A 53579-nucleotide genomic window follows, 5' to 3' on the forward strand; every position below is an offset into this window, starting at 1 on the left:
CCGAAGGTGAGCTGGAGAGGCATCTCCAGGATGTGGTGAGCGAATTTGATCGCAACCAGTTGAACAGCGGGTCGCCGCTGAGTCTGAGTCTCGATGATGCAGACATTACCCTCGGGCCCGATGGCCGGGACGTGGCAGTGATCGATGTGAGGGGGCAGGTTGCCCTGAATGCGTTGATGGCGAAGTTGCCCGTAGATATTGCCTTGAAGGTTGAAGGTGCGCCGGTTTATGACAGCGCTGAAAAAGCCATTTTCATACGACGGTTGCAGCTTCTGGAGAGCAGTATCGACTCTCCCTTCTTCAAAGGGGATCTGAAGCCTGTAACCGATACGGTGATGCGGCTCGTGGCCCAGATGCTGGAGACCATGCCGGTGTACCGGCTGGACGAAACCGACTTCGCCCAGCGTATGTTCGGAATGATGCCCGTGGATGTGCGGGTGGCGCCTGGCCGACTTGAATTCGTCATGGCCGACCAGTAGCCCTTATTTACTGAGACAGCCTCTCGCAGATCGCAGAGCCGATTTCGTGGGTGCCTCGCCGGCTACCGGAATTTTCGGCAAGATCTGCAGCCACTGCATCGAACAGTTCTTTGCCCGCGGCGGCAATGGCTGGATCTTTGCGCCCCAGCCATTCGAGCATGCGGGCGGCGGTGAATAGCATGGCTGTGGGGTCCGCCAGGCCCTGTCCGGCGATGTCCGGAGCGCTGCCGTGGGTGGGTTCGAACATGGAAGGCATATCCGGATCGGTTGGGTTCAGGTTGCAGGAAGGCGCAACCCCCATGCCGCCTGACAGCACCGCAGCCAGGTCTGTCAGGATGTCGCCCTGCAGGTTACTGGCCACCACCACGTCGAATGCCCAGGGGCTTTGCACGAACTTCATGCAGGCTGCGTCCACCAGCTCATGATGCGTGGCCACATCCGGGTACTCTTTGCTGATTTCGTCAAAGGCCTCGGTGTACATATCGCCCCAGTAGCGCAGGGCATTGCGCTTGGTTACCAGGCACACCTGGCTTTCGCAGGTTCGGCCATCCAGTGTCCGGAATGTCCGCGTCCGACCTTCCTTTACCCGATCTGCAGCACGGTTTCGAGCCTGCTCAAACCCGTAACGGATGATCCGGTCGGTTGCCTTACGCGTGAACACCTCCATCTGCGTGGCTACCTCGTCTGGCATGCCCTTGCGTAACCGACCACCCTGGCTGACGTACTCACCCTCCGAGTTTTCCCGAATCACCAGCATGTCGATGTCCTTGGCGCGCTCATCCGCCAGGTACTGGCGGGCACCGGGAAGAAGCCGGGCCGGGCGCTCGCAGACCCACTGGTCGAACCCTTTGCGCATGTCCAGCAGGGGCGCCAGGGAGATACTGTCCGGTAGCAGGTAGCGGTCCGGATCGTCCATCGGGCCCGGATCGCCGAGGGCGCCCAACAGAATGGCATCGTACTTCTGTAACTGCGCCAGGGCATCCGCCGGCATGGACTCTCCATGTTCTTCGTGCCAGGCGTGGGAGGGCCAGGGGAATCGCGTCCACTCGATGTCCAGGCCGTGTTTGGCGCGCAGGGTTTCCAGGCAGCGCACAGCCTCGGCCACCACTTCGGGGCCTATGCCGTCGCCCGGGGTTACAGCGATACGGGTAGATTGGGCCATTCGGGAAACTCCTTTTGTGGACAGACACGTATAAACGACAAACCCCAGTTTAGTCATGTAAACGGGGGATGCCACCGTTTGACATGCTTTAACCATAAAGTGGTTTTACCGGGGAGGGGTTCGAAGCTATATTGGATTGAAAATACGTCTTATTGACAGTGTAAAACCGCCAGAAGTGAAGTCAGGAGTTGAAGTGAACCAACCCGCCGTATTATTTGATGAGTCTCATTGTGAGCAATGCGCCTGTGGGGAAGGGTTGGATTTTTCCTTTACCTTTGCGTTCCAGCCCATCGTTGACGCTCTTAACAAATCCGTCTACGCCTATGAAGCCCTGGTAAGGGGGACCGAAGGTGAGGGCGCCATGAGCGTTCTTTCGAAGGTGAATGAGCGCAATCGCTATGCATTTGATCAGGTCTGTCGGGTCAAGGCCGTCAAGCTTGCGGCCCGGCTGAAAATGGAGCCAATGCTCAGCATTAACTTCATGCCCAATGCAGTGTACCGAGCCGAGTACTGTATTCGGACAACCCTTGCAGCGGCCAAGACCTACAATTTCGATACTCGTAAAATTATCTTCGAGCTGACCGAGGATGAGGCGCTGACTTCAACCTCTGTTGATCACCTTGTGTCCATCATCGAGGCCTATCAGGAAATGGGGTTCAGTACGGCTATTGATGACTTCGGCGCTGGCTTCTCCCGTTACAACATCATGATGGCAAGTCCGCCCAATCTTCTTAAACTGGATATGGCACTGGTTCGTAATATTCATACCGAGCCGAACAAGCAGGCGGTGGTGGCCGGGATTATCACGATGATGAAACAACTGGGCGGTGAGATTATTGCCGAGGGCGTCGAAACCGAGGAGGAATATTTCTGGTTGCGGTCGCAGGGAATTAATCTCTACCAGGGCTACCTGTTTGCCAAACCGGGTTTTGAATGCCTACCGGAGCCCGAGTTTCCGGCATAAACTGCCCCTGAACCGATAGGAACGACATCTTGCTATACCGAATGATCACCATTGTTGGCGGACTGGTTTTTGTCATCATCCTGTTCGCCCTGATCTGGTTCTTCTGCAAGAAATTTCTGGAGCACCACGGCGTTACTGACCAGGTAAAAGACCGCGCCATAGTTCTTGCTACCTGGACCTTTGCCGGTATCAGCGTTGGGTTGGTTTTTGCAGTAGTCGGTGCTTTCGTCCTGGGCCCATGGGCGTTCTACCGAACCCTCAGGGGCCATGATGTTGAAATATCCGATGGCGCTGCTGTCTTGTGGGGGCTTGGCATCGTCGTGGCCTCCCTGGGCATCACGGCTATCGGATTTTTCGGTTTCCTGATGCTGGTTGGCGCCTATTAAAGTTCACGCGTAAGTTTTTGGGCTTTGAATTGGTCCCGCAGATACTCTAGCGGGTGTCTGACCTTTACGCGAGCGAACCGCTTTACCTGTGATCGGCAGGAATAACCTGTGGCAAGTAAATCATTGGAGTACTCGAGGTCCTTCCTCACCTTCGGGCCCCAGGAAAGCTCGTAAATGGCTCTGGACGTTTCGAGGTTCCGGGTTTCATGCCCATAAGTGCCAGCCATTCCACAGCAGCCTGTAGCTTCAATATCGATTCCGATACCCAATGCCTCAAACACGTCCCGCCACTGGTCCATACTGCCGGCGGCGTTTGTCTTCTCCGAGCAGTGGCCCATCAAGGTCACCTGCGCCCCTGCCGGCGCTTTAAAACCTAGAGAAATTTGTTTGATCTTGGCGGCCAGGAACTCCTGGAGCAACATCACGCTGGGAACGTCCGGGCCAACGTATTTCCGGTATTCCGACCGGAAAGCAAGTGTCATCGAAGGGTCGATGCCAACCAGAGGGATGTCGTACTTTGTATGGAACTTCAACAGGTTGGAATGCCTGCCTGCAATGGTCTCAAACTGTCTGAGAAAGCCATGAACGTGAAGCGGTTTCCCATTCGGGTGGAAGGGCAGCAACCAGATCCGCAAGCCAAGATATTGAAGCGATTCAAGGATGGCGGCGAAGGTATCGGTCTCAAAGTAGCTGGTGAATGCATCCTGCACGATGATCAGCGACCGGGCCCGTTCCTCCTCGCTCAGGCCTGCCAGCTCTTTGTCATTCACTACACCGATGCCCAGCCCTGCGGCGGCCGCGACGGGTGTCCGTGCTGCAAGTAGGGGGCTGTCCACCATGCCAATGTTGCGGACCAGCGCCTTGACCGGTGCCCAGCGCATGAGGCTATTGTAAAAGGGGCGGGCGATGGGATTGGCGATGAAGGGAATCAGTTGCTCCAGCCTGCCGATCAGATGATCCTTGAACGGGCGCAGATAGCGGCCGTGGTACAGATGCATGAACCGGGCGCGGGCTTCGGGAATGTTGACTTGGACAGGGCATTGGCCGGAGCAGGATTTGCAGGATAGGCATCCGTCCATCGCTTCCCGGACTTCATTTGAAAAGTCGTACTGCCCCCGGTTACGCGCCCGGGTATTCCGAAACCTGGCGGGCAGGCTCCGAAGCGCCGGGGTGGAGTCTGTCTGTGCCGCGAGCGATTCGGTGTCCAAACCTTGCTCCCCGAGCAGTCTGAGCCATTCCCGAACGAGGGAGGCGCGACCCTTTGGAGAGTGCCGGCGGTCGCGAGTCGCTTTCCATGACGGGCACATGGCATCGTCCGGGTCGAAGTTGTAGCACGCGCCGTTGCCGTTACAGTTCATGGCGTCCGGCTGGCTGCCTCGGCTGGCAACCGGAATGGTGCGATCCAGTGCTCCGCGCTGCCTGGGCTGATCCAGTTTTACCAGCGGGATTCGGGCATCGGGTGTCGCAATTTTGCCGGGATTGAGTTGATTGTGGGGGTCAAAGGCCCGTTTTACGGCCTGCAACTCTGGGTAGAGGTCCCCGAAAAAGCCGGGCGCGAATTCGGAACGAAAGCCCTTGCCATGCTCGCCCCACAGCAGGCCATGGTACTTTTGCACCAGTGCGACCACTTTCTCGGTGACTGAACGAACGATGTTGATTGTTTCCGGATCCTTAAGGTCTAGGGCCGGGCGGACATGCAGCACGCCTGCGTCCACGTGCCCGAACATGCCGTAGCTCAGCCCCTCGCGGTCGAGGACCTCGCGAAACTCACCGATAAAGTCCGCGAGATGTTCCGGCGGCACGGCTGTGTCCTCAACGAACGCCACAGGGCGGGCCTCACCGGAAGTTTTGGCCAGCAGTCCCACGGCCCGTTTGCGCATTTTCCAGACCTGGTTGACCGCCTGTTCCCCGAAGGCGACGGCGTAGTGGTAAGCTGGCGTCCGTTTTGGATCGTCCAGCAGCTCAGTCAATGTTCTCACAGCACGGCGAACCTCTTGCTCGTCGCCTCCGGTAAATTCCACCAGGTTCACGCCCCGGGTCGGGGAGTCCGGTGGGGTCGGAAAAAATGGCGCCACGTCTTGCCAGATGATGTCACTCCTAGCAAGTTCCAGTACCTTGCTGTCGATGGTTTCAATTGAGGCCGGGCCGGCTTCCATCAGGGCACGGGCATCCCGCAAGGATGCGTCGAAACTGTCGTACTGGACCACCACCAGAGCCTGGTAATCGGGGATCGGCACCAGATTGATTTTTGCCTCGACAATGAAGCCCAACGTACCTTCGGAACCACACAGTACGTTGTTGGCGTTGAGCCGACCCTGTCCATCGCGGAGGTGGGCCAGGTCATAACCGGTCAGACACCGGTTCAGCCTGGGAAAACGCTGCTCGATATCTTCTCGGCGGCGGTCCCAGATACCCGCAAGGGTTCGGTAAATATCACCCGCCAGCGAGGCTTGTCCGGTCGCGGCTTTCTCCTGTTCGGCATCGAGGGCACGGGTATGCAGCAGGCTGCCATCCAACAGGACGGTTTTCAGCTCCAGGACATGATCCCTGGTCTTGCCGTACATGACCGACCCCTGGCCACTGGCATCGGTATTGATCATGCCACCGATGGTAGCCCGGTTGCTGGTGGACAGCTCCGGCGCAAAAAACAGACCGTGGGTTTTCGCGGCTGCATTCAACTGATCCTTCACGACTCCCGCTTCGACCCGCGCCCAACCCTCGGCGGCGTTGATTTCCAGGATCCGGTTCATATGACGGGAGAGGTCCACCACAATTCCGTCTGTTAATGACTGACCGTTGGTGCCGGTACCTCCGCCACGGGGACTGAATACGATATCCGCCCAATCAGCTGTTGTCGCGAGGCGAGCCAGTGCCTGGACATCTGCCTTGTCCATCGGGAAAACCACCGCCTGCGGCAGCACTTGATAGATAGAGTTATCGGTCGCCAGTACCGTTCTAGTTGCGTAGTCCTGCGTCATTTCTCCCCGGAAACCCGAACCCTTGAGCGTCTCCAGGAACTCAAGGTAGCGGGACTGGGTCGGTGTTATTTGCTCAAGTCGCGGTAGCATGGTTGAGACTGTTTTCCTGTTGGTTCTGGTGGGGGTGGGACTGGGTCAGTTGTGCCAGGAGTTCTGTCACAGGTTGGTCAGACAGTTCGTGAACGGCCCACTCCAGGCAATTGGCTTTCGGCCCGAGGGCAGGCTCGGCTAGTTCGTAAAATTTGGTGACCAGTTCGCTTTGGGCAATCGGGTTGCCCGGCGTGCCTCTCGCCTCGAACCGGTCGCTGACCAGTTCCCGGCCATCGTTCAGTCGGATTGCAACAGTGGCATATCTATTAGCCGGGAAGCAGGCCGTGAACTCGGCAGATTCGGACAGCTGGACTTTTCCGATCAGCCGCAAGACCTCGGGGTGGTCCAGATCATTGGTTACCGACTGCTGGTTCACCGTGCCGCGGTGCAAAGCACAAGCCACCGCCCAGGGCAGGCTGTATTGGGCCTCTTCGGTACTTTGAGGCCGGGACGTATGCAGTCGAATCGCCTGATGAAAGCTGGTGACTCGAATTTCCTCGACCTGCTCCATGTCGGGTATTGAGGCCCGGAGCGATAGCGCGGCTTCCACAGAAGGTTGGGCCCAATAGCACACTGGGTACCGTTTGAAATAGGTATTTAGGAAATGCCAATGGGTACCGAGGTCCCGCCAGAGATCGGCTTCCTCGAGAAGTAATGCGGGGGCACCGGTAAAGCCAGACCTGGCCAGCAGTGCGGCGGAAATACCGGTCATGGCGCCCCAGCCAGAGCCGTCCTTCAGCATGGTTGGATGATCTATGCAGCGCATCATCTGGCTGCGTGGACCGTAGAACTCGGCGGCGCCGAGGGCCTCCGCCAGTTGCCGTGGCGTCACTCCCATTACCCGGGCCGCCACAGCGGCCACGCCCAGGCAGTTCCACGCACCGGAGGTATGGTAATCGCAGGCTGAGCCATGAAGGCTGATACCGGCGCGAATGGCAATCTCATAGCCGATGGCCAGCTCCCCCAAAAAACGTCGTCCCGACAGGTCCTGTGTTTCGGGCAAAGAAAGGAGCGCGGGCAGGATGGCAACACCGGCATGACCCTTGGTCAGCACATGGCCATCATGGGCATCCAGGGCGTCAATCAGCCAGCCGCCATAAAGGGCTGCGCCGGCACTTGAGGCCTGACCTTCCGCGAACAGTAGCGGCTGTCTGCCAGGGTACTGATTGCTTACAAACTCAAGGGCTATCCGGGCGAGGGGCGTGCTGGTTGCAGCTGCTGCCACGCCCAACAGGTCCAGCAGGCAGGTCCGGGCCAGGTCATAGACCTCGGTCGGCAGAGCGGTGGCATCAAGCTCCAGAATCTTCTTTGGTACTGACAGGTTGGGCATGGAAGGCACTCGATATTATTGTGCCTCCATCATTGAGGTTCACGGTCTGGCCGACTGCAAATAATGCGACATGGGCTTTAATAAAGCCGACAAATTCTATTCAGCCCTACTCCCGTTTCTGCCTCTGCTCCCGGGGTGTCAGTCCGAAGCCTTTGGTATAGCAACGGGTAAAATAGGAAGTCGAGTTAAAGCCACAGGCGGTGGAGATTTGGGTAATGCTCATGGTGGACTGAAGCAACAGGTGTTTCCCCCGCTCCAGGCGCAATTGCATGTAAAAGGCGTTGGGTGTGGTCCGCAGGTGAGTTCGGAACAACCGTTCCATCTGGCGTGTCGACAGGCCGACCTTCTCGCCGATCTCCGTGAGATTCAGAACCTCCTCGGTGTGGTTTTGCATCAGCTGGATGACCTTGAGCAGGCGCGGATGATTCGTGTTATGCCGGAACTGGAGTTCCATCCGCTGTTTGTCATTGGCCGGTCGGATCTGGGGATGGATGAACTGCTCAGCGCACCCCATGGCGAGATCTGCCCCATGCTCCAGGGCGATCTTGTGGCACATCATATCGAGGCTGGCCAGCCCGCCTGAGCAGGTCATGATGTTGCCATCGATCTCATACAGTTCCCCGGTCATGTTGAGTTCGGGAAACTCCTCCTCAAAGCTTTCCTTGTTTTCCCAATGTATGGTGCATCGGTGATTGGAAAGGAGCCAGGCGCGGGCTAGCAGGAGAGAACCGGTGGAGGTGGCACCTAGCGCCACACCACGGCGTGAGAGCTGACGCAGCCATTCAAACAGCTTTTTGTCCCTGATAACGGTGGCGCCGATACCGGCGACCACGATCATTAGATCAATATCACTGGTTTCATCAAACCGCCGGTCCGGACTGATTGGCAAGCCGTTGCTGGCGGCCACGGGCTGGTTGTCCTGGGAAAAGATGTGCCATTCGTACAGCGGCTGCTCGCTCAGGCGATTGGCCGCACGCAGGGGTTCCATGGCCGCGACGAACGAAAGCATGGAGAACTGTGGAATGGCGAGAAAGCCGATTTTCCGGGTTTCCGGTTCTGTCATTGGGTTGCCTGCACGGAATGTCGCTTTTTTAGCGCATGATGGCGTTTTATTAAATTTTTGTCGATCCGGATTTTCTGATGATGGGACCCGTAGTCGTTAACAACAACGCCCATTGGCAGGAACCCGACATGATCGAACAAAAAGTGAAATTTCAGAGCGACAAGCTCACCCTCGACGGCGCCTTCTTCAAAAATGAGGAGCATGACGATCCGCGTCTGCCCATCGTCATCGTTTGCTCCGGCTTCACCGGCCAGAAAAACATCCACCCCGAGCGTTATGCTCGGTTCCTGACACAAAAGGGCTTCACGGTATTCGGCTTTGACTACCGCGGCTTTGGCGAGTCGGAGGGTGAGCGTGAGCATGTCCTCATTGAAGAGCAAGTTCGTGATATCGCCAATGCGGTGGCAGTAGTTGCCGAGCGCGCAAAAGAAGAAAAGCGCAAAGTTGTCCTGGCTGGCTGGGGCATGGGCGGCGGCCTTGTGCTGGACGCCTTCCGCGTCTGTGAGGACCAGGTTCACGGTCTGATCGCGATGAACGGTTTCTACGACGCTGTGCGTGTTCAGAAGGCCCTGCGCGGTGAGCATGGCTGGAAGCAGTTCCGCGCCTTTATGGCTAAAGAGCGTCTGCGCCTGGCTAAGGGCGGAGAGGCCCAGGGTATTGACCCGTTCGAGATTTATCCGCTGGATCCGGTCAGCCGCGAATACGTATACACCGAGCTGGTCAAGGCGCCCGGTTATGGTGTGACTTCCACGTTCGATTTTGCAGATTCGCTGATCAGTTTCCGCCCGGAAGCGCATCTTGATGAACGCTTCGCTCAGATCCCGCTGCTGATAGCCCACGGCGCCGAGAACGACCTGCACCCGGTGACCGAAGCTCGCTCTCTTTATGCCCGCTACCCGGGTCCGAAGGAGCTCTTCCTGCTTGAGGGTGGTGGCCATACAGAGTGGATGCTGGACGAGAATCCGAAGTTCCAGACCTTTGCCGGCAAGATCGCCGACTGGATCACTTCCACATTCTGATAGCTCCCCTGCGGCGGCCACTGGCCGTCGTTTTCCCTTCGAGTGACCGACTATGAGTTCTGAAATTCCCTTCTGTGAGGCAGCCCGCACGTTGGTGCGCCGGCCGGAAGTGGCGGTTCCGGCGAAGAGCTGTGACACCCACGCTCATGTCTTTGGCCGACACGAGCACTTCCCCTTTACCCCTAACCGCACCTATACGCCGCCAGAGGCGTCTCTGGAACAGTATCTCGAGCTGCATCAGATGCTTGGTATCGAGCGGGGTGTCTTGGTACAGCCAAGTGTCTACGGCACCGATAACAGCCTTCACTTGCAGGCACTCCGGCAGCTCAGGGAGTGGGGATATGACTATCGCGGCGTGTGTGTGGTCGCCCCGGAAGTCTCCAGCACTGAGCTTAAGGAACTCCATGAGGCCGGATTCCGGGGTGTTCGGATGAACCTGTTGTTCCGGGGTGGCCTGCAATGGAATGACGTTCTGGGGCTGGCAGATCGAATTGCAGATCTGGGCTGGCACCTTCAGTTCCTGATCAACGTCTCTGACTGTGACGACATTATGGATCGTGTTGCGGAGCTGCCGGTTCCTGTGGTTTTTGACCATATGGGGCATATGCCCGCGACCCTGGGCACCGACCAATCGGGCTTCCGTAAGCTGCTCCGGTTGTTGGCGGGCAACAGGGCCTGGGTGAAACTCTCTGGCAGCTATCGGGTTACTTTGCAGGACGAGTATCCCTATCCGGATGTCGAAGAAATCGCCCGCGCATTGGTGGCTGCCAATGCCAACCGATGTGTCTGGGGGTCGGACTGGCCCCACCCTCATTTCTCGGGGCTGATGCCGGATGATACCGACCTGCTGGAAGACCTGGCCGTCTGGGTACCGGACGAGGAGGCCCGGAAACGAATCCTGGTATCCAATCCCGTCCGCCTGTATGGATTTGATGATTGAAGCGTTGATGAAGATGTTCTTCGGGCGGACATGGCCGCCCTTTTTTATGCCTTGAACTCAGTACTGATCGTCGAGCAGGCGTCGGATCAGGCGGGTGTTGGAATCCCGCACCGTCGGCATCTCGAAACGGGCGCGGTCGATGGACTCCTGATTCAGCTCTGCCTGAATAAGACACTCCCGGTCTTCTGCAGATGCGAGGATTTCTCCCTTTGGACCGAGGATACAGCTCCCGCCCCAGAACCAGAGATCTTTCTCGTGACCATAGCGGTTGGCCATCACCATCGGCGTGCCGTAGATCATGGCGTAAAAGCTGACATTGGTCTTCCAGTTGTCCTCGTTAGAGAAGTTCTCACTGACAACACCGGAAGCAGAATTGATCGGTGCCAGCATCAGTTCGGGCTGCTTCAGGAAAGCGCAGTGGGTGAGGGCAGGGTTCCACAGGTCCGCACAGATCAGGCAGCTGGACTCCCAGTGCTCGCGGATTTTCACGTTGCCGATCTGGCTGCCGGAATGGAACCATTTGCCTTCTTCCAGGCCGCCATAGGTGGGCAAATTGAGTTTGCGATGAACATGAAGCACCTCACCATCCCGCAGGTATGCCATGGCGTTGTACAGTTCGCCTGCCCGTGCCCGCTCTACAAAGCCGACCACAAGTGTGATGCCTTTTGCCTGCCTGGCGAGGCTGAGCAGGGCCGGATCGTCTTTTCGCATGGCAACGGTGGGTGCATCACGCCCGACCTGGTAGCCGGTCAGCGACAGCTCAGGGAAGAGCAGTAGTTCCGCCCCACTTTGACGAGCCTGCTCAGCGTATTCGCGGTGCCGTTCAAGGTTGGTTTCAACATCCAGCAACTGGCTGTTGATCTGTGCTACGGCCACATTGAGGTTGGTAATCATGTCGGCTTCTCGGTGATTGAATGACGGGTATACAACGGCAAAAGCCCTGTGAACCGTCGAGGCGCACAGGGCGTTGTCTGACTCAGGGGTCAGATCAGGTCGTTCTGCTCAAGGAAGTTACGGGCAACCTTCTCGATTTCTTCTTTCTCGACGTCCACCTGGGCGTTCAGACGGGACATTACCTCGTTATCCAGCAAGCCGGAAAGCTTGTTGAGCTGGTCGTCCAGTTCCGGATTCTGTTCCAGAACTTCCTGTCGCACCACCGGCGTGATTGCGTAGTCCGGGAAGAAGTTCTGGTCGTCCTCCAGAAGTACGAAATCAAATGCCGGGATACGTCCGTCAGTGGCGAAGACCAACGCCAGGTCCACTTCACCTTCTTTCAACGCAGTATAGGTCAGCCCTGAGTCCATACGCTTGATCTGGTCACGGGGCAGTTTGAAGTCGTAAGCTTTGGCAAACGGACGGAAGCCGTCTTCACGGGCGTACCACTCGGCGTTGCTGGCCAGGACCAATTCCTTGCCATCGTTGATGGCGGCGGCCATGTCACTCAGGGTCTTGATGCCCATGGCGTTAGCTTCTTCTGACTGCATTGCCAGGGCATAGGTGTTGTTGGCGTCAGACGGATTTAGCCAGACGAGGCCTTTTTCCATGTCCAGCTCGCGCACTTTTTCATAACCTTCCTGACGGCCGAGTTTTTCCTTGACGTCGTTGTAAACGATCAGGCCAGTGCCGGTGTACTCCCAGTACACGTCCACCTGACCATTTTCCTGGGCGGATCGCAGAACGGCACTGCCCATGCCCGCCCGGGTATCCACGTCGTAGCCCTTGGCGCGCAGGTACTGCGCAGTCATGGAGGTGAGCAGTTGTTGTTCGGTGAAGTTCTTGCCACCGACCACGATCGTTTCGGCAGTTGCGATGCCACCGAAGGTCATGGAGATGGCGAGTGTCGCTACAGATGCCAGTTTTTTGAGGGTTTTCATGTTTCAGTGCTCCATGTGACTTCTTGTTTTGTGGCTACCCCGCGCGGAGTGGCCAGTTTTCAAATCCCGGGCCGCTTTATGCGGCCTCAGGCACGGGATGGATTGACGCCCCGGGGAACCATCAGGAACGCGCAGGCGGCGACCAGTATGTCCACCGTGATGGCGAGAAGGGCGGTCATGAGGGCTCCGGCCAGCATCATTTCGGTATCGAACAGGTCGATGCCGGTGAAGATCAGCTCGCCCAGACCGCCACCGCCGATCAGGAACGCCAGGGGCACGGTACCTACGTTAATCGCCAGCGCCGTCCGGATGCCTGCGAAAATGACGTAGGTAGCGTTTGGAATTTCCACACGCAGCAACATCTGTCCCGGTGACATTCCGATGCCCGAGGCAGACTCCTTGAGGTGCGCGGGAACCCCTAGTAACCCGGTGTAGGTGTTGCGCACGATCGGCAGCAGTGAGGCGATGAACAAACCGAATACCGAAGGAATGAAGCCGATGCCAAGAAGACTCATGGACAACGCCAGGATTGCCAGGGTTGGGATCGTGGTGCCCACGTTCAGCCCCTGCATGGCCCACTCAGAAACCTTGATGAAGCGTGGCCGGCTTAGGATAACCCCGAGCGGGATACCTACGGCAATCGCCAGCGTTCCTGAAATGGCAGTCAGCTGAATATGCTGTTTGGTCAGGTAAACAATGTCTTCCCAGTGGAACAGCATGCCGTCAATCAGACCCGAGCGCTGGAGGTAAACCCCCAGCAGGAGGACGACAACCAGTGCCGGCAACTGGAAGAAACGGGACTGTTTGAGCTTTTTCATGTGGCCACCCTGAAACGCCGCACGTTCTGGTCATCACTGCGGGATGACTTGTAGGTCGCACCCAGATAGTGGGTAATGCCGCGCTGGGTCACCACGCCCATCAGCTTGCCCTGTTCGGATACGCAGGGCAGCCAGGTGGCGTCGTGGGTAAACATCTTGGAGGCCACGGTACGGAGGTCGTCCTCGGGGCGGACGACGGTACGCAGGTTGTAGCTGTGCTGGCCGCATTTGCCCTTGGCTGTGGTGGCCACGCTGCGCGAAACATAACCCACGGGCCGGTCACTGCCGTCGACGATGATGATGGCGCGTTCGTAACCAGCATCGTCCATGCGTTGCAGGGCAGTGGCGAGCGAGTCTTCGGCGGTGACAACACTGGATTCACCTTCCAGCACCTCGGAGACGGTTACCAGTTGCAGGCGTTTCAGTGCCCGATCCCGCCCCACAAAGCCCTTGACGAATTCGTTGATCGGGTGCGAAAGCAGGTCATCGGGAGTGTCGTACTGGATCAGCTTGCCGTCCTTGAAGATGGCAATGCGGTCCGCCATCTTCACGGCCTCATCAATGTCGTGACTGACGAACATGATGGTCTTCTTCAGTTCCCGGTGCAGCTTCAGGAACTCGTCCTGAATTACTTCCCGGTTGATAGGATCGATCGCACCGAAGGGCTCATCCATCAGCATGACGGGGGGATCTGCAGCCAGGGCGCGGATGACTCCGACCCGTTGCTGCTGGCCGCCGGAAAGCTCGTTCGGGTACCGCTTGAGGAAAATGGCGGGGTCCAGGGCGACCATTTCCAGCAGTTCCGAAGCGCGCTTAAGGTAGCGGCTTTTCTCCCAGCCGATCAGCTTCGGCACGATCGAAATGTTTTCCTCGATGGTCATGTTCGGGAACAGGCCGATCTGCTGGATGACATAGCCTATGTTCCGGCGGAGGGAGACGGTGTCCTGGTCGGTGGTGTCCTGGCCGTTGATCAGGACACGGCCGGAGGTCGGGTTGATAATCCGGTTCACCATTTTCAGGGTGGTTGTCTTGCCGCAACCGGAGGGTCCCAGCAGAACGCAGATTTCACCCTGCGGTACCTCCATGTTGATATGGTCGGCGGCAGTCACTACACCACGGTCGGTATCAAAAATCTTGGTCAGGTTGTCGAGTGTAATCATGTTCCGTATCCCGGTTGTTGTTATCTCGAGGAATCAGAGGCCCCTGGGGGTCAATTTGCGTTGCAGCGACAGCAGAGAACGATCGGCCACAATGGCCAGAAGGCTGACGGCAATCGCGCCCACCACCAGTTGCCGTGGATCGCTTTGCGAGATCCCGCGGCTGATCAGCACGCCCAGGCCACCGGCACCGATATAGGCCGCAATCGCCATGACGCCGATGTTCATAACCACAGCCGTGCGAACCCCCGCCATGATGACCGGCACGGACAGTGGAATTTCCACTTTCCTTAGCCGCTGGGCACTGGTCATGCCAATACCCCTGGCTGCCTCGCGAAGACCGGGGCTGACGTTATTAATGGCAGTGTATGTATTCCGGATGATGGGTAGCTGGGAGTACAGCAGCACAGCAATAACGGCAGGCAGATAGCCAATCCCGTGGCCAATGGTTGAGAGAATCGGGATCATGATTCCGAATAACGCAATGGATGGGATGGTGATGAGAACCGACGCCACGTAAAGCACAACTGTGGCAATGCGCTCGTTCTGGGTGATCGCAATGCCAATCGGAACGCCCGTCAGCGTTGCCAGGCCCACAGCGACGACCACCAGACTGATGTGCTCGAGCGTGAGTTTGCCCAGCAGGTTCAGGTTGGTCATGATGAAATCAAGGATTTCCACAGCGGAGCCCTCTTTTTGTGAGTTGTAATCGGCAGAAGTCCACGTTCTGATCACGTTAAACCAGGGGCAGAACGTGAACTTTAACGAAAGCGTCGTTAAAGCGAAAAATAACGACAGTAGGCTGGTAGTCTTTTCAGGCGATAGAGCGGAGCTGTTCCCGGAACCAAAGCAGTGCTGGCTCTCTCTCGTAAGCCCTGTGCCAATAGAGGTGAACGTCGATGGACGGCAGGTCTGCCGGCGGATCCATGATCCGGATGTTGGCTCGCTCGGCAATGATGCGGGCATAAGCCTCTGGCATGGTCAGCAGCAGGTCGGTCTCCTCCACAACCCGGCAGGCTGCGTAGTAATGTTGGCACCTTAGCCGGATGCTGCGCTGAACCCCCAGCCTCGATAGCTCGAAGTCCTCAATCCCGGGCCCCTCGGTCCGTGACGACACCAGTACGTGTTTTGCCGACAGGTACCCTTCCATATCCAGAGTGCCGTCTGCCAGTGGATGTCCTTCCCGGGCCAGAACCACCAGCCGGTCGCGCCGCAGCAGTTCGTGGGACGTCTGGTTGCTCACGGGCAATAGCACATCCACAGCAAAATCCAGCTTGCCCGCCGCCAGTTGCGTCTCCATATCACGGCGCGCAATACGCTGACTGACGATCTCCAGTTCCGGGTAGGCGTCCAGACGCGCCATCAGGCGGGGCAGGAAAGTGGATTCCAGGATGTCCCGCAACCCGAGTGAATAGGTTTTGCGCTGGGTGGCCGGATCAAACGCATGAAACTGGTTTACCGCGCCCTGGATCTGGGTGAGGCCCGGTCGCATGGACTCGAGGAATCGCCGGGCCAGGGGCGTTGGTACCATCTGATTGCCCTGGCGGGTAAACAGAGGATCATCAAAATGGTCCCGGAGCCGGGACAGCGAGTGACTGACCGCAGGCTGTGTCAGATGCAGTGCCCTGGCCGCGCGGGTCAGACTTCCTTCCCTGTAGATGGTGTCGAATACATGCAGCAGGTTCAGGTCCAGGCGGTTGAGGGCCATGAGCGCGTCCGTTCTTTCGAAATTTGGAATAAGTTTGGTTAATAATAAACGATAAGAATAATTCAGTCGCGTAATAGTTAAGTCATCCCTAGACTGGTCTCAACGTGATTATTCCGTGCACGCCACCGTGCAACCGTTAGCGAGGAGACGGCGATGGATTTCAATATTTCCGAGAAAGGGCAGGATTATCTCAACCGCGTGAAACAGTTCATGAAGGATGAGATTTTTCCAATCGAAGAGCAGTACCACAAGGAGCTTGCCTCCCTGGATAACCGTTGGGTTGTGCTGCCGATCATTCGGGAGCTGAAGGAAAAAGCCAGGGCCCAGGGCCTCTGGAACATGTTCTTCCCGGACGAAAAATACGGCTGCGGCCTGCTGAACTCCGACTACGCCCTGATTGCCGAGGAAACCGGGCGCAGCTTTATTGCGCCGGAGATCTTCAACTGCAACGCGCCGGATACCGGCAATATGGAAGTGCTGATCCACTACGGCTCCGAAGAGCAGAAAGCCGAGTGGCTACCCCGGCTGCTCAGCGGTGAGATCCGCTCCGCCTTCTGCATGACCGAGCCGGCGGTTGCCTCTTCCGATGCCACCAACATGGAAGCCACCGCTGTAGTCGAAGGCGACGAAGTGGTTCTGAACGGCCGCAAGTGGTGGAGCACCGGTATCGGGCACCCCGACTGCAAGGTGGCGATCTTCATGGGCCTGACGGATCCGGACGCCCACAAGCATCGCCGCCATTCCATGGTGCTGGTGCCGCTGGACACTCCGGGCGTCAAGATCGAGCGTATGCTGCCGGTATTCGGTGAATACGACGAGCCCTACGGCCATGGTGAGGTGCTGTTTGATAACGTCCGATTGCCCAAGAGCGCATTCATCGCCGGCCCGGGCCGCGGTTTCGAGATTGCCCAGGGCCGTCTGGGGCCAGGTCGTGTGCACCATTGCATGCGCGCGATCGGTGCGGCGGAGCGCACACTGGAGATTCTGATCAAGCGTGCCACCACCCGGGAGGCCTTCGGGCGGCCGATCGCCAAGCTGGGCGGCAACCCGGATATCATTGCCAATGCCCGCATGGCCATTGAGCAGGCTCGTCTGCTGACGTTGAAATGCGCCTGGGCACTGGATACCAAGGGCATCATGGGGGCATTGCAGGAGGTCTCGATGATCAAGGCGGTGATTCCGTCCATGTTGCAAACCATTGTGGATCAGGCCATTCAGATTCACGGTGGTGCCGGGGTCAGTGATGACGACTTCCCGCTGACGCAGCTGTTTGCCTATGCTCGAGTGTTACGCCTGGCCGACGGGCCTGATGAGGTGCATCGGGCTATGGTGGCCCGGTTGGAGCTTCGTAAGTACAAGCTCTGAGCCTGACTCAAGAGTCAGCGGAGCCTCATCGTTTGGTGCCGGGAGCAGGTGGGAGACGGTTTCTGAAACACGCTCCTTTCGGCACATCCATGTGACGCTTGGGCTCCGCCATCCATGGCTCCGCACAGTTTCAGAAACCGTCTCCCACCCGCTCCTTCAATCTTAGGAGTGGGCTGCTGGTTTTGGAGATGAAGATCAGCTAACTCGAAAGTTCGGGAGCTGGTGCCGGGCAGGCCTTTCCAAAACCTTGCGGAGCCATGGATGGCGGAGCAGAGCGTACATGGACGTATTCACAGCGTGTTTTGGAAAGGCCTGCCCGGTAGCAGCTCTTGCACCAAAAAAAAGAACACGAACTCCAAACCTAACGGAGAAGAACAGCGATGACACAGAGAGTATTCATAACCGGCGGAGCCAGCGGTCTCGGTCGGGCGATTGCATTGCGGTACGCCAAAGAAGGCGCCAGAGTCTGCATCGGCGACATTAACCCGGAGCAGGGGGGTGGCGTTGAGAAAGAGATTACCGCAGCCGGAGGCGAGGGCTACTACGTCGAGTGCGATGTTCGACGCCTGACCGATTTCGAAAAGGTCCGCGATGATCTCGTGAAGAAATGGGGTGGCGTTGATGTGGTGGTGAACAACGCCGGTGTGGCGTCTGCCGGTTCCATCGAAGATACCGCCATGGCGGACTGGGAGTGGATTCTCAATATTAACGTGCTGGGTGTCGTTCGTGGCTGCAAGGCGTTCACGCCCCAGTTCAAGAAGCAGGGTTCCGGCACATTTGTGAACATCGCCTCCATGGCGGGCCTGATGCTGGCACCGCTGATGGATAGCTACAACGTTTCCAAGGCCGGGGTTATTGCGCTGTCTGAGACCCTGAGTCAGGAGCTGCGGGACGACGGCATCCATGTAAGCTGTGTCTGCCCGGCGTTTTTCCAGACCAATCTGGCCAGCAGCATGCGCTCGGACCTTCCCGGAATTCAGCAAAATGTGAACAAACTGATGAAGCGTTCCAGTATTACCGCTGGGGATGTGGCTGAGGACGTTGTAAGGTCAGTGCAAGACAAGAGTTTCTGGGTGCTGCCCCACGCCAAAGAGCGCCGCATGTGGATGCTCAAGCGGCACGCGCCCAAGGCCTTTGACTGGCTGATGCATCAGGAAAGCAAGCGCTGGATGAGCAAGATGGGCGGTAAGGCCAAGGCCTGAACCCAACACATGAACAAGAGGAGAGCCCTGAATGACCCAGATTGATGAGGCGATGGATATCCGTGAAGGCGAAGAGCTGGATATAGCCGCTGTAGACCGGTTCATGAAACAGGCCATTCCTGACCTCGCAGGCGAGCCGGACATTCGCCAGTACCCAGGCGGTGCCTCTAACCTGACCTACCAGGTGGATTACGGCGACCATTCCTACGTTCTCCGTCGGCCCCCGTTCGGCAAGATCGCCAAATCGGCCCACGATATGCTGCGTGAGGCAAGGGTGATGCAGGCTCTGAAGCCGGTCTATCCTTACGTGCCCAACATCATTGCCATTTGCGATGATCACGACGTGCTGGGCTGCGATTTCTACGTGATGGAGCGCCTGAAAGGCATCATTCTGCGCCAGGATTTCCCGAAGGACTTTGAGCTCAGTGAGGCGGACACCCGCAAGCTCTGCCTGAACGTGATTGGCAAGCTGGTGGATCTGCACTGTGTGGACACCAGGGCGGCGGGCCTGGATAAGCTGGGTAAGGGCGAGGGCTATGTGCAGCGCCAGATTGGCGGCTGGAGTGATCGCTTCCGCAAGGCCCGCACGGAGGATGTCGGTGACTTTGAGGCGGTGATGGGCTGGCTTGACGACAAGATGCCGGCGGACACTGCCCAGGTGGTGATCCACAACGATTTTCGCTTTGACAACGTGGTGCTGAACCCGGACAACCCGTTTGAAGTGATTGGCGTTCTGGACTGGGAAATGGCCACCATCGGCGACCCGTTGATGGACCTGGGTAACAGCCTGGCCTACTGGATCGAGGCGGATGACGAGGGGCCGTTCCAGATGCTGCGCCGGCAGCCCACCCATCGCCCGGGTATGCTGACCCGCAAGGAAGTGGTGGATTACTACATGGAGCAGTCCGGTTTCAAAGCCGACAACTTCGACTTCTATGAGATCTACGGTCTGTTCCGCCTGGCGGTGATCATCCAGCAGATTTACTACCGTTTCTATCATGGCCAGACCAGAGACAAGCGCTTTGCGGCCTTTGGTCATGCCGCCAATTATCTGGAGAAACGCTGCCAGCGACTGATTTCGGAGAGCGCCCTGTAATGGCAACCATCTATCTGGTGCGCCATGGCCAGGCCAGTTTCGGGAAAGAGAACTACGACCAGCTCTCGCCCTGCGGGTGGGAGCAGGGCCGGGTTCTTGGTCGCTGGTTTGCCGGAAAGGTTGAGCCTGCGGCGGTTTTTGGTGGCGATCTGGAACGACATCGTGAAACGGTCGAGGCCATCACCACCGGATACGGGACCGAGTTGCCGGATATGCAGGTGGTACCGGGTTTCAACGAATTCGACCACATCACGGTAGTGGCCCGTTATCGCCCGGAGTGGAATGACCGTGCGGTGATGGCCAGAGATCTCAAGGCCTTCCCGAAGCCGGCCAGAGCCTTCCAGGAGGCCTTCGTGCAGGCAGTGCGCCGCTGGGTATCCGGCGAATTCGACCATGAGTATGACGAGAGCTGGCCTGAGTTCAAGGCACGGGTACTGATCGCATTCGAGGAGATGATTGAGTACGCCGATGGTGGCGATGTGCTGGTGGCAACCTCTGCTGGTCCGGTTTCGGTGATTGCCCAGCACCTGCTCGGGCTGGACGATGCCAAAGCGCTGGGGCTGAACGAGGTGATCGCCAACACCAGCGTCACCCGGGTCCTGTATTCAGGCCCCCGGCGCAGCCTGGCCGTGTTTAACAACTACAGCCACCTGGAAGCGGACAACCCCGCCCTGGTGACATTCCGATAATGCATTGAGGTGAACGAATGAGCAGCAAGAACCTGTTTGATCTGACGGGCAAGGTTGCCCTGATTACCGGCGCCAGTCGTGGCATCGGCGAGAATATCGCCCGCACTCTGGCTGATTACGGTGCCCACGTGATCGTCAGCAGCCGCAAGATTGACGGCTGCGAAGCGGTCGCCAGCAGCATCCGTGAAGCCGGCGGCAGCGCCGAAGCCCACGCCTGCCATATCGGGGAAATGGATCAGATCGAAAGCATCTGGGCGCACATCGAGCAAACCCACGGCAAGCTGGACATTCTGGTTAACAACGCGGCGGCGAATCCCTATTTCGGGCCGGTGGAGGACACCGACCTGGGCGCGTTCAACAAGACCGTGGATGTGAATATCCGGGGCTACTTTTTCATGTGTGCCCGCGGTGCCCGGATGATGAAAAAAGCCGGTGGCGGCTCCATCGTGAACGTGGCCTCGGTGAACGGTGTGAACCCGGGGCACTTCCAGGGCATTTACTCGGTGACCAAGGCTGCGGTCATTTCCATGACCAAGTCCTTCGCGATGGAGCTTGGCCAGCAGAAGATCCGGGTGAACGCTCTGCTCCCCGGCCTGACAGACACAAAGTTTGCCAGTGCCCTGACAACGAACGACGCAATCAAGAAACAGGCCATGGCCCACATCCCCATGAAGCGGGTAGCCGACCCGAGTGAAATGGCGGGTACGGTACTGTATCTGGTATCTGAGGCGTCCAGCTACACCACCGGTGCCTGCATCAACGCAGACGGCGGTTATCTGACTATCTGAATGGCCCGGGGTCAGATGAAAGCGTTCATCTGACCCCTCTTTCACGGGAGGTCGTGTTCAGCTTTCAGGCTGGCGAACAGGTGCCTACTGAATGCTGGTTTCAGAAGCGCCGGAAGAAGCGTGTGAAATCGCTGTGCCCGTCGGCGGCCTGAAATGCAGTGAATACAGAATGCGGTCCAGCACCGCCTGGCCATTCCACGCCGGGTCATTATTGACCATGCCCACCACAGCCCAGGTCGTGTTATTAGCATCGCGAGTGAAGCCGGCGATCGATCTTACATTCTCCAGATAGCCAGTTTTGATGCGGCCTTCGCCATCCATGCCGGTATTGCGAAGGCGGCGCGCCATGGTTCCGTCCATGGCAATGATTGGCATCGAGGCCATCAGGTCTGCCGAGTAGGCGCTGTTCCAGGCGTGTTGCAATATCTGGGCGCCCTGGCGGGCGGTGATGCGGCCGTGCCGGCTGAGCCCGGCGCCGTTATCGATCACCATGCCGGCAGTGTTGATGCCTTTGCCTTCCAGCCATTCGTAGATCACCCGAATGCCGGCTACCCGGTCATCGTTTTCGTCTTCCAGCCGGTTTTGGGCACCAATGGTAAGCAACAGCTGGCGGGCCATAACGTTGCTGCTCCATTTATTGATGTCTCGCACCATGGACACCAGATCCGGCGAAGTGGTTTTCAGCACCAGCCTTGCGCCTTCCGGGGCAACGCCATTGAGGTTGCCACCGGAAATGACCACGCCCATGTCCGTCAGAAGTGAACGGATCAACGATGCGGTGTACTGCTCATGGGGTAACAGGGACATGTATGTCGTGGTACGGCAGCCCTGAGGCAATTCGCCGGTTACTCGCACGGTAACCCGCTGGTCATCATGGAAAACAGGCTCCCACTCAAAACTGTGACGGGAGGGGCACGGCCCTTCGGCCGTCGCAACGACGCGGTTGTCGATCACTAACTCACTCAGTGAAGGGGTGCTCCAGGCCTGGGTGCCCCGTTCATCCGCCCGCACCTGAAGGTGCATCAGGTTCAGGTTGGTCAGATAAGCGGAAGGCTCAACGAGGAAGGGCGCATGGGGATTGTCACCATTGTCTTCGAAGCCTGGGAAACCGCCATCCACTTCAAAATAGCTGCCATCCAGCACCAGGTCCCCTTCGATTCTGGTAATGCCCATGCTCCGCAAATCCCTCAGGGTCGTCCAGAGTCGCTCAATGGTGAGCTTGGGGTCGCCGCCAAAGCGGACATAGAGATTGCCTTTCAGGGTGTCGCCGACCATGGTCCCGTCGGTCAGGAAATCGGTGTCCCAGCGATGGTTGGGGCCGAGAACTTCCAGCGCGGCAAAGGTTGTAACCAGCTTCATGATGGAACCGGGACTCATGAGCGTATCGGCATTGATGTACTGGTTAATGCCGGGGCCATTCAGGGGGATGGCTGCCATGCTCATGGCATTCTCATTGTGGAGCGATTCCTGGGCGTAATCCTTGAGTTGGTTGGTCCAGAGACGGTTGCCGGAGAAACCAGTATCATCGGTTTCGGCAGTTGCAGTCAGAGGAGATGCAATCAGGGCACAAACCACCACCGATACCAGCGCTGAACGTCGGAATCCAAGACACGTTTTTCCTGCACTGTCAGAGCGCTGCATTCCCCGAATTTCCATGGTTGCCGTCCAATGAGTTCTTATGGCTAAACAATAGCCTATCTTTGCTGGTTGTACTATGCAGAAAAGCTCTACATGACGTTAAAAAATGCCAGTAGTGTCGTTGTTTGTATTGAACTTTTGTGACTCAATGTAAGTGCCCTTGTGAATCATGGAGTTAGGTGGACAAAAATTAACTAATGTCATGCATGGCACCCGGGAGCCAATGGAAAATCGTCAGATTGCGTGATAATGACGTGATCTCCAACAGAAGGTTTGTTTATGTCCAATATGCTGTTTCGCAACATTCACGTGCTGGGTTCGGTCACCACTTCGTCGCTGACGGCGTGGCGCGGTTGCCTGGTGGTGAAAAAGGTACCTCAGCCGGAAAAGCCGATCGTGCTCTATGATATGGAAGGCTGCCCCTATTGCCGCAGGGTCCGGGAGGCCCTGACCGCCCTGAATCTGGATGTGGAAATCCGGCCCTGTCCGAAGGGTGGTTCGGTGTTCCGGGCGCAGGCGGAGGCTCTGGGTGGCAGGCAGCAGTTCCCGTTGCTGGCGGACCAGAACACGGGGGCGGTGATGTATGAGTCCGAGGAGATTATTGAGTATCTGTTCCGCCAGTATACCGGGCGGCCGGTGCCCAAATATTACCGTGACCGGGTCTGGCAGCCGGTTCTGGGCTCGGTGGCATCGGTGGCCAGTGCCATGAGGGGGCTTCGGGTTAGCCCCGGGAAGCGGCCGGAGCAGCCTTTGCATCTCTGGAGCTTTGAAGGTAGCCCGTTCTCGCGGCTGGTGCGGGAGCGGCTGTGCGAGCTGGAGATTCCGTACACTTTGCACAATCTGGCCAAGGAGCACTGGACGGAAATCGGGCCGGCGAAGCAGCGGATCAAGCCTGGGCCTTATACGCCGATTCCCGGTGGCAAACGGGATGCGTTCTTTCAGGTGCACAAGCGGGTTCAAGTGCCTTATCTGGAGGACCCCAACACCGGAGAGGGGCTGTTCGAATCTGCTCGTATTCTGGGTTATCTCGATAGTCACTACGGGAACTGACCTGCGTGTAAGACTGTCAGTCATCGAGTAGCCGCGCGGGTGGGTCATCCCTTGTCCAGACACACCGTAAATACATCCATGTAGGCTCGGTCGGGCCATCCATGGCCCTCCACGGTCTGGACAAGGGATGACCCACCCGCGCTTTTGGGCCTTGTGCTATTCGCACTGAAATTTATGACAGTGGGGCAGCAGATATGGCGAATCGGTTTACCCGAAGACAGTTTCTGGTCAGTTCCGGGCTGGTAGGGCTTGCTCTGACGTCCCCTCACTTGTTCGCGAACCTAACCAGCAAACCCGCCTCATCTCCCATCACCCGAAAAATTCCCGGAACAGACGAGGTAATTCCATCCATCGGCATGGGTACCTGGATTACCTTCAATGTTGGTGGCGACACACAGCTGGTTGAACAGCGCACCAGGGTTCTGAAAACCTTCTTCGATCAGGGTGGGACGGTTGTAGACGGCTCGCCGATGTACGGCAGCGCCTCGGATGTGGTGGGCGAGGCGCTGGATGCCCTGGATGCCCATGACCGGGTTTTTGCGGCCACCAAGATCTGGACCGGTGACGAGTCAGAGACCCGACAGGAGGCGGCGCGCTCCCGCAGACGCTGGGGTGTTGAGCGGTTTGATCTGTTGCAGGTGCATAATCTGCTGGGCTGGCAAGGGCATCTTGAGACGTTGAGACAGATGAAGGCGGACAGCGAAGTGAGGTATATCGGCATCACGACTTCCCACGGTCGCCGACACCGCGAATTTGAGCAGATCATGAAGCGGGAGCCTCTGGATTTTGTGCAACTGACCTATAACGTCCTTGATCGTGAGGTTGAGGATCGGTTGCTGCCCCTGGCCGAGGAACGGGGAATCGGGGTGATTGTAAACCGGCCGTTCCAGGGTGGTTCGCTGTTCCGTCGATTCCAGTCAGAGCCGTTGCCGGGCTGGGCCGGTGAGGCTGGCGTCAGCAACTGGGCGGAGTTCTTTCTCAAGTACATCATTTCCCATCCGGCGGTGACTTGTGCGATTCCGGCGACCAGCAAAGTCGAGCACATGAAGGAGAACATGGGGGCGCTTTACGGGGCGCTGCCGAACCCAGAGCAGCGGCGGCGGATGGCGGATTATGTGAGGTCCCTGTGACGGGCGCTGACTGGCTGAGCTACTCGTTGCAGGATTTCGTGATGTTCGGGCCGCAGGTGTTTCTGCGGCTGTTTGTCCGGATCAATCAGGATCTCTGGCCCTGGCAATTGCTGGCTGTGGTGGTTGCCATCGGTATACCCGTGCTGTTTCTGAAACCGGATCTCCGGGCCCGGCGGTTGGCCGTCGGGCTGATGGCAGTAGCCTGGGCAGGGAGTGGTTACGGATTTCTCGTGGGCTACTTTAGCCCCATCAACTGGCCGGCGGCGTGGTTTGGCTGGGCCTTTGTGGCGCAGGGCGCCCTGCTCGCAGCCGCCGCGTTTTTCGGGGCTGTCCATGGGCAAACGCCGCAGCCGAAGCAGCTTGCTGTCTTCTGGCTGGCGGCAGTGTGTGGTTTGCCCTGGTTGGCGGTGGCTGATTCCGGCGATTGGCAGTCGCTGGCGTTGTTTGGGGTGGCGCCGGGTACCACGGCAGCCACTGGCGCATTGGTGCTCGCCCTGGTGACCGGGCCCTGGCGGTGGCTTTACCTGCCGCTGCTGGTGCTGTGGAGTCTGTTCAGCGCGGCCACGCTCTGGGTGCTGCAAACCTGGTGGTTGCTCATTACCCCAGTGGCCACGCTGCTGTTCGTTGGCGCCGGGTTCTGGTTCAGTCCCAGGCCGGAGCAAAGTCTGGATTAGCGATCCGCTCGTTGCGGTCCAGCGCATCAATGGCGCGGATTTCCTCTTCGCTCAGCTCAATATCCAGGGCGTCCAGATTGGCTTTCTGGTGCGCCGGGCGGGTGGAGGAGGGAATAGGCACAACGCCTCTCGAAGCCACCCAGGCGATCGCGATTTGGGCCGGGGTCAGGTTTCGTTCGCCGGCAATGCGTTGCAGGGTTTCGTCTTCCATGACCTTGCCGACGGCTAATGGCATGTAGCCAGTTACAGCAATGCCGAGCTTTTGCGCATGCGCCACAACCTTGCGGTTCGCCAGGAAGGGGTGGACTTCCACCTGGTTGGTAAAGATGACGGTGTCGCCGAGAATCTCTTTTGCTTCATCCATTTGGGCGCAGGTGAAGTTGGAAATGCCGATATGCTCTGCCAGGCCTTCCCGCTGGGCATCCCTGAGGGCGCCAAGATATTCTTTCATGGGCACTTCATCGCCCGGTGATGGCCAGTGAATAAGCGCCAGGTCGACATGGTCGGTTTTCAGCCGCGCGAGACTGTCGTGCAGGCTGTTGATCAGGTCGCTGGCGTGCAGCTGGTCATGCCAGATCTTGGTGGTGACAAAAATCTCGCGGCGCGGAATGCCGCTGGAAGTGATGCCATCACCCACTTCCGCTTCGTTTCCGTACATCTGGGCAGTATCTATATGACGGTAGCCCAGGGACAGGGCACTCTTGACGGCGTCCCGGGCATCATTGCCCCTGAGCCGGAAAGTTCCCATGCCGATCTTTGGAAGTGCGCTGAATGACATGCTGTCCTCCTTTGCGAATCGTGTGTTTTTAAGGTGGTGCCGGCACACTGGTTCTTCAAGTGGCCTCCGGGTATCATCGCGCCTGAACTAACCTGTGAACCGAAACGATAAGGCCTAGACCATGTACACCGGCCATTGCCTCTGTGGCGACATCAGCTTTGAATACGATGGCCCCCTTGGCCCCGTTGCCCTGTGCCACTGCAGCCAGTGTCGGCGGGCACACGGCAGTGCCTTTTCAGCCAGTGCGCCGGTACAGAAGGTGCGGTTCCGTTTCATTTCCGGCGAAGACAGGATTACCGAGTTCGAGTCACGCCCCGGCAAGTTCCGGGGCTTCTGCAGCTGTTGCGGCAGTCAGCTATACAGCCGCGTTGATGCCATTCCCGGGATTCTCCGTCTGCGGGTCGGGTGGGTCAACGAACCCCTGGGCAAGGGCCCGGCCCGGCATGTTTTTGTCGGCTCAAAATCCGACTGGTTCGAGATTACCGACGAGCTGCCACAGTTCGAGAAGACCGAGCGAACCAACGATCCTCACTGAAAACCGGAACCATCCGGTAAACCTTGCCCCGCGGTGAATCCGTCAGCAACCACAGGGCCCCATCCGGGCCCATGCGCACATCGCGGATCCGCTTGCCAAGATCGGTGAGCAAATTCTTCTCTTCGACTACCGCTCTATTTTCTATCGTCAGCGGTGTCCTGGGCGCGGCCCATCTCTCCCCGGTCACCCACGGCCACATACAGGTTGCCTTCCCGATTAAATTCCATGCGCCCGGCAAAGTTCCGGCTGGAGCCATCCGGCAGAAAGGCGAGACTCCATGGGTTTTCAAGGTCCTGCGCCACGGTTTCCAGCTGGAAATCCGCCTCGTCGGCGCCAATTAATGAACGGTTGATGGTTGAGAATAGCAGTGCGGGTATATAGGGCGTCAAAAACTTCCCGGATCATTATTTTTGATGTTTTAAATAAGAATGATTCGTATTATTATGTGAGAATAGCAGTTCAACACTGAATCACACCCCAGAACGGAGAAGAAGATGTCCCGAATTCCGGAATCCCTGTTCCGCCACAGGGCGCTGTTTACTGCAACCCTGTGTGCGATCCTGCCTGCCTTGGCATCGGCGCAGGACGCGGGACCCGCCACACTGGAAGTGCTGGATGTATCTGCCGAACGTGGCGAGGTCTCGTCTGAATCCACCGGCAGTTACACCGGCGGCGCGACCACAACCACCATGAAGAAAGGTGAGGGCGGGAAACCTTCCCGCCCTCTTTATCGAGTATGAATGGGGAGGAAGCGGAATGACGCCCGAGCAGGAAATGATTGAAGGATTAAAGCTGGCCGCCAGTGCCGGCGCGTTTATTGGCCTGGTGGCCATAGGTTTGGCTCTGGGCTCTGCGATTGGTGCCTAAGTACTGCCCGGAGTGCTGTCCAGTTCCAGCCCTCCTGGCCAGGCATGTGATGAGTGTTTTTGAAACCCTGGAGCGCCAGCAGGTCCAGGATTCGCTGGGATTTTAAAACAGAATCATTATCACTTGCGGGTGTTTTGTTGTAGCCAGCGGTCCAGTTTGTCGGCAAATTCCTTGCGGTCGGTCTGGCTGAAGGGGGCCGGTCCGCCGGTTACCTGGCCGGCGTTGCGCATTTCTTCCATGAAGTTGCGCATGGCGAGGCGTTGGCGGATGTTCTCTTTGGTGAAGGCCTGGCCGCGGGGGTTGAAAACGTCGGCGCCTTTTTCGATGGCTTCTGCTGCTAACGGAATGTCCTGGGTGATGACGAGGTCGCCTTTTTGCATCTGGTCCATGATTTCGTTGTCGGCGACATCGAAGCCTTGGGGGACCTGTCGGCGCTTTATATAAGGGCTCGGGGGCAGGGTGATGACGTGGTTGGCGATGAAAGTGGTGTCGATCTGCCAACGGGTGGCGGCTCGGCAGAGGATCTCCCGGATGGGGACGGGGCAGGCGTCGGCGTCGACCCAGATTGGCATGGTTGGTTCCTTCTTTTGGCTTGGTTTTTGGTGAGTTTACCGTTTGTTGTTGTGAGCCTGGAAGCATGCTGCCGCGTATTGTTTTAAGGGTTTGCAGATTTGGCAGGCTTGCACCATTGGGAGGGGGCTTCCAAAAACCGCTACAAGCACATCCCTGTGCGCTTGTTTCCGGCCATCCATGGCCTCCAACATTTTTGGAAGCCCCCTCCCAATGGCGCGATCTTGCTGCAGAGTTAAGTCCGCGATTATGGCGGGCACTCCAAGTGACTTATTGAGGGATTTATGAAAACGGACATTGTTCCCACTGCATTTTTTGCGCTCATTCTGAGCCTGGTTCTTATCGCCACGGGAACGGCAAAGGCTGATGAACCAGACGCCTGGGAAGCCCTTCGTGATGGACAGGCCGTATTGATGCTTCGTCATGCTCTGGCACCGGGTACCGGGGATCCGGCAAATTTTGATATCAACGACTGCAGCACCCAGCGGAATCTGAACGCTATGGGGCGGGAGCAGGCGCGGGCGTGGAAGCCGTTTCTGGAGAGCCACGGGATTACTGAGGCGCGGGTGTTCAGCAGTCAGTGGTGTCGGTGTCTGGATACGGCGCGGGGCATGAACATGGGGGAGGTTACTGAGTGGCCGTCGCTGAATTCTTTTTTTGGCAATCGTGGGGATGGTTCGGCGCAGACTCGGCAAACCATTTCTCTGGTTAACGGGCTGGAGGTCGGGGCGCCGGTGATTCTGGTGTCCCATCAGGTGAATACCACGGCGCTGACCGGTGTGTATCCTTCGTCCAATGAGGGGGTAATTATCGGACTGCCCTTGTCTGATGATCCGAGGGTGCTGGCGAGAGTTTCACCCGAGAGTTGATGGTATAATCCAGCACTCATTCAATTAACAGGAAATGATAATGTCCCAACTTCCTCCATGCCCGCAGTGCAGTTCCGAATACACATACGAGGACGGTGTCCAGCTTGTTTGTCCAGAGTGCGGGCATGAATGGTCTGAGGCGGAGGCTGCGGCTGATGCGGCCGGGAAGCTGATTCGGGATGCCAACGGCAATGAACTTCAGGATGGCGACACGGTCACTGTGATCAAGGATCTGAAGGTCAAGGGCTCCAGCTCTGTGGTGAAGGTGGGTACCAAGGTAAAGAATATCCGTCTTGTGGAGGGCGATCACGATATCGACTGCAAGGTCGATGGCATTGGTGCCATGAAGCTGAAATCGGAATTCGTTAAGAAGGCCTGATTCTAAAAGGTGTTAGGGGTCGGCAGGGAGAAATCGAATGGTTGATCATGATGATGAAAACAAGCCGGTTCAATCGCCGTCAGAGCGCAAGCATGAGCTCCATCAGGAACTGCCGGTCGATTTCCCCGATCCGTTTTTTCGCGGCCTGCACCGGGTTATTCGTTTCGCAATCCGGGTGCTTGCCGTGTTGATGGTCGCTGTTATCCTCTGGGGTGTCGGCGATGTCATTTACATCATCTACGACAGGCTCATCACGCCGCCCTTCCTGCTTCTGAACATCAACGATATTTTTTATACCTTTGGTGCGTTCATGGCGGTTCTGATTGCGGTGGAGATCTTCATCAATATCAGGCTTTATCTCGGCACCAATGTCTTCCCGGTGCAGCTGGTTGTGGCCACGGCTCTTATGGCTATCGCCCGGAAAGTGATCGTGCTCGATTTCGAGACACTGACACCCATGTATCTGATCGGGATTGCCGCAACCACGCTGGCGCTCGGGGTTACCTACTGGTTGCTGAGGCAGGGCAATCAGTACCATGAATGGGATGACTGATCGCTTGCTGCCTCAGAGGCTGGTTGATCAGGCGTTTGTGGCAACCTGGATTTGTTGCTCCAGCTCTCGGGCCATTCCGGTATCAAGGTTCAGAGCCGAGGCCAGCTGGTCCAGCCATGCCCGCTCCATGGGGTTTTGTTCGTCGATCATCACCGCGCTGACGATGTAGATTTCCCGGCTTGCCTGGGGTGAGTCTGCGTTCCGGGCGAGGGCTTTTGCGTCCAGTGGGGCGTCAAACTGTTGTTGTATCCAGGCGTGGAGTTCGTCATCGGGACCCAGTTTCTCGATTTCCTGGGTCAGCAGGGCGCGTTCGTTAGCGTCGATGTGGCCATCGGCGCGGGCTGCCATGATCATGGCTTGCAGTATCTCCAGGCCTCGTTGTTCCTGCGCCTGGCCCTGCAGCTGTTCCAGAGGCTGACCTTGCTGGGCCAATGCAGGCTGCGATGTGCCCTGGTTGCTGGACTGGTAGTTCTGGTACGCCTTCCAGGCCAGTACACCCACGCCAGCCAGGGCGCCGTACTTCAGGGCTTTGCCGCCCATCTTCCGGCCGCGTTTTGAGCCGAGCATCATGCCGAGGGCGCCGCCGCCCAAAAGACTTTTGACGTCGATGCCTGAACCCGAGCCTTGTCCGCCTTTGAGTTGGCTGCCAAGGCTGTCCATCATCCTGTTGATGTCCATTCCTCCACTGCGGGACTGGCCTCCCTGGGCCTGTTTCATTACCTGGTTCAACACCGACATCACGTTCATATTCAGCTCCTGCTAATCGGGTCACTGGTTGGCTTCTGCGGTCATTCTATGTCCGCCGGGCTCCCGGGTCATGAGGCCGAGATTAATCTGTTGTCATGAATCAGGGCATTTAGTTCCGTTGATCACTGCTGCATTAGCCCGGAGGTACGAAGCTTCTGCTGGCTGGCTATTGCAATGGCCAGCTGCGACCATTCGCCGCATCCAGCCTTGCTCGCTTGTCATCAGGAGATCCAGAGGCAACACTAGGATTGAATGACGTTTCCAAAAAACGGATCGACGCGAGACACCATGAACAGACTCACCGCATTGACCACCGGCCTGCTGATTGCCTGCAGTGCACTGATCACCACACCTGTCCTGGCCCAGGATTACAGTCAGGGCGATGTAAAAATCGATCACCCGTGGAGTCGCCCCACACCACCGGGTACGCCCATGGGTGTGGGCTATATGAGCATTTCAAACACTGGCGGCAGCGAGATCGTTCTTACCGGTGCCCGAACCCCCCGGGCAGAAAGGGTCTCCATCCACAGGAGCAGCATGCAGGATGGCGTTATGCGCATGGCGCCAGTGAAAGGCGGGTTGGCCATTCCAGCCGGCGCAACCGTGGAGCTGAAACCCCACAGTTACCATCTGATGCTGGAAAACCTGAACAGCCCGCTTCGGGAGGATGAAACCATTCCGCTAACCCTCAGTTTTGAGGGCGCGGCGGATATGGAAGTTGAGCTGAACGTTGCGCCGCTGGATGGGCAAACCATGATGAACAACCAGAAGATGGATCATTCCGGTCAGGGTATGGACCACAGCGGCGACTGAAAGCTGAATCAGCCTCGCCCGCGAAGCCTGTCCAGGATGCCCTGAACCCACCCTTTAGCCTCGTCGAGGGTGTGGTTTTCTTCCACCAGTCGGCGGATAACCTGTAACTGGTTGTCGAACAGCCCGGATTTGTGCAGATCCGCCGGGTCTTCGTCCGGACCAAGTGGCAGAATATTTTCAAAGTAAGTGCCGCCCAGGAGGCGGCGCAAAATGCCCTCGCCCAGAAACGCTTCGTTGTTGTTAAGGGTGCGGGTTGCCCTCAGCAAACGCCGTATATCGTATTGCCCCGGATAAATATCGGGCACCTGTTTGTCGATGCCAAGAAGGCTGTAAACCCCGATGCGGGCAGTGCGAACCGAGCTTTCCAGTGTGAACACAACGTCGTTATGGGTTTCAACGAACTGCCCCATGCAGGCGAGGTTGGTGCAGCCCTCGGGGACCACCTGAGGGCGGTCGCCCCTGGCCCTCGGCATGAATTGGGCTGTGATGTAGGGCATCAGGGCGATCCGCGTTTTTGTGGCAGCCAGTACTTCATCGAGTTGATCGGTCAACCCGAGGTGGTAGCACATCTCGATCAACACTTCCTTGCCGGTGCACTCAGGCATCGGCTTCTTGACGTAATCGCCGGGCTTATCCATCAGCAAAGCGTAGGTCCACAGCACAATCACATCGTCGGGCTGGTCGGGGAAGTGTGGCTGGCGATTGCAGGTGAAGCTCATCAGCCAGGAGGAATCCGTAAAGGTGACAATACCGCCAGTGGCCGTGAAGCCCGAATACGGGTCGTTCACAGACAGGTCCTTCAGCTTGTCCATCAATGGTGAGGGCTTGCAGGTAAGAGTCACTGATTCCCAGGTTGAGCCGGGTATGTCTCCGCAGAATTTGTCCGGGCGCCCGAAGACTTCGGATTTCCCGGCCAGATTCCTCCAGAGTTGCCAGCCGGATCCCCGGCCTGCCTTATCACTGTCCTTCAACCGCGGGGCGGTATCGTCATCGCCGTAGGCCGTATCTTCGGTCATTGAGCCAGTGGTGACGAACACCAGATCACGAGCGCCGACATTGAAGGTTTTATCGCCATCTCCGCCATGGCACTGGATGGTTTTGACAGTTCTGGTGCCATCCCCGGTATCCAGATCCAGGTCCAGATCCGTAACGATCACGTCGTACTGGATATTCACGCCCTGATCTTTTAGCCAGGTCATCAGAGGCCGGACAAAACTGTCATACTGGTTATATTTCGGGAAAACCAGGGACGTCATGTCGTTCAGTCCGTCCATAAGGTGCAGGAAACGATGCATGTAGAGCTTCATTTCGAGCACGGAGTGCCAGTTCTGAAAGGCAAACATGGTGCGCCAGAACGTGTAGAAACTGGTGCTCAGGAACCCTCCACTGAACCATTGCTCGACAGTGATGTCGTCCAGATCCTCTTTCCGTGCCAGTAGCAGTCTGATGACTTCCAGCTGCTGGCGCCGGGTGAGATCCATGGTGGAAAAGTCCTTGATCTGGCCCTGGTTTTCCAGAAGGCGAGCTTTCGACCAGTTCTTGTCGGCATCGTTCACGATGCGGTATTCATCCAGCACGGTGAATGGCGCCGGTAACTCGAGCGCAGGTATTTCCGAGAAAACATCCCAGAAGTTCTGGTAGGTCATTTCCATTTCACGACCTCCGCGAACGATATACCCGTCTTCGGCATTACCGGCGCCATCGAGCGACCCACCTTCTATCTCCTGCTCCTCAAGAAAGGTGATGTTGCCAGCGGGCATGTGGCCGTCGCGAATGAGAAAAAAGGCAGCAGACAGGCCGGCTATTCCGCTACCGATGATCCACGCCCGACGCTCCGTAATGCCCTCTGTCGGAAGTGGCCGGTTGTTGGTGTAGCTTCCGTGCAGGTCAGCCGGCGGAAGGGGCGTGTCGATCCCGTTGTGCAGGTGTCTTGATGAGGCGTCCGGGGTGACCTCGACCCCCTGCTTTTTGAGCGCTTCAACATGAGGGGCGAGTTTTGAGCCGAGATTTCCGGTGCTGTTGGATGTGGTCATTCAGGGATCTCCTTTCCTGATGGGCTATTCTTGCAGTGTGTCTAGAAGGGCAGTCATTCCGGGTGACACATGTCAACCCGGCTTGAATCTTCATGAAGAATTCATCGGCGAGGCTTGAGACGGTGGTCACGATTCCCTGTCTTCTGCGCTTTCCTCAGCCTCGATTTCCGCCTTGCGAGCCTGGATTTTCTTCATTTTCTCGTCGGAGATTTTCATGCTGTGGGCGCTGTTACGCAGTATCATCATGCTGCCCACTATCAGCGCCAGTGCGAGAAACAGAATGACCCATCCTATCATCGGCATGTGCGTGGCTCCCTGATTGATCCGGTTTCCTTTATAGTGAACCACGCGATGGCATGCCGACAACCAGATATCCGGAGACCACCAGATGTCTTTCTCCCGAATCCACGACCAGGCGATCACCCACAAGGGCGGAGCAGATGCGTTACGCGCCCTGCTGCCTCCTGTCGCCGGGCGCGACGAACTGGAGGCCAGAGGCGATGACCGCTATCTGTCCGAGCTGACCCGCTGTATCTTCAAGGCCGGATTCGTCTGGCGAGTGATCGAGAACAAGTGGCCGGATTTCGAGGTGGCGTTTGAGGGGTTTGTGCCGCTGTACTGGCAGCAGGTGCCGCCGGACGTATTGGAAGCTCTTGCCCGGGATGAGCGAGTTGTCCGGAACATGCAGAAGATCCGTACGGTGCCGGAGAACGCCCGGATGATCGTGGATGCGGCCCGGGACTACGGCAGTTTCGGACGATTTCTGGCACAGTGGCCATCGGAAGATCAGGTGGGGCTGTTGCTCTGGCTGAAGCGCAATGGGGCTCGCCTTGGCGGAAATACCGCCCAGTATTTTCTTCGCCGTGTCGGCTGGGACGGCTTTATTCTCTCCTCGGACGTGATCGCGGGCTTACGCAGGGAAGCGCTGCTGGATGCGAGTCCGGGCAGCAAAAAAGCGCTTGTTCAGGCCCAGCAGGCTTTCAACACCTGGCATCGTGAAACCGGGCTGCCCTACAGCCATTTATCCCGGATTCTGGCGTGTTCTGTTGGTGAATAACGCTGACGGCTGGCGGGCTCAAGGCTCGACAGATGCCTCAGGCAGGTTCATCGGATCCAGCCGGTAATACCCCAGCAGGGCCTTGTACACTTCCGGTTGCTCTTTCTTCAGGTGGTCCGGCTGCTGGAAAAAAGCTTCGGTCAGCACCGCGAAGAACTCGGCCGGTTCGGTTGCGCCGTAAGGATCGAGCCAGGGCTTGTGATGATGGCCCAGAGAATGCCTGAGGTCCTGGTAGGCTTCGGTCATTGTATGCTGCCAGTGCCTGGCTTGCTCGCCGCTCAGGGGTGGTGCGCCATCGGCGGTGCCGTCCAGATAATCCAGCTGGTGGGCGAATTCGTGGAGGATGACGTTGTGGCTGCTGTGCAGGTTGCCGGCAGCTTGTTCGCATTCCTTCCAGGCCAGCACGACCTGGCCCCGGCTCGACGCTTCGCCCGCCCGGATTTCGTTGCTTTCGCTGACCACCATGCCATCGCTTTCGATATTTCGCACATGGTAGGCGTCCGGGTAAACCAGAATGCTGCGGACCTCATCGAAATCCGAGTAGGAGCGGGCAAGTATCAGCAGGCAGGCGTGGCCGGCGATGGTCAGTTTCACCGTGTCATCCACTTCGAAACCATCGCAGCCATAGAATTCCTTCTCGGCAAGAAAGAGCTGTACCCGCTGTTCCAGCGCTTGCTTTAGGTGCCCGGGAAGTTTTCGGTAGAGCGGCACCTGGGATTTCAGATGCCGGCGCCAGATTTTCGGAAACGGTTCCTTAAGCTCCCACTCTCTTCGCCATGTTCGGTAAAAGAACAGGAAGAAAACCGCGGCCGCTATCAGGGCTACTGCGAAGATTGCGAATATGAGTGCTGCTGACATGCTGCTTCCAGCGACCGTTTGAATGAGCGAGCTGGTATCTTACCGAAAAATTGCAACTGCCAGCAGGTCCGCTCCGTGCTTCATGGTGTTTTTTCAGCCTGGCAATACGACGAAATAATTTTCCGTTGTTTACATTTCCATTACGCAAGGCTTCGGGTTTCAGGGTAATCTTGTGTCACATCCAAGGAATTCTGCAGTTTATGGAAAGCTTCAATACCACAGCGACCTATGAGCCGGCACGAGAGCGCCGGCCGCAGTTCTGGCGCCTGGCCATGCGATGTGCCCAGATTGCAGGTACGGTCGATGTTATCTTTTTCTTTCTTTTCCATGCCCTGGGGTCACCGATTCTTGCGTGGGTGAATGTGGTCAGCGTGGCCATGTATGCGGGCGCCTATTACGCGCTCAAATACCACAGGAATAAAATCGCAGTGGTATTGATCTGGGCGGAAGTGCTGATACATGCGGCGCTCGGCATCATCCTGATCGGTTGGGAGAGCGGTTTTCATTATTACCTGCTGATGTTCATACCGGCGATCTGCGTTTCAGCATCACGAAGGTGGGCCGTTTATGCATTGCTGGGGCTCTGGGGTTACTACATCGCGCTGGATGTATTGATGTGGTTTATCGAACCGTTACAGCCTATCAACCAGACTGCCTTGCATATCGTCCATCTGTTCAATCTGAGTGTGGTCTTTGCCATGTTCAGCTATCTTTCCTCCTATTATCTGAGGATGGTGGTGTCTGCCCAGCGCAAACTCCGGGAGATGGCAACGACGGATTCACTGACCGGGCTCTCCAACCGCCGCCACATGACTTACCTGGCTGAAAAAGCGCTGGCCCGGTTCCAGCGCAGTGGCCATCCGGTGGGTTTCCTTTTGTTGGATGTGGATCACTTCAAGTCCATCAATGATGCCTACGGCCATGAAGCCGGTGACAGGGTGCTGGTCTGCGTTGCCGATGTCATCCGAAAGGAGTTGCGGGCACAGGATCTGATCGGGCGATGGGGCGGTGAGGAGTTCCTTGCCATTCTTCCGGATACCGATACCGCAAAGGCCCAGGCGAGCGCGGAACGGGTGCGCAACGCCTTCCTGGCCAGGGATTGGCGGGCGATCACCGGAGGGGATCTGGAGGTTACGATCAGCATCGGGGTGAGCGAGCTTCGGGCCGGTGACGACCTCAGTAGCGCTGTCAGCCGGGCCGATATGGCACTTTACCGGAGCAAGGCCAGCGGCCGGAACCGGGTTGAGCTTGAGGCCGTTTGAATGACCGCCAGGGGTGAAAGCGAGGATTTGAAGGCATGTCGCACATCCGGAAAAAATCGATCAGTGGCCTGATATCAGGTGACACTTTCACTGTGACACGCACCTTTACCGAGGAAGACACCCGGGTTTTTGGTGACATCAGCCGCGACCACAATCCGGTTCATTACGATGACCGTTTTGCGGAATCGAAGAATCTCAAGGCTAAAATCTGCCACGGCCTGCTTGTCGGCGGCATGATCACAGAAGTGGGTGGGCAAATCGGGTGGTTGGCGTCCGGGATGAATTTCCGTTTCCGGAGGCCCGTCTATTTTGGTGACACCATCACCTGCGTATTCACCCTTACTGAAGTGGATGAACGGAACCGTGCCCGGGCCGAGGCGGTGCTGTCTAACCAGTATGGCGAAACGGTGATCGAAGCCTGGTTGACGGGCGTGTTGCCCGGGCCTGGGGAGCAGGCGGTTATGTCAGCGATGATTCGCGAGCAGGAATCGGTATCCCGCTAATAACCAGTTGCTCTCAGTCTTCCTCGGCATCCTTCATACGTTCCTGTCGCTCCCATTCCTCTTCCTTGGCGGCGTCGATAATCTCCATCAGTTCATCGACATCGGCAGCTGTGTCATCATGCTGGAAGCAGCCGGTGAGCTTACTGTCCGGGTGAAGGTCCCCGCATTCATAGAGCGCCCAGATCTCCTTGCCATAATCGGTGGTCAGCAGTTCCGGTGCGAAGCGGCCGAAATACCGGCGCATATTGTCGACGTCGCGCTCAAGCATCCGTTCAGCATTGTTGTTGCCAGAGGCATTTACTGCCTGGGGCAGATCAATGATGACCGGTCCGTCGGGATCGACCAGAACGTTGAACTCAGACAGATCACCATGAACAAGCCCGGCGCTCAGCATTCGGACCACCTCCCGGATAACCTGGCCGTGAAAGTCCCGGGCCTGCTCGGGAGAAAGGGTAACGTCGCCCAGCCGTGGTGCGGCCTTGCCATCTTTGTCGGCTACCAGCTCCATCAGCAGCACCCCGTCTACAAAGCCCAGTGGCTCCGGAACCCGGACGCCGGCGGCAGCCAGGCGGTAAAGGGCATCGACCTCGGCATTGAGCCAGGCATCTTCCTGCTCTTTCTGACCATATTTCGTCTTTTTGCTCATGGCCCGGGCCCGCCGGCTGTTCCGAACCTTTCGGCCTTCCTGGTATTCCACTGCCTGCTTGAAGCTTCGCTTTGAGGCTTCCTTGAATACCTTGGCGCAGCGTATCTGGTCGCCGCAACGCACTACATACACCTGAGCTTCCTTGCCGCTCATGAGCTGGTAAAGGACTTCGTCCACCATGCCATCATCAACAAGGGGTTGTAATCTTTTCGGTACTTTCATAAAACCTTTCAGACTGACAGTGAGCGTGCCGACCGTGTTCGTTGATCTGGGGCAAGGCCGGGTATGAGCAGGGCAGGGAAAATGGCCGCTACGGAGCATAGCTTACATGAAAATCTTTCTGTTAATCCTGTTGATTTTGGTTGTTGCCGTTGTGGCGGTGTTGTGGCTCTGGCGCCAGGCTGACCACAACGCTGATCGTTCTGCCATGGCGCGGTTGGCGGCGTTTCAGGCCGCCAACGCGCGTGGAAGCGGGAAATTTCTTTGGCACGGAGGCGTATTTTCCGTTTTTTGTTGCCAGGGTCAGCAGCGTTGAATTTCTTCGCGATCATGGCTCACCTGAGACAGGGCAGCATCCCGGTAAAAATGGGTGAGAAGATTGAAGCCGGTGACCCTCTGGGCGAGATGGGCAACTCCGGGAACAGCTCAGCGCACCACGAAAACCGAAATGTCACTGTGCCTGACGATGTTGGCACCATTGGAATGGAGAACGTGAAGCCTGTCTCCAATGCCAGGTGCATGTGAGGCCATTACGACCAGGTCGGCACCGGTTTCTTGAATGGCTTCGAGCAGCTTGTCATCCAGCTCAATAGCCGTATCGGCGGACTCCATGACGATGCTGTCGGTATTAATGCCGTGCAATCTTCCCTGTTCCTCAGCGAAGACGCTGAGTTTCTCCGCCAGTTCCTTCGGGTTATGGGCTGCAGCCGAGGGCGTGCTGTTGGTCACCGTCACGTAGCAGAGGGTTGCCTTGTAGTGTTTGGCGATATCGATGGAGGTGTTGAGTGCCTTTACCATTTTATCGGTATGGGCGAGGTCGACCGGAACGAGGATTTTACTGTACATGAGAGTTTTCCTTTTCCGTTTGAGGTTTCAAAGCCACTGATCCTTCACTTTAGACTGGCACCAGACACAGGTGAATGTCAAAAACCCGCAACTAAAGGCCGGGCAAACGAAAAAAGGCAGCCGGAGCTGCCTTTTTCATTACGTGTCGTCTGTTATTCACAGATCAACTCTTTATAGAGCGACTCTTTACAGAGCGACTACGTTTTCCGCCTGGGGACCTTTCTGGCCCTGGGTAACGGTGAACTCGACCTGCTGGCCTTCAGCCAGAGTCTTGAAACCGCCGCCCTGAATAGCGCTGTAGTGAACAAAAACGTCCGGGCCGCTTTCGCGAGTGATAAAGCCAAAACCTTTTGCTTCGTTGAAAAACTTAACGTTACCGGTAACTGTAGACATAATATACTTTCCTGAATTCAATCTTTTAATGTGCCGTCAGAACATCTTTGTGATGCCTGATCAGCGGTATGCGGAAACAAAAAACTGGCGTGATCAAAAACAGGACGTGCTACTTGTTACAACTCAGAGCGGTCTTATTGATGAAATGCTTTGCTAAATCTTTCCAACGAGGCCCACTGTACTCTTACTGCCGGGAAATGCAAAGCTATTTCTTGTAGGCATAAACCGGGGTGTCGGATTTTCCGGTACCGAGGCTATCCAGCCTGCGCGGCTTGGCAATGGCGAAGCCCTGAGCATAGTCCACCTGAATTTCTTTCAGGGTGTCCATGATTTCCATATCCTCGACGTATTCGGCAATCGTCTGCAGGTCCAGGAAATGACACAGTTCATTGATCGAGCGCACCATGGCGTAGTTTGTCAGGTTTGTAGCCATGTCCCGGACGAAAATGCCATCGATCTTCACGAAATCCACAGGAAGCTTCTGAAGGTAAGCATAAGAGGACAATCCGGTACCGAAGTCATCCAGGGCAAACCGGCAACTGAGGCGCTTCATCTCCCGCATGAAGTCGGAGGCAAAGTGCAGGTTGGCAACGGCTGAGGTTTCGGTCACCTCGAAGCAGAGTTTGTGGGCAAGCTCAGGGTTTGCCCTGAGGTTTGACTCGAGGCCGAGCATGAAGCTGTCATCACTCAACGACGAGCCTGACAGGTTTACGTTCAGGGTAGCGATATCGTCCAGGGTCTCCGGATTGCTGCGCATCCAGGCCATAACCTCTGAAACGACCCACAAGTCGACCCGTGTACTGCGGTGGAACTGTTCCGCTGCCTCGATGTACCCCTGAGGTGAAATCTCCTTGCCGGAGCTGTCCCGGAGCCCCAGCAAGAGCTCGTACATTTTTCCTTCGCCGGTTTCCGGGCCCAGCGGAACAATGGGCTGGGCACGAAGATAAAGACTGCCATCACGGATAGTCCGGTCAATTTCAGTCACCCATTGCGGAGTGCCAATCTGTGATGGGTCACGGGTTTCTCTGGCCAGTTCGATCCGGTTACCGCCCTGCTTCTTGGCAGCCTTGAGAGAGAGGCTCGCCTGGTTGAGGAGATCCCCGGGCGAATTTGCAGCGCCTGTTACTGGCCGGATACTGATGCTCACCGTCGCCTGATATTCCTCCGGACCATGCTGGAAAACCTGCTGCTCGAAGTTTCGCCGGATGGGTTCTGCGAAGTCCAGACAGTCTTCTGTACTGATGTCATTGATCAGCACGGCGAACTCATTGCCACTTATCCGGCCAACATGTGACTCAGGGAATCGGGACTGGCACTCATCCCGAAGTTTGCCGGCGACGTGTCGCAACAGGGTATCGCCGGCCTCTGAGCCATAGGAGGCGTTGATGACACTGAACTCGTCAATATCCAGAACGATCAGGGCCCCACTACCGTCCTTGGTAAAGGATGGAGGCGTGTTGATCAGCCGCGATACCTGTTTCTCAAAATCATGACGATGCATGCAGCCGGTCAGTGCATCATGGGTGGCCTGAAAATTCAGCTTCCGATAGACGTCTTCAACAATGCTGAAAAGGCTTTGATCAAGGAACGGGATGTCGCCGCCCTCAACCAGCCAGGCTTCCCCCCCGGCAAGTTTCTGAACAAACTCCGGGAACCCGTAACTGACTTCAGTCATGCCTTTGGGCGAGAGGAAGACAAATCTGAGTGAGTCCTCTCCTCCCCACACGAGGCGCATTCGGCGTGTCTCGCCGCTGTCGAGCCAGATTTCGACCCAGTCGCCAACCGAAATACCCTTCGCCCTTGAGACCCATCGACTGTCTTCGAGCTCCGGGGGTATGGTCACGGGCGCCTCATCCGCCTCGCCGTATTCCTCCACCCAGAGGGTATCTGCCTCCACCTGGCCCTGAAGAGTTCCGGATAACTCGTCTATGACCGGGCGGATTCGGGAGACGTCACCGGCCATTTTAAGCTCGCGTTCAATGAACTGCAGCATGACGCTGCTCTCAAGCTCTCTCTCAAACGCCAGCTCACCGGAAGTGCCGGCAGGAGACAGCCACGCGTGCAGTTGTGCCACCACGTCAAACAGTTCTTCGCAGTGGCGGCTTTCCGGCCCTTCCCGAAGAATTGTGAGAACAATCAGCTGTTCCCAGCCGGCCTGAAGAAGACGGATCAGAATCTTCGGAACCTGTTTCCCGCCCAGGAGCGCGTTCAGTCGTTGCCGGGCATCCTTACGTGTCCTGCGCAGGTGCTCCTTCCCCTCCAGGGTTTTGGCCAGTCGTTCCGAGTTCCGGATAAATGACTGATCCTGGCGCTCTACAAGTCGCCTGAGTCGCTGGCCAAGACTTTCCAGCAGGTCGGGATTCGATGACTCGATCTGTGTGAGTTCTTTGACGATATCGGCAACCGTCGCTTCAAGTTTCTTGCTTGACGCCCTTTCGGCAAGACAGATATGCATCAGGTTGTTGATGATGTCCCGGGCCGGATGGTCGTCTGCATTCAGGAAATCCGGTGTTTCTATGAGTGTTTCAAACACCGGTAACCGCAGTTGTTGCAGTTGATGGCGAAGCGAACCCGAAAGCTCTTCGTGAGTCTTCAGCGGTGCAAACAAACGGTCGACCAGATTGGCCTTCTCCACGGCCGTGCGATCCAGCGAGCTCGGATGTCGGGTTGTCCTCCAGCGCCATCAACTGGAACAGGGAGCGTCCGGCTGATGGCGTCTCCGTTGCTGTTCGCTCAGGTATGTCGGTTTCCGGATGATGGCCGGGTGTGTCCTCGTTGTTTTCCGCCGTCAAACCTGTGTCATTTGAAGCGTATTCCCTCAGCGACCAGTTTGCCGGCAATTCGGTGAGGTCGAGAGCTTCCAGCCCCGCCCGCCGGAAGTCATTGATCATGGACCGGACTGCGGCGGGCCAGACCCTGGCGAGTGCGCTCTCCCAGGCCCGGTAAATGGTGACGCGGTGCTCCCGCGCGATGCCCAGATGATCGACCATATATTGCAGGCAGGCGCACAGCGCCCTGGGCGTCAACGGGTTATTGTCATCGTTGACGTCCTGCCGGAAGATCTGGTTCAGAAACTGGTTAAGCAGGAAGGTCGCGCCGGTGTTTGCCTTGCTGACACCGGTAGCAACAGCCTGCAAATCGAGCCAGTCTTCGAATTCATGCTGTTGCAGCAGATGAAGCTCTTTTGTGTTGGCCCGGGTCATTGACCGCCTTCCTGAGCAGTGAAAGTTGAATCGGTTTTCAGTCTAGCCCTTGGGGCAGTGTAATTTGATCTTCACCAAACGCAAAGTGAATCCACAAAAGCGACACACCTAAAGCCGGAAAGCGCCCTGAATCCACGACCGCATTATAGACTCTTTCTGACTCTCAGCATCAGATCCTTGCCGAGGGTATAGCTTGCAAAGTCCCTGGCGAGATACAGGTTTCCCTGGTAGAGGCCGGTCACATTGCGTGATCTGGTGGGTGTTCCGGCGGAGGTTCCGGGGAAGGAGAATTCCATACCAGGCCTTTTCGGGTTAACTTGTGGTTTTTATGCTCGCCATAATACGAAATTTACATAAGGAGTGCTGTCTTGTCTGAGTTGTCCAGTTACGAGAGTTTTTCGATCGAGGTTAAAGGCTTCATTGGCCATGTCCAGTTCAGCCGCCCCGAGGCCCTGAACACCATGAACAAGGCGTTCTGGCTTGAGTTACCCCGCTGCATGCAGGAGATCGAAGCCAACACAGACGCCCGTGTGATCGTCATCTCCTCCACCGGCAAGCACTTCTCCGCCGGCATGGATCTGGGTGTGTTCAGCGACCCCAAAGCCGTACCCATGAATGGCGACCCCGGCCGGATGGCGGAAAACCTGCGCAGGGTGGTGCTGCAGCTGCAGGACACCCTGACTTCCCTGGAGAAAATACGTCTTCCCGTGCTGGCGGCCATCCACGGTGGCTGTATTGGCGGTGCCCTTGATCTGGTTTGTGCCGCTGACAGCCGGTACTGCACGGAAGATGCCTACTTCACCATCAAGGAAACCGGGCTGGGCATGACAGCCGATGTCGGCACTCTCCAGCGCCTGCCAAAACTGATGCCGGAAGGCGTGGTTCGCGAACTGGCCTACACCGGGCGCAGGTTTTCCGCCAGTGAGGCGCGGAATCTGGGCTTCGTGAATTCCGTCTACGCCGACCAGGAAACCATGCTCACGGCAGTTTTGGATATTGCCGGGCAGATCGCCGCCAATTCACCCCTGGCTGTCACCGGCTGCAAGGAAATGCTCAACTACAGCCGTGACCACAGCGTGGAAGACAGCCTGAAGTACATGGCCACCTGGCAGGCGGGCATGTTCCGGCCGACGGATATGAAGAAATCCTTCCAGGCCAAGGTCCAGAAGCAGGCGCCGCAGTACGACGCCCTGTTTCCGGTGAAGCCATTGTTCGAGCAGTAAATGGCACTGGGAAAACGGCGCAAATCCAGTATTTCCTCCAATGCCGCCCTGTTATTCCAGGGTGGTATCGGTGTGCTGGGGTTGATTGCCATTCTGGTTTTCGGGATTCCGGTGCTGCTCCTTGGTCCGGGCCTGTGGCCGAGCATTTTCTACGGGGCTTTCGGCGCGGCCGGTACCTATGCCGTGTTGCTACTGCTTACGCGGGTGCCAGGGCTGTTTCCGGAGAACCTCGAACGCCAGATGCAGGGGTTGTATGAGTTTGCATCCCGCTATTCCCCGGCTGTGCTGATTCTGCTGTCCCTGCTGGCCGGTATTGGCGAGGAGCTGCTGTTCCGGGGCGCAATCCAGGGCTGGCTGATGGCGCACACCGGTGCAGTGACCTCGGTTCTGGCGGCATCGGTGTTATTCGGGCTGGCGCACTATATATCGTTCACCTATTTTCTGGTTGCAACCGGCCTGGGGCTGATACTGGGTGCGGCCTATGTGTTTTCCGAGAGCCTGGCACTGGTGATGATCTGGCACGCCGTCTACGACATGATTGCCCTGTTTTGCCTGCTCCGGTTTCCGCGCTGGTTTGGCGTTACCATCGTGGACCCCGGCCGGAACTGCCATCACGAGTGATCGACATCCTCCCCACCAGCACTTTCAAAGCTGGCCCGCATCCGTTTGGTCAGCACAATCCGTTTTCGCAGCATGCCGATCTGTCGGGCGATTAATCCGTGGTCTTCTTCGGTGTCCATTTGCCTGAGTTGGCGGATCAGCGCGAGTCGAAAGTTCCAGCCGTTTGCAGGGCCTTTGTCAGGCGGTCTATTACGCCGCCGCCGTGGCGCCAGAAGTGCCAGTATAGCTGCACTTCCAGGGTTTGTTCCGGGGCGATGCTCACCAGTCGCCCCGCATCAATTTCCGGGCGCGCCTGCATCTCCGGAATCATCCCGTAGCCCGTGCCGGCCAGTGCCAGTTTTACAAAACCTTCCGAGGAAGGGCAAAGGTGATGGGGAAAGGTACCGTGATACCCGCACTGGGCCAGGAACCTGTGTTGCAGTTGGTCGTTAGGTCCGAAGACGATTGCCGGGGCATTCTTCAGGCTGGTTTCGGTCAGGCCTTTCCCAAAATACCGCTGAACATAGTCCGGGGTTGCCAGTGGCATGTAAGTCATGGTGCCGATCGGTACACAGCGGGCGCCGGCAACCGGTTGAGGGCTACTACAGACGCAGGCAGCCACATCACCTTCGCGCATCCGGCGCAGGCCAATGTCCTGGTCCTCGACCACCAGATCCAGCAGCAGGGCTTCATCGGCGCAGAAATTGCCCACGGCAGCTGCCCACCAGGTTGCCAGGCTGTCTGCATTCAGTGCAATGCGCAGCCGCGCAGCGGGTTCGGAGAGTGCCGGGATGGATTTTGTGAGGTCTCTTTCCAGGAGCTGCACCTGCTGAACATGGTTAAGCAGGCGTTGTCCGGCCGGGGTGGCCTTGAGCACCGGGCTGCGCACCAAGACCGGTTGCCCGAGCCGGATCTCCAGGGTGCGGATCCGTTGGGAGATAGCGGACTGGCTCAGCCCGAGAGCCAGGCCGGCTCGCTCGAATCCTCCACATTCAATAACCGTCGCCAGCGCTTCCAAAAGCTTGTAATCAATCATAAGTAAAACTGATGCAGTATTATGAATATGAATTTCCAGTATAGAGGTAAACCGGTAACCTTGCGCTATCGATAGGGGAGAAACCAACGTGTTCGAGAGTTACCTGACTGGATTGATTGTCTGCGGCGGCATTATCGTTGCCATCGGAGCGCAGAACGCCTATCTGCTGAGCCAGGCAATCCGCAGGGAGCACCATTGGTGGTCGGCGGGGCTGTGCATGGTGGCCGATGTCACCCTGTTTACCCTGGGTATGTTCGGCATCAGTGCGGCGTTGATGGCAATGCCAGAGGCGTTGGAAATCCTGCGCTGGCTGGGGGTGGCGTTCCTTGGCTGGCTGGCCATCCAGGCATTTGCTCGTGCCGGCCGGGGCAGGGTAGCCCTTGAGGCCGGGGAGGTAACAAAGCGCAGTCTGAAAGCCGTAGTGTTTACCACGCTGGCAGTCACCCTACTGAATCCCCAGGTGTATCTCGACACCTTGCTGCTAATCCCGGCAGTGGGTGCCCAGCAGGAGGATGCCACCACCTTTGTGGCCGGCGCCAGCAGTGCCTCCATCCTCTGGTTCGGTCTGCTGGCCTGGAGCGGGTCGGCGCTGGCGCCAGTGCTTTCACGTCCCGTAGCCTGGCGGATTATCGATGGCGTTATTGGCTTGATGATGGCCAGTATCGCGCTGCATCTTGCAGTTGGTGGTGCGCTGTAGGATTGGAATTTTCCGAAGCGAATCCCGGAAAGGGCCGTCTGGATTAGTCGAAACGCCGTGCCTGAGTGAGTCGGCCCTTCCAGTAGTAGCCGCTGATCGAGGATTGGGTAACACCGACCGAGGTGGAGGCGTGGATAAATCGGTCCCCACCCATGTAGATGCCGGCGTGCTGTTCCTTGCCGCCGATACGGAAAAACACCACATCACCGGGTTTGATTTCGCCGGGATGAACTACGTCACCGCTGGCCAGCATTTGTGAGGTGGTTCGGGGTAACTGTTTGCCAAGGCCTTCCTGATAAGCGGTGAGAATGAACCCGGAGCAATCGAAGCCGTCGGAAGTGGTACCGCCATACTCATAGGGCACTCCCTTCCCACTGTATTATTCGAACGCGAATATGTCAGGTTACGGTTCGTGTGATTTTGTTGATACGGCGTGTGGAATTCCCCGCCAATCCCTGGCTATCTTTTTCGGGCAGGCCGGAATAGTCTGGGTTCAGACCAACGAGGAGAGTCGCCTATGAGCGAAGGACGCCGCACGGATTCAATATCGCAGGATACCCTTGCAACCATTCTGGAAAGCGCCGTTCTGGCCCCTTCCAGTCACAACACCCAGCCCTGGCGTTTTGAAATCAGCGGGAACGGTGTATCACTGTTCGCGGACCGGCTGCGGGCGTTGCCGGTGAATGATCCGGATGACAGGGAGCTCACCATCAGTTGTGGTTGTGCACTGTTAAATCTCCGGGTTGCCGCTGCTCACGCCGGGTTTACCGCAAATTGCGCACTTCTGCCGGATCCGGAAGATGAGGATCTGCTCGCCACGGTTTCGTTTGAGCCCTTTTCTCAAACAGTTGGTATAGAAGATCGGGAAACTGCGCTGTTCCGGGCGATCACCAGGCGCCGCACCTACCGCAAGCGTTTCGAGCCAAAACAGGTGCCATCCGGTGTGCTGGATACACTGACCGAAGCGGCACAGGCCGAAGGGGCCTGGTTCCAGGTTCTGGAATCTGAGTCGGCCCGCCACCAGGTGGCTGAACTGGTTGCCGAAGGTGATGCTGCCCAGTGGTCCAATCCCAGCTGGCGGCGGGAACTGGCAGCCTGGATGCATCCCCGCCGCAAAGGCGATGGCCTGACAGTACCGGGCATGGTTGCCCCCGTGGCACAGCTGGTCGTGCGCACCTTCGATATGGGTAACGGTGTCGGTGCCAAAGACCGGCAGCTGGCGGATGAATCCCCGGTTATTGCAGCGCTGGGAACTTCTGGAGACGGCGACGAAGACTGGCTGAAAGCGGGGCAGGCACTGGAGCGGGTGCTACTCACCTCCTTAGGCCAGGGGCTGCAGGCCTCCTACCTGAATCAGCCGATTCAGGTGGCGGTACTTCGCCCGAAAATTCAGCATCTTCTGGGCAGCTCAGGATTCCCCCAGATCCTGCTAAGAATTGGTTATCCGGCGACCGATCTGCCAGCTGCTCCGAGACGCAATCTGCAGGAAGTTGTTGAAACCTCGGATTCCCGAGATACCAAAGCAAAACAGTATGGCCAGAGTTAGCGCCCAGGGAACCGGTGGTCGCGGTTCAGTGTGTGGATTTGTTGACCACATCCGGAACAACGGGTTCGTTACGTTTCGCGTTTAGAATGCGGTCTGCATCGAGGGAGGCTATAGGCACCCGGGTATCCCTCGGAACGTCGCCACTTAACTGGAGCTCCAGATACCGAAGGGCGCATACCCGCAGGAACGAAGTGAAGTTGCCGAGGTCGTGGCCCGCATCAATGGACTCGTGGTAAAGGCGCGTGATCATCTGGGGCAGGTTCATGCCGTCCCTTTCGGCCAGCTCTGCCAGTACATGCCAGAAGGCGTTTTCCATGCGCACGCTGGTAACCATGCCGTCGATACGCAGGGAGTGAGTCTTGCTGACCCATTGCTCCGGATCGGCATTGATAAAGAGCTTGCACATGGCGGTCTCCCTGGGGTTAACGAGGGGCTGGCATGCCGGCCCCCGCGTCATTATTTATCCAGCAACTTTAAGAACTGCGCCAGCCAGGCCGGATGGGCGGGCCAGGCAGGTGCTGTTACCAGATTAGCATCGGTTACGGCCTGATCAACCTCGATCCCGGCAAAGCTGCCCCCGGCCAGCTCCACTTCCGGCTGACAGGCCGGATAGGCAGAGCATTTGCGGCCCTCAAGCACTCCCGCTGCCGCAAGCAACTGGGCACCGTGGCAGATTGCCGCCACCGGCTTGTCGGTGTCGAAGAAGTGGCGAACAAGATTCAGCACGTCCCTGTTCAGGCGCAGGTATTCCGGAGCACGGCCACCGGGAATCACCAGGGCATCGTAATCCGCTGGGTCCAGGCCCTCGAAATCCGCATTCAGGGCAAACCGGTGTCCGGGTTTTTCGGTGTAGGTCTGGTCTCCTTCGAAGTCATGGATGGCGGTGGCGACAGTGTCACCCGCTTTTTTGTCCGGGCAGATGGCGTGAACCGTATGGCCAACGGCCTGAAGTGCCTGGAACGGCACCATGGTCTCGTAGTCTTCGGTGAAATCACCGGTGATCATCAGAATCTTCTTCCCGCTCATGGCTGTCTCCTTGTGATTGTCATGCCAGGTCCGAAAACAGTAGCAGTGGTAATGGCGGAGCGGGTATTAACGGACTACTACAGTTTTCGCACCTCGTGAATCAGGTCCGGGGTGTTGTGCTTTGGGTTATTGACTGCGGCAGAGACGGTCACCGCTTTCAATTGGTCGGCTGCCAGGCGATGGGTAACTGTTCGCACCTGCTTCCGGTCCGTGATTTCCGGGTTCAGCCAGTCCCTCAGGCAGGTCGGGTCAAGAACCACCGGCTGGCGGTCATGGATGTGCTTCAGGTGTTCGCTGGCTGGCTCTGTGATAATGGCGCAGGCCGTGGTTTCGTCTCCCTCTCTGGCTGTCCATAGCCCGGCAAAGAAAATCGCGGGGTAACTTTGAGAATCTGCCGGCGTCACGTAGTGAGGCTCTTTGCCGTACTCTGTTTGTGTCCACTCGTACCAGCCATTGGCCGGAATCAGACATCGGTGGTGGGCGAACGCCTCCCGGAAGTATTTTGAGGTGGCCACACTTTCCGCCCTGGCATTAATCGGAGAGGGCGCCTTGTCGCCGGCCCACACCGGGCGGAACCCCCAATGGGAGTGTGCCATGATCAGCGTACCGTTCATGCTCATCCGGATCATGGGAATGCCAATGCCGGGGGTGATGTTGTAGCTGGGGTCAAAATGGCCATTCACCTCCATGCCCTCCGGAAAATACTCGAGGATCAGGGTGTCGGGTGGCGTATAAAAGGTGAATCGTCCGCACATGATGGTTGATTACCGTGTTTTCGAAGCCCGGGTGTCGGGGATTTGTTAACCTTAGCAGATGCTGAAACTATCCAATGCTGTTGAACTTGCTGACTGGGAAATCGAAATAACCCAGATTCGTGCCCAGGGTGCCGGTGGCCAGAACGTGAATAAAGTGGCTTCCGCAGTGCACCTGCGCTTTGATATTCCGCACTCCACCTTGCCGCCTTTTTACAAGGAACGGCTGATGTCGCTTAATGACCAGCGAATCAGCAAGGAAGGTGTACTGATTATCAAGGCGCAATCCTTTCGTACCCTGGAATTAAATAAGGAGGACGCCCTTGAGCGTCTCAAGGAACTGATCCAGCAAGCGGTGAAACCCCAAAAGGCCCGGCGGCCAACCAGACCGACTCGCTCCTCCCAGCGCAAGCGCGTCGACAAGAAAACCAAGAAGGGCAAAACCAAGGCGCTTCGCGGAAAAGTTCAGGTTTGACCTTCCGGGTGCATCCTGCTGCCTGATTCAACCTGCTCCAGAAATGACTTGATGTCCTGAAACGCCTCTTCCGCCTCGGGAAGCAGAGGCACGAAGATCTGCCATACGTGCACCATCCCGGGCCAGGTGTGCAGGGTGACTGGTGAGCCTGCAGCCTGTGCCTTGGAAGCGTAACGTCGGGCGTTATCCAGCAGCATTTCAGTATCACTGGCCTGAATCAGGGTTGGTGGCAGATCTCTCAGGTCGCCCCGCAGTGGTGAGGCCACAGGGCTGGCCGGAGAGACCCGAAACGCGGCCAGGGTGGCCCACCAGATCACCGGCAGGGGGATTTTCGATAATCCGCCAAACGCCGGCCCCAGCAAGGGATCGGTCTCGATGTTGTTGCGATTGCTCGGTGCCGTCAGGGTCAGGTCGGTTGAGGGCGAGAAGGTAATCGCGGCATCCGCCTGCCTTAGCCCGTTATCCCGTATCCAGGCGATCAGCCCCAGGGTGTGGCTGCCGCCGGCGGAGTCCCCGGCCACTACCATGAAACCGGCAGATTCGGGGCTCTCCGGACCATGTTTCAGAAGCCAGGTGTAGGCCTCCCGGCAGTCCCGGACACCATCCATGAAGCGGTTTTCCGGCATCAGCCGGTAGTCCAGGGCAAATACCGCCGCTCGGGTTATCTGTGACAACCGGTCGGTAATCGCCCGGTGGCTTCGGGGACTGCCGGCGGCCCAGGCTCCGCCATGGATGTACAGAATCCGGCGGCGGGTATCGCAGCCTGGGGCAATGACCCACTCACCGCGGGGAGACTCGCAGTGGCGGAATTCGGACGCCAACTCCAGCCCCTGACTGAGTTCGTCCATGTGTTTGCGCAGGGCCATCAGCCGGGCCTTGCCGCGAAGGCCCTTCGATGATTGCCCCAGTTCGCGAATGCGCCCCAGAACCTCCCGGTTTGCATCGCTGGGCTTGCCATCCCGGACCGGGTAGTCGTCCTGGTCCAGGTGAGACAGATCCTCAAGGCGGAACAGCAGCAGTGTTGCGGCAACAATAAACACAATGATGGCAAGAATAATCCAGAGCATGGTCAGTCCCTCGCAGCCTGTCGGACTTAAGGCTGATCTACTGTGCCGGTGGGAAAGTGGCTCAAATTTCCCGGATTTTTCGTTACATAGAACCACTATGCGCCTCAAAATCCAAAAAATTTGCGCTCGCTTTCCCACCTTGCTCGTGACGATCACTTAAGTCCGACAGGCTGCTGGTTATTGGCCCCGCCAGAGGGGGCGAACTATGCTTGAGATAATACTCGCAGATTTGTCCCGGTTCTGCCCGGAACGGTCACAGAAGGAGTCGTGTGTTGCAAATTGCCTATCGGGCGCGAGACATTACCGAAGCCCACATTGTGGCTGGCCTGCTGGAAGCCAACGGCATTGAGGCCTTTGTGGGCGGCCACTATCTCCAGGGTGCCATGGGCGAGATCGGCGCCGCCGGTTTCAGCAACGTTCACGTTGACGACGACGATTTGTACCAGGCACGTCAGTTGGTGGCCGAGTATGAGGCCAGCGCTGGCGGAAGTTCCTGTCAGGTTACTGATGACGATTATGACCGCCCCGATCACTACGCCCGCTGGTTCCTGCTGGCCCTGGCCATTGTCGGCCTGCTGCTGTTTCAAATCTACTGAATGATCGGGCTGGCGCCTGCCGGCGTAGCCCCTCTCAAACTGTTCAAACGACAGGAGAAGAAAGCTATGGCAGATCAACCTGTAATGCTGATTACCGGCGCCTCATCGGGCATTGGTGCAGAAACGGCCCGTGCAGCGGCGAAACAGGGGTATCGCCTGGTATTGGCGGCCCGCTCCGAAGACAAACTGAAAGGTCTGCAGCAGGAGCTTGGTGGCGAAGCACAAGTGCTAACGGTGCAATGCGACGTGCAGAATGGCGACGACCAGAAGAATATGGTCGATCACGCCCTTAAGACTTTCGGCCGCATTGATGCCGTCTTCGCCAACGCCGGCCGTGGCGGCGAACCCGGAGGATTCAGCCGGGCTGATCCGGAGGTGTGGAAGGATATGATCCTGACCAATATCTACGGGGTCGGCCTGACCCTTCAGCACTGCCTGCCGGCGCTGCGGGAAAGCAAGGGGCACCTGCTTCTGACCGGCTCTGCAGCCGGTCGTGTTACGATCCCCGGTTCCATGTACAGTGCCACCAAGTGGGCGGTTTCCGCTATCGGCTACGGCGTTCGTGAAGAGCTTCGTGGCTCTGGCATCCGTGTCACGCTCATTGAGCCTGGCATGGTGGATACGCCATTCTTCGACGAGCCGCCGGCTCACGCCCTGAAGCCGGAGGACATTGCCAACGCAGTGATGTACGCCGTGGCGCAACCGGCCCATGTTGATGTGAACGAGATTCTGGTCAGGCCAACGCCCCTGGGTGAGTAAATTCAGACGCTGGGTAAAACGGAGGTTAATATGAGTCAATCGGGACGGGTTGCCCTGATTACCGGCCAGAACTTTGTGGCAGACGGCGTTGTGGTGCGCAGGCTGATCTATGAGGAGTGAAGCCATGCCCCGGCTTTTCTTCGGGCTGGAGGTCCCCGCTGCCATCAGGCAGCGGTTGCTGGAGGTAAAGGCACCGGTCTCAAATGCCAAATGGCAAAGTTCTGAGCAATTGCACATCACCTTGCTGTTCCTGGGGCGCACGGAAGAGCAAAACGTTGCGGCTGTGCGCGCCGCGGCTCGCGATATTCCGGTGGCAGCTTTTGAGCTGGATGTCGTCGGTCTTGGCTGCTTCGGTCAACCTCGCAGCCCGCGAAACCTCTGGGTGGGGGTGCAGCCCGCGGCCCCCGTCGCCGGGCTGCATGATGCGCTCAAAGGCCGAATGGAGAGCCTTGGATTCACAGCGGAGAGCCGGGCATTTCGTCCCCACATCACGCTGGCTAGGTTTAAACGGCCGCCCGGGTCTGTCGGGAACTTGCTGGCGCAGCATGGTGAATCGGTTTTCGGGCAGTTTCCGGTTAACCAGTTCGCGCTGTTTGAAAGCAAACAGGGCTCGGCCGGTTCCATGTACAGCGTGGTCGAACGCTTTCCCCTTCAGGGCTCCGATTAACCGATTTCCCTTGACGAAATCCCGTTAGGCCACCAAAGATGAGGGCAAATCAACGCCTTTTTCGAGGTGTCTATGTGCCCGCCATTTTCCGACCCGGATCAGCGCCTGTACGTCCGCAATGCCACGCTGGCGGATATTCCGGGCATCATTGAGCTCAGTCACCGTGTCTACGAAGGCACCGGTATGTATGGTTACACCAAGGGGCCGCTGACCGGTCAGATCAACACCTTCCCGGACGGCCAGTTCGTTGCCATGCTGGGTGACACCGTGGTGGGTTACTGCGCCACGTTCCGTATTGCCGAAGAAGTGGCGCTGGCGCCTCATGACTGGACCTCCATAACCGGCAATGGTTACGCCTCACGGCATGATCCCGAGGGTGATTGGCTGTACGGCATGGAGGTGTG

Annotated in this window: 62 protein-coding genes and 1 pseudogene (2 of these 63 running past the window's edge); 32 read left to right on the plus strand and 31 right to left on the minus strand. The window is 57.5% G+C overall.

What is annotated here, in order from left to right:
• Positions 1 to 479, plus strand: partial view of a YceB family lipoprotein gene (locus tag AC13C0_RS16015; protein WP_341581441.1) — the 3' portion only. 94 nt of this gene lie to the left of the window's left edge; the window shows 479 of its 573 coding nt (coding positions 95-573); the start codon falls outside the window, past its left edge; its stop codon occupies positions 477 to 479.
• A gap of 7 nt (positions 480 to 486) precedes the next feature.
• On the opposite strand, the gene AC13C0_RS16020 is transcribed toward AC13C0_RS16015, so the two are convergent.
• The gene (locus AC13C0_RS16020) at positions 487 to 1641 is read right to left on the minus strand and encodes an isocitrate/isopropylmalate dehydrogenase family protein (RefSeq protein ID WP_341581442.1); all 1155 of its coding nucleotides are present in this window, start codon (positions 1639 to 1641) and stop codon (positions 487 to 489) included.
• A gap of 193 nt (positions 1642 to 1834) precedes the next feature.
• On the opposite strand from AC13C0_RS16020, the gene AC13C0_RS16025 reads away from it, so the two are divergent.
• Together AC13C0_RS16025 and AC13C0_RS16030 are read left to right on the plus strand one after the other, a co-directional pair.
• Positions 1835 to 2605 (plus strand): EAL domain-containing protein, encoded by a 771-nt coding sequence (locus tag AC13C0_RS16025; RefSeq protein ID WP_341581443.1) that lies wholly within the window; start codon positions 1835 to 1837, stop codon positions 2603 to 2605.
• Between the two features lie 29 nt (positions 2606 to 2634).
• The gene (locus tag AC13C0_RS16030) at positions 2635 to 2991 is read left to right on the plus strand and encodes a hypothetical protein (RefSeq protein ID WP_341581444.1); all 357 of its coding nucleotides are present in this window, start codon (positions 2635 to 2637) and stop codon (positions 2989 to 2991) included.
• Here AC13C0_RS16030 and ydiJ read toward each other — a convergent pair.
• The 3 genes from ydiJ to AC13C0_RS16045 form a co-directional block, all read right to left on the minus strand.
• Positions 2988 to 6059: a D-2-hydroxyglutarate dehydrogenase YdiJ gene (ydiJ, locus tag AC13C0_RS16035; RefSeq protein ID WP_341581445.1), complete on the minus strand. Its 3072-nt coding sequence runs from the start codon at positions 6057 to 6059 to the stop codon at positions 2988 to 2990. The genes AC13C0_RS16030 and ydiJ overlap by 4 nt on opposite strands.
• The gene (locus AC13C0_RS16040) at positions 6043 to 7389 is read right to left on the minus strand and encodes an MmgE/PrpD family protein (protein WP_341581446.1); all 1347 of its coding nucleotides are present in this window, start codon (positions 7387 to 7389) and stop codon (positions 6043 to 6045) included. Before AC13C0_RS16040 ends, ydiJ begins: the two co-directional genes overlap by 17 nt.
• 106 nt (positions 7390 to 7495) lie before the next feature.
• Positions 7496 to 8452 carry a GlxA family transcriptional regulator gene (locus AC13C0_RS16045; protein WP_341581447.1) on the minus strand — a complete coding sequence of 319 codons (957 nt, stop codon included), beginning with the start codon at positions 8450 to 8452 and terminating at the stop codon, positions 7496 to 7498.
• A gap of 77 nt (positions 8453 to 8529) precedes the next feature.
• Here AC13C0_RS16045 and AC13C0_RS16050 point away from each other — a divergent pair, with 77 nt between their 5' ends.
• Positions 8530 to 9471 (plus strand): alpha/beta hydrolase, encoded by a 942-nt coding sequence (locus tag AC13C0_RS16050; RefSeq protein ID WP_341581448.1) that lies wholly within the window; start codon positions 8530 to 8532, stop codon positions 9469 to 9471.
• A gap of 52 nt (positions 9472 to 9523) precedes the next feature.
• Positions 9524 to 10411 (plus strand): amidohydrolase family protein, encoded by an 888-nt coding sequence (locus AC13C0_RS16055; RefSeq protein ID WP_341581449.1) that lies wholly within the window; start codon positions 9524 to 9526, stop codon positions 10409 to 10411.
• Positions 10412 to 10468: 57 nt separating this feature from the next.
• Here the strand turns inward: AC13C0_RS16055 and AC13C0_RS16060 are convergent, their stop codons facing one another.
• The 6 genes from AC13C0_RS16060 to AC13C0_RS16085 all read right to left on the minus strand — a co-directional run bounded on the left by AC13C0_RS16060 (position 10469) and on the right by AC13C0_RS16085 (position 15968).
• Positions 10469 to 11305 (minus strand): nitrilase-related carbon-nitrogen hydrolase, encoded by an 837-nt coding sequence (locus AC13C0_RS16060; RefSeq protein ID WP_341581450.1) that lies wholly within the window; start codon positions 11303 to 11305, stop codon positions 10469 to 10471.
• Between the two features lie 89 nt (positions 11306 to 11394).
• On the minus strand, positions 11395 to 12285 hold the full coding sequence (locus tag AC13C0_RS16065; RefSeq protein WP_341581451.1) for a glycine betaine ABC transporter substrate-binding protein: 891 nt from the start codon (positions 12283 to 12285) through the stop codon (positions 11395 to 11397).
• 86 nt (positions 12286 to 12371) lie between these two features.
• Positions 12372 to 13103 carry an ABC transporter permease gene (locus AC13C0_RS16070; protein WP_341581452.1) on the minus strand — a complete coding sequence of 244 codons (732 nt, stop codon included), beginning with the start codon at positions 13101 to 13103 and terminating at the stop codon, positions 12372 to 12374.
• The gene (locus tag AC13C0_RS16075) at positions 13100 to 14263 is read right to left on the minus strand and encodes an ABC transporter ATP-binding protein (protein ID WP_341581453.1); all 1164 of its coding nucleotides are present in this window, start codon (positions 14261 to 14263) and stop codon (positions 13100 to 13102) included. Before AC13C0_RS16075 ends, AC13C0_RS16070 begins: the two co-directional genes overlap by 4 nt.
• Before the next feature lie 33 nt (positions 14264 to 14296).
• Positions 14297 to 14920 carry an ABC transporter permease gene (locus tag AC13C0_RS16080; protein WP_341582827.1) on the minus strand — a complete coding sequence of 208 codons (624 nt, stop codon included), beginning with the start codon at positions 14918 to 14920 and terminating at the stop codon, positions 14297 to 14299.
• A 154-nt stretch (positions 14921 to 15074) separates the two neighbouring features.
• Positions 15075 to 15968 (minus strand): LysR family transcriptional regulator, encoded by an 894-nt coding sequence (locus AC13C0_RS16085; protein ID WP_341581454.1) that lies wholly within the window; start codon positions 15966 to 15968, stop codon positions 15075 to 15077.
• Positions 15969 to 16121: 153 nt separating this feature from the next.
• On the opposite strand from AC13C0_RS16085, the gene AC13C0_RS16090 reads away from it, so the two are divergent.
• From AC13C0_RS16090 to AC13C0_RS16110, 5 genes are all read left to right on the plus strand, one after another.
• Positions 16122 to 17333: an acyl-CoA dehydrogenase family protein gene (locus AC13C0_RS16090; RefSeq protein WP_341581455.1), complete on the plus strand. Its 1212-nt coding sequence runs from the start codon at positions 16122 to 16124 to the stop codon at positions 17331 to 17333.
• 380 nt (positions 17334 to 17713) lie between these two features.
• Positions 17714 to 18535, plus strand: a complete 822-nt coding sequence (locus tag AC13C0_RS16095; RefSeq protein WP_341581456.1) for an SDR family oxidoreductase — start codon at positions 17714 to 17716, stop codon at positions 18533 to 18535.
• Positions 18536 to 18566: 31 nt separating this feature from the next.
• Positions 18567 to 19631 carry a phosphotransferase family protein gene (locus AC13C0_RS16100; protein ID WP_117619839.1) on the plus strand — a complete coding sequence of 355 codons (1065 nt, stop codon included), beginning with the start codon at positions 18567 to 18569 and terminating at the stop codon, positions 19629 to 19631.
• Positions 19631 to 20320, plus strand: a complete 690-nt coding sequence (locus tag AC13C0_RS16105; protein ID WP_341581457.1) for a histidine phosphatase family protein — start codon at positions 19631 to 19633, stop codon at positions 20318 to 20320. Before AC13C0_RS16100 ends, AC13C0_RS16105 begins: the two co-directional genes overlap by 1 nt.
• Before the next feature lie 17 nt (positions 20321 to 20337).
• A complete protein-coding gene (locus AC13C0_RS16110; RefSeq protein WP_117619841.1) occupies positions 20338 to 21108 on the plus strand; it encodes an SDR family oxidoreductase in 771 nt (256 codons plus the stop codon).
• Positions 21109 to 21192: 84 nt separating this feature from the next.
• Here the strand turns inward: AC13C0_RS16110 and dacB are convergent, their stop codons facing one another.
• A complete protein-coding gene (gene dacB, locus AC13C0_RS16115) occupies positions 21193 to 22749 on the minus strand; it encodes a D-alanyl-D-alanine carboxypeptidase/D-alanyl-D-alanine endopeptidase (RefSeq protein ID WP_482954667.1) in 1557 nt (518 codons plus the stop codon).
• Between the two features lie 276 nt (positions 22750 to 23025).
• Between dacB and AC13C0_RS16120 the strand changes: the two genes are divergently transcribed.
• The 3 genes from AC13C0_RS16120 (at position 23026) to AC13C0_RS16130 (ending at position 25600) form a co-directional block, all read left to right on the plus strand.
• Positions 23026 to 23796 (plus strand): glutathione S-transferase N-terminal domain-containing protein, encoded by a 771-nt coding sequence (locus tag AC13C0_RS16120; protein ID WP_341581459.1) that lies wholly within the window; start codon positions 23026 to 23028, stop codon positions 23794 to 23796.
• A gap of 194 nt (positions 23797 to 23990) precedes the next feature.
• Complete coding sequence (locus AC13C0_RS16125) at positions 23991 to 24926, plus strand: aldo/keto reductase (RefSeq protein WP_341581460.1); 936 nt, start codon at positions 23991 to 23993, stop codon at positions 24924 to 24926.
• Positions 24923 to 25600: a DUF6064 family protein gene (locus tag AC13C0_RS16130; RefSeq protein ID WP_162893771.1), complete on the plus strand. Its 678-nt coding sequence runs from the start codon at positions 24923 to 24925 to the stop codon at positions 25598 to 25600. The genes AC13C0_RS16125 and AC13C0_RS16130 overlap by 4 nt, the downstream gene beginning before the upstream one ends.
• Here the strand turns inward: AC13C0_RS16130 and dkgB are convergent.
• Entirely contained in the window at positions 25569 to 26378 is an 810-nt protein-coding gene (gene dkgB, locus AC13C0_RS16135) for a 2,5-didehydrogluconate reductase DkgB (protein ID WP_117619845.1), read from the minus strand. The genes AC13C0_RS16130 and dkgB overlap by 32 nt on opposite strands.
• Positions 26379 to 26499: 121 nt before the next feature.
• Here dkgB and AC13C0_RS16140 point away from each other — a divergent pair, with 121 nt between their 5' ends.
• A complete protein-coding gene (locus AC13C0_RS16140) occupies positions 26500 to 26913 on the plus strand; it encodes a GFA family protein (protein WP_117619846.1) in 414 nt (137 codons plus the stop codon).
• On the opposite strand, the pseudogene AC13C0_RS16145 reads toward AC13C0_RS16140, so the two are convergent.
• Positions 26858 to 27043 (minus strand): annotated as a pseudogene (locus AC13C0_RS16145) (PQQ-dependent sugar dehydrogenase); the annotation flags it as partial. The gene AC13C0_RS16140 and the pseudogene AC13C0_RS16145 sit on opposite strands and share 56 nt — an antisense overlap.
• 4 nt (positions 27044 to 27047) lie before the next feature.
• The gene (locus AC13C0_RS16150) at positions 27048 to 27302 is read right to left on the minus strand and encodes a PQQ-dependent sugar dehydrogenase (RefSeq protein WP_227539346.1); all 255 of its coding nucleotides are present in this window, start codon (positions 27300 to 27302) and stop codon (positions 27048 to 27050) included.
• A gap of 105 nt (positions 27303 to 27407) precedes the next feature.
• Between AC13C0_RS16150 and AC13C0_RS16155 the strand changes: the two genes are divergently transcribed.
• Positions 27408 to 27653, plus strand: coding sequence for a hypothetical protein (locus tag AC13C0_RS16155; protein ID WP_117619847.1), 246 nt, complete (start codon positions 27408 to 27410; stop codon positions 27651 to 27653).
• 246 nt (positions 27654 to 27899) lie between these two features.
• Here AC13C0_RS16155 and AC13C0_RS16160 read toward each other — a convergent pair whose 3' ends face one another.
• Positions 27900 to 28352: a YaiI/YqxD family protein gene (locus tag AC13C0_RS16160; RefSeq protein ID WP_341581461.1), complete on the minus strand. Its 453-nt coding sequence runs from the start codon at positions 28350 to 28352 to the stop codon at positions 27900 to 27902.
• 282 nt (positions 28353 to 28634) lie between these two features.
• Between AC13C0_RS16160 and AC13C0_RS16165 the strand changes: the two genes are divergently transcribed.
• From AC13C0_RS16165 to AC13C0_RS16175, 3 genes are read left to right on the plus strand one after another with little or no spacing between them, the layout of a single operon-like run.
• Positions 28635 to 29219, plus strand: coding sequence for a histidine phosphatase family protein (locus AC13C0_RS16165; RefSeq protein WP_341581462.1), 585 nt, complete (start codon positions 28635 to 28637; stop codon positions 29217 to 29219).
• A gap of 40 nt (positions 29220 to 29259) precedes the next feature.
• Positions 29260 to 29598, plus strand: a complete 339-nt coding sequence (locus AC13C0_RS16170; RefSeq protein WP_099619235.1) for a zinc ribbon domain-containing protein YjdM — start codon at positions 29260 to 29262, stop codon at positions 29596 to 29598.
• 37 nt (positions 29599 to 29635) lie between these two features.
• The gene (locus tag AC13C0_RS16175; RefSeq protein ID WP_341581463.1) at positions 29636 to 30151 is read left to right on the plus strand and encodes a phosphate-starvation-inducible PsiE family protein; all 516 of its coding nucleotides are present in this window, start codon (positions 29636 to 29638) and stop codon (positions 30149 to 30151) included.
• 27 nt (positions 30152 to 30178) lie between these two features.
• Here the strand turns inward: AC13C0_RS16175 and AC13C0_RS16180 are convergent, their stop codons facing one another.
• The gene (locus AC13C0_RS16180; protein WP_341581464.1) at positions 30179 to 30898 is read right to left on the minus strand and encodes a tellurite resistance TerB family protein; all 720 of its coding nucleotides are present in this window, start codon (positions 30896 to 30898) and stop codon (positions 30179 to 30181) included.
• A 288-nt stretch (positions 30899 to 31186) separates the two neighbouring features.
• Here AC13C0_RS16180 and AC13C0_RS16185 point away from each other — a divergent pair, with 288 nt between their 5' ends.
• The gene (locus AC13C0_RS16185) at positions 31187 to 31711 is read left to right on the plus strand and encodes a copper chaperone PCu(A)C (protein WP_099619232.1); all 525 of its coding nucleotides are present in this window, start codon (positions 31187 to 31189) and stop codon (positions 31709 to 31711) included.
• Between the two features lie 8 nt (positions 31712 to 31719).
• On the opposite strand, the gene AC13C0_RS16190 is transcribed toward AC13C0_RS16185, so the two are convergent.
• Together AC13C0_RS16190 and AC13C0_RS16195 are read right to left on the minus strand one after the other, a co-directional pair.
• Positions 31720 to 33744: an oleate hydratase gene (locus AC13C0_RS16190; protein WP_341581465.1), complete on the minus strand. Its 2025-nt coding sequence runs from the start codon at positions 33742 to 33744 to the stop codon at positions 31720 to 31722.
• Between the two features lie 126 nt (positions 33745 to 33870).
• Positions 33871 to 34047, minus strand: a complete 177-nt coding sequence (locus AC13C0_RS16195; protein ID WP_117619853.1) for a DUF2897 family protein — start codon at positions 34045 to 34047, stop codon at positions 33871 to 33873.
• Positions 34048 to 34132: 85 nt separating this feature from the next.
• On the opposite strand from AC13C0_RS16195, the gene AC13C0_RS16200 reads away from it, so the two are divergent.
• Complete coding sequence (locus tag AC13C0_RS16200) at positions 34133 to 34801, plus strand: DNA-3-methyladenine glycosylase I (protein ID WP_117619854.1); 669 nt, start codon at positions 34133 to 34135, stop codon at positions 34799 to 34801.
• Between the two features lie 18 nt (positions 34802 to 34819).
• Here AC13C0_RS16200 and AC13C0_RS16205 read toward each other — a convergent pair whose 3' ends face one another.
• Positions 34820 to 35659: a M90 family metallopeptidase gene (locus AC13C0_RS16205; RefSeq protein ID WP_341581466.1), complete on the minus strand. Its 840-nt coding sequence runs from the start codon at positions 35657 to 35659 to the stop codon at positions 34820 to 34822.
• A 200-nt stretch (positions 35660 to 35859) separates the two neighbouring features.
• Between AC13C0_RS16205 and AC13C0_RS16210 the strand changes: the two genes are divergently transcribed.
• Both AC13C0_RS16210 and AC13C0_RS16215 read left to right on the plus strand, forming a co-directional pair.
• Entirely contained in the window at positions 35860 to 36921 is a 1062-nt protein-coding gene (locus AC13C0_RS16210) for a GGDEF domain-containing protein (protein ID WP_341581467.1), read from the plus strand.
• A gap of 92 nt (positions 36922 to 37013) precedes the next feature.
• Positions 37014 to 37424, plus strand: coding sequence for a MaoC family dehydratase (locus AC13C0_RS16215; protein WP_319922340.1), 411 nt, complete (start codon positions 37014 to 37016; stop codon positions 37422 to 37424).
• Positions 37425 to 37437: 13 nt separating this feature from the next.
• On the opposite strand, the gene AC13C0_RS16220 is transcribed toward AC13C0_RS16215, so the two are convergent.
• The gene (locus AC13C0_RS16220) at positions 37438 to 38292 is read right to left on the minus strand and encodes a PA4780 family RIO1-like protein kinase (RefSeq protein ID WP_341581468.1); all 855 of its coding nucleotides are present in this window, start codon (positions 38290 to 38292) and stop codon (positions 37438 to 37440) included.
• A 106-nt stretch (positions 38293 to 38398) separates the two neighbouring features.
• On the opposite strand from AC13C0_RS16220, the gene AC13C0_RS16225 reads away from it, so the two are divergent.
• Positions 38399 to 38605: a hypothetical protein gene (locus AC13C0_RS16225; RefSeq protein ID WP_341581469.1), complete on the plus strand. Its 207-nt coding sequence runs from the start codon at positions 38399 to 38401 to the stop codon at positions 38603 to 38605.
• 110 nt (positions 38606 to 38715) lie between these two features.
• On the opposite strand, the gene AC13C0_RS16230 is transcribed toward AC13C0_RS16225, so the two are convergent.
• From AC13C0_RS16230 to AC13C0_RS16250, 5 genes are all read right to left on the minus strand, one after another.
• Positions 38716 to 39135, minus strand: coding sequence for a universal stress protein (locus AC13C0_RS16230; RefSeq protein ID WP_117619860.1), 420 nt, complete (start codon positions 39133 to 39135; stop codon positions 38716 to 38718).
• A 186-nt stretch (positions 39136 to 39321) separates the two neighbouring features.
• Positions 39322 to 39528, minus strand: a complete 207-nt coding sequence (locus AC13C0_RS16235) for a cold-shock protein (RefSeq protein WP_008176018.1) — start codon at positions 39526 to 39528, stop codon at positions 39322 to 39324.
• 205 nt (positions 39529 to 39733) lie between these two features.
• Positions 39734 to 42163 carry a DUF1631 family protein gene (locus AC13C0_RS16240; protein WP_341581470.1) on the minus strand — a complete coding sequence of 810 codons (2430 nt, stop codon included), beginning with the start codon at positions 42161 to 42163 and terminating at the stop codon, positions 39734 to 39736.
• Positions 42054 to 42731, minus strand: a complete 678-nt coding sequence (locus tag AC13C0_RS16245) for a DUF1631 family protein (RefSeq protein WP_341581471.1) — start codon at positions 42729 to 42731, stop codon at positions 42054 to 42056. The genes AC13C0_RS16240 and AC13C0_RS16245 overlap by 110 nt, the downstream gene beginning before the upstream one ends.
• Before the next feature lie 143 nt (positions 42732 to 42874).
• On the minus strand, positions 42875 to 43027 hold the full coding sequence (locus AC13C0_RS16250; protein WP_482954668.1) for a hypothetical protein: 153 nt from the start codon (positions 43025 to 43027) through the stop codon (positions 42875 to 42877).
• Positions 43028 to 43099: 72 nt separating this feature from the next.
• On the opposite strand from AC13C0_RS16250, the gene AC13C0_RS16255 reads away from it, so the two are divergent.
• Positions 43100 to 43954 (plus strand): crotonase/enoyl-CoA hydratase family protein, encoded by an 855-nt coding sequence (locus AC13C0_RS16255; protein WP_341581472.1) that lies wholly within the window; start codon positions 43100 to 43102, stop codon positions 43952 to 43954.
• Positions 43955 to 44575, plus strand: coding sequence for a CPBP family intramembrane glutamic endopeptidase (locus tag AC13C0_RS16260; RefSeq protein ID WP_341581473.1), 621 nt, complete (start codon positions 43955 to 43957; stop codon positions 44573 to 44575). It abuts the gene before it with no gap.
• Between the two features lie 136 nt (positions 44576 to 44711).
• On the opposite strand, the gene AC13C0_RS16265 is transcribed toward AC13C0_RS16260, so the two are convergent.
• Positions 44712 to 45590, minus strand: coding sequence for a LysR family transcriptional regulator ArgP (locus AC13C0_RS16265; protein WP_117619862.1), 879 nt, complete (start codon positions 45588 to 45590; stop codon positions 44712 to 44714).
• An 88-nt stretch (positions 45591 to 45678) separates the two neighbouring features.
• On the opposite strand from AC13C0_RS16265, the gene AC13C0_RS16270 reads away from it, so the two are divergent.
• A complete protein-coding gene (locus tag AC13C0_RS16270; RefSeq protein ID WP_341581474.1) occupies positions 45679 to 46287 on the plus strand; it encodes a LysE/ArgO family amino acid transporter in 609 nt (202 codons plus the stop codon).
• A 43-nt stretch (positions 46288 to 46330) separates the two neighbouring features.
• On the opposite strand, the gene AC13C0_RS16275 is transcribed toward AC13C0_RS16270, so the two are convergent.
• Entirely contained in the window at positions 46331 to 46651 is a 321-nt protein-coding gene (locus AC13C0_RS16275; RefSeq protein WP_341581475.1) for a C40 family peptidase, read from the minus strand.
• Between the two features lie 153 nt (positions 46652 to 46804).
• Here AC13C0_RS16275 and AC13C0_RS16280 point away from each other — a divergent pair, with 153 nt between their 5' ends.
• The gene (locus AC13C0_RS16280; RefSeq protein WP_117619864.1) at positions 46805 to 47833 is read left to right on the plus strand and encodes an Acg family FMN-binding oxidoreductase; all 1029 of its coding nucleotides are present in this window, start codon (positions 46805 to 46807) and stop codon (positions 47831 to 47833) included.
• A gap of 25 nt (positions 47834 to 47858) precedes the next feature.
• Here the strand turns inward: AC13C0_RS16280 and AC13C0_RS16285 are convergent, their stop codons facing one another.
• The 3 genes from AC13C0_RS16285 to AC13C0_RS16295 form a co-directional block, all read right to left on the minus strand.
• Positions 47859 to 48239: a ribbon-helix-helix domain-containing protein gene (locus AC13C0_RS16285; protein ID WP_341581476.1), complete on the minus strand. Its 381-nt coding sequence runs from the start codon at positions 48237 to 48239 to the stop codon at positions 47859 to 47861.
• A gap of 50 nt (positions 48240 to 48289) precedes the next feature.
• Positions 48290 to 48859, minus strand: coding sequence for a DJ-1/PfpI family protein (locus AC13C0_RS16290; RefSeq protein ID WP_117619866.1), 570 nt, complete (start codon positions 48857 to 48859; stop codon positions 48290 to 48292).
• 77 nt (positions 48860 to 48936) lie between these two features.
• A complete protein-coding gene (locus AC13C0_RS16295) occupies positions 48937 to 49614 on the minus strand; it encodes an SOS response-associated peptidase (protein WP_341581477.1) in 678 nt (225 codons plus the stop codon).
• Positions 49615 to 49672: 58 nt separating this feature from the next.
• Between AC13C0_RS16295 and arfB the strand changes: the two genes are divergently transcribed.
• On the plus strand, positions 49673 to 50086 hold the full coding sequence (gene arfB / locus AC13C0_RS16300; protein WP_117619868.1) for an alternative ribosome rescue aminoacyl-tRNA hydrolase ArfB: 414 nt from the start codon (positions 49673 to 49675) through the stop codon (positions 50084 to 50086).
• Here the strand turns inward: arfB and AC13C0_RS16305 are convergent.
• Positions 50077 to 51153, minus strand: a complete 1077-nt coding sequence (locus tag AC13C0_RS16305; protein WP_117619869.1) for an alpha/beta hydrolase — start codon at positions 51151 to 51153, stop codon at positions 50077 to 50079. The two genes, arfB and AC13C0_RS16305, sit on opposite strands and share 10 nt — an antisense overlap.
• Before the next feature lie 269 nt (positions 51154 to 51422).
• On the opposite strand from AC13C0_RS16305, the gene AC13C0_RS16310 reads away from it, so the two are divergent.
• The 4 genes from AC13C0_RS16310 to AC13C0_RS16325 all read left to right on the plus strand — a co-directional run.
• A complete protein-coding gene (locus tag AC13C0_RS16310; protein WP_264756453.1) occupies positions 51423 to 51749 on the plus strand; it encodes a putative signal transducing protein in 327 nt (108 codons plus the stop codon).
• A 66-nt stretch (positions 51750 to 51815) separates the two neighbouring features.
• Positions 51816 to 52508: an SDR family oxidoreductase gene (locus AC13C0_RS16315; RefSeq protein ID WP_341581478.1), complete on the plus strand. Its 693-nt coding sequence runs from the start codon at positions 51816 to 51818 to the stop codon at positions 52506 to 52508.
• Between the two features lie 124 nt (positions 52509 to 52632).
• The gene (gene thpR / locus AC13C0_RS16320) at positions 52633 to 53175 is read left to right on the plus strand and encodes an RNA 2',3'-cyclic phosphodiesterase (protein WP_117619872.1); all 543 of its coding nucleotides are present in this window, start codon (positions 52633 to 52635) and stop codon (positions 53173 to 53175) included.
• 72 nt (positions 53176 to 53247) lie between these two features.
• Positions 53248 to 53579: the start of a bifunctional GNAT family N-acetyltransferase/carbon-nitrogen hydrolase family protein gene (locus AC13C0_RS16325; protein WP_117619873.1), read on the plus strand. It continues 1237 nt past the right edge of the window; the window shows 332 of its 1569 coding nt (coding positions 1-332); it begins with the start codon at positions 53248 to 53250; its stop codon lies off the right edge, out of view.

This window comes from Marinobacter sp. B-21, assembly GCF_056857895.1.

What these genes read in the sequence shown, in the direction of transcription:
- AC13C0_RS16295 (WP_341581477.1), bottom strand. Translation starts at nt 49,614, where the DNA reads ATGTGCGGACGATTCACCTTTTATACGCCACCCGACACCCTGATCCTC.
- AC13C0_RS16205 (WP_341581466.1), bottom strand. Translation starts at nt 35,659, where the DNA reads ATGTCAGCAGCACTCATATTCGCAATCTTCGCAGTAGCCCTGATAGCG.
- AC13C0_RS16260 (WP_341581473.1), top strand. Translation starts at nt 43,955, where the DNA reads ATGGCACTGGGAAAACGGCGCAAATCCAGTATTTCCTCCAATGCCGCC.
- AC13C0_RS16045 (WP_341581447.1), bottom strand. Translation starts at nt 8,452, where the DNA reads ATGACAGAACCGGAAACCCGGAAAATCGGCTTTCTCGCCATTCCACAG.
- AC13C0_RS16225 (WP_341581469.1), top strand. Translation starts at nt 38,399, where the DNA reads ATGAAAATCTTTCTGTTAATCCTGTTGATTTTGGTTGTTGCCGTTGTG.
- AC13C0_RS16220 (WP_341581468.1), bottom strand. Translation starts at nt 38,292, where the DNA reads ATGAAAGTACCGAAAAGATTACAACCCCTTGTTGATGATGGCATGGTG.
- AC13C0_RS16210 (WP_341581467.1), top strand. Translation starts at nt 35,860, where the DNA reads ATGGAAAGCTTCAATACCACAGCGACCTATGAGCCGGCACGAGAGCGC.
- AC13C0_RS16180 (WP_341581464.1), bottom strand. Translation starts at nt 30,898, where the DNA reads ATGAACGTGATGTCGGTGTTGAACCAGGTAATGAAACAGGCCCAGGGA.
- AC13C0_RS16170 (WP_099619235.1), top strand. Translation starts at nt 29,260, where the DNA reads ATGTCCCAACTTCCTCCATGCCCGCAGTGCAGTTCCGAATACACATAC.
- AC13C0_RS16060 (WP_341581450.1), bottom strand. Translation starts at nt 11,305, where the DNA reads ATGATTACCAACCTCAATGTGGCCGTAGCACAGATCAACAGCCAGTTG.
- AC13C0_RS16175 (WP_341581463.1), top strand. Translation starts at nt 29,636, where the DNA reads ATGGTTGATCATGATGATGAAAACAAGCCGGTTCAATCGCCGTCAGAG.
- AC13C0_RS16095 (WP_341581456.1), top strand. Translation starts at nt 17,714, where the DNA reads ATGACACAGAGAGTATTCATAACCGGCGGAGCCAGCGGTCTCGGTCGG.
- AC13C0_RS16110 (WP_117619841.1), top strand. Translation starts at nt 20,338, where the DNA reads ATGAGCAGCAAGAACCTGTTTGATCTGACGGGCAAGGTTGCCCTGATT.
- AC13C0_RS16120 (WP_341581459.1), top strand. Translation starts at nt 23,026, where the DNA reads ATGTCCAATATGCTGTTTCGCAACATTCACGTGCTGGGTTCGGTCACC.
- AC13C0_RS16245 (WP_341581471.1), bottom strand. Translation starts at nt 42,731, where the DNA reads ATGACCCGGGCCAACACAAAAGAGCTTCATCTGCTGCAACAGCATGAA.
- AC13C0_RS16190 (WP_341581465.1), bottom strand. Translation starts at nt 33,744, where the DNA reads ATGACCACATCCAACAGCACCGGAAATCTCGGCTCAAAACTCGCCCCT.
- AC13C0_RS16020 (WP_341581442.1), bottom strand. Translation starts at nt 1,641, where the DNA reads ATGGCCCAATCTACCCGTATCGCTGTAACCCCGGGCGACGGCATAGGC.
- AC13C0_RS16315 (WP_341581478.1), top strand. Translation starts at nt 51,816, where the DNA reads ATGGCAGATCAACCTGTAATGCTGATTACCGGCGCCTCATCGGGCATT.
- AC13C0_RS16105 (WP_341581457.1), top strand. Translation starts at nt 19,631, where the DNA reads ATGGCAACCATCTATCTGGTGCGCCATGGCCAGGCCAGTTTCGGGAAA.
- arfB (WP_117619868.1), top strand. Translation starts at nt 49,673, where the DNA reads ATGCTGAAACTATCCAATGCTGTTGAACTTGCTGACTGGGAAATCGAA.
- AC13C0_RS16165 (WP_341581462.1), top strand. Translation starts at nt 28,635, where the DNA reads ATGAAAACGGACATTGTTCCCACTGCATTTTTTGCGCTCATTCTGAGC.
- ydiJ (WP_341581445.1), bottom strand. Translation starts at nt 6,059, where the DNA reads ATGCTACCGCGACTTGAGCAAATAACACCGACCCAGTCCCGCTACCTT.
- AC13C0_RS16265 (WP_117619862.1), bottom strand. Translation starts at nt 45,590, where the DNA reads ATGATTGATTACAAGCTTTTGGAAGCGCTGGCGACGGTTATTGAATGT.
- AC13C0_RS16055 (WP_341581449.1), top strand. Translation starts at nt 9,524, where the DNA reads ATGAGTTCTGAAATTCCCTTCTGTGAGGCAGCCCGCACGTTGGTGCGC.
- AC13C0_RS16090 (WP_341581455.1), top strand. Translation starts at nt 16,122, where the DNA reads ATGGATTTCAATATTTCCGAGAAAGGGCAGGATTATCTCAACCGCGTG.
- AC13C0_RS16195 (WP_117619853.1), bottom strand. Translation starts at nt 34,047, where the DNA reads ATGCCGATGATAGGATGGGTCATTCTGTTTCTCGCACTGGCGCTGATA.
- AC13C0_RS16070 (WP_341581452.1), bottom strand. Translation starts at nt 13,103, where the DNA reads ATGAAAAAGCTCAAACAGTCCCGTTTCTTCCAGTTGCCGGCACTGGTT.
- AC13C0_RS16140 (WP_117619846.1), top strand. Translation starts at nt 26,500, where the DNA reads ATGTACACCGGCCATTGCCTCTGTGGCGACATCAGCTTTGAATACGAT.
- AC13C0_RS16285 (WP_341581476.1), bottom strand. Translation starts at nt 48,239, where the DNA reads ATGTGCAAGCTCTTTATCAATGCCGATCCGGAGCAATGGGTCAGCAAG.
- AC13C0_RS16235 (WP_008176018.1), bottom strand. Translation starts at nt 39,528, where the DNA reads ATGTCTACAGTTACCGGTAACGTTAAGTTTTTCAACGAAGCAAAAGGT.
- AC13C0_RS16250 (WP_482954668.1), bottom strand. Translation starts at nt 43,027, where the DNA reads ATGGAATTCTCCTTCCCCGGAACCTCCGCCGGAACACCCACCAGATCA.
- AC13C0_RS16160 (WP_341581461.1), bottom strand. Translation starts at nt 28,352, where the DNA reads ATGCCAATCTGGGTCGACGCCGACGCCTGCCCCGTCCCCATCCGGGAG.
- AC13C0_RS16230 (WP_117619860.1), bottom strand. Translation starts at nt 39,135, where the DNA reads ATGTACAGTAAAATCCTCGTTCCGGTCGACCTCGCCCATACCGATAAA.
- AC13C0_RS16080 (WP_341582827.1), bottom strand. Translation starts at nt 14,920, where the DNA reads ATGACCAACCTGAACCTGCTGGGCAAACTCACGCTCGAGCACATCAGT.
- AC13C0_RS16050 (WP_341581448.1), top strand. Translation starts at nt 8,530, where the DNA reads ATGATGGGACCCGTAGTCGTTAACAACAACGCCCATTGGCAGGAACCC.
- AC13C0_RS16040 (WP_341581446.1), bottom strand. Translation starts at nt 7,389, where the DNA reads ATGCCCAACCTGTCAGTACCAAAGAAGATTCTGGAGCTTGATGCCACC.
- AC13C0_RS16200 (WP_117619854.1), top strand. Translation starts at nt 34,133, where the DNA reads ATGTCTTTCTCCCGAATCCACGACCAGGCGATCACCCACAAGGGCGGA.
- dacB (WP_482954667.1), bottom strand. Translation starts at nt 22,749, where the DNA reads ATGCAGCGCTCTGACAGTGCAGGAAAAACGTGTCTTGGATTCCGACGT.
- AC13C0_RS16305 (WP_117619869.1), bottom strand. Translation starts at nt 51,153, where the DNA reads ATGCTCTGGATTATTCTTGCCATCATTGTGTTTATTGTTGCCGCAACA.
- AC13C0_RS16100 (WP_117619839.1), top strand. Translation starts at nt 18,567, where the DNA reads ATGACCCAGATTGATGAGGCGATGGATATCCGTGAAGGCGAAGAGCTG.
- thpR (WP_117619872.1), top strand. Translation starts at nt 52,633, where the DNA reads ATGCCCCGGCTTTTCTTCGGGCTGGAGGTCCCCGCTGCCATCAGGCAG.
- AC13C0_RS16065 (WP_341581451.1), bottom strand. Translation starts at nt 12,285, where the DNA reads ATGAAAACCCTCAAAAAACTGGCATCTGTAGCGACACTCGCCATCTCC.
- AC13C0_RS16155 (WP_117619847.1), top strand. Translation starts at nt 27,408, where the DNA reads ATGTCCCGAATTCCGGAATCCCTGTTCCGCCACAGGGCGCTGTTTACT.
- AC13C0_RS16185 (WP_099619232.1), top strand. Translation starts at nt 31,187, where the DNA reads ATGAACAGACTCACCGCATTGACCACCGGCCTGCTGATTGCCTGCAGT.
- AC13C0_RS16085 (WP_341581454.1), bottom strand. Translation starts at nt 15,968, where the DNA reads ATGGCCCTCAACCGCCTGGACCTGAACCTGCTGCATGTATTCGACACC.
- AC13C0_RS16075 (WP_341581453.1), bottom strand. Translation starts at nt 14,263, where the DNA reads ATGATTACACTCGACAACCTGACCAAGATTTTTGATACCGACCGTGGT.
- AC13C0_RS16280 (WP_117619864.1), top strand. Translation starts at nt 46,805, where the DNA reads ATGAGCGAAGGACGCCGCACGGATTCAATATCGCAGGATACCCTTGCA.
- AC13C0_RS16290 (WP_117619866.1), bottom strand. Translation starts at nt 48,859, where the DNA reads ATGAGCGGGAAGAAGATTCTGATGATCACCGGTGATTTCACCGAAGAC.
- AC13C0_RS16125 (WP_341581460.1), top strand. Translation starts at nt 23,991, where the DNA reads ATGGCGAATCGGTTTACCCGAAGACAGTTTCTGGTCAGTTCCGGGCTG.
- dkgB (WP_117619845.1), bottom strand. Translation starts at nt 26,378, where the DNA reads ATGTCATTCAGCGCACTTCCAAAGATCGGCATGGGAACTTTCCGGCTC.